Source organism: Trichocoleus sp. FACHB-262 (assembly GCF_014696035.1).
Classification (GTDB): domain Bacteria; phylum Cyanobacteriota; class Cyanobacteriia; order FACHB-46; family FACHB-46; genus Trichocoleus.
Genome location: NZ_JACJPK010000102.1, coordinates 1 through 57,671, shown reverse-complemented (window position 1 = coordinate 57,671; position 57,671 = coordinate 1). Strand labels below are relative to the sequence as shown.

The 57,671-nt window shown below is 48.8% G+C and carries 48 protein-coding genes, 1 tRNA gene, 1 pseudogene and 1 riboswitch (1 of these 51 running past the window's edge); of the genes and pseudogenes, 25 read left to right on the top strand and 25 right to left on the bottom strand.

The genetic code is table 11. The features are described 5' to 3' along the window. Positions 1 to 52: the 3' end of a hypothetical protein gene (locus H6F68_RS29170; protein WP_242065644.1), read on the top strand. It extends 380 nt beyond the left edge of the window; 52 of the gene's 432 nt are visible here — the last part of the coding sequence; its start codon lies beyond the left edge, outside the window; it ends in the stop codon at positions 50 to 52. A 28-nt stretch (positions 53 to 80) separates the two neighbouring features. Here the strand turns inward: H6F68_RS29170 and H6F68_RS24660 are convergent, their stop codons facing one another. Beyond that, a complete protein-coding gene (locus tag H6F68_RS24660; protein ID WP_190563126.1) occupies positions 81 to 1,052 on the bottom strand; it encodes an AEC family transporter in 972 nt (323 codons plus the stop codon). A gap of 113 nt (positions 1,053 to 1,165) precedes the next feature. Between H6F68_RS24660 and H6F68_RS24655 the strand changes: the two genes are divergently transcribed. The 8 genes from H6F68_RS24655 to H6F68_RS24620 all read left to right on the top strand — a co-directional run bounded on the left by H6F68_RS24655 (position 1,166) and on the right by H6F68_RS24620 (position 11,768). Continuing rightward, a complete protein-coding gene (locus H6F68_RS24655) occupies positions 1,166 to 1,978 on the top strand; it encodes a D-alanyl-D-alanine carboxypeptidase family protein (RefSeq protein ID WP_190563123.1) in 813 nt (270 codons plus the stop codon). A gap of 48 nt (positions 1,979 to 2,026) precedes the next feature. Next, a complete protein-coding gene (locus H6F68_RS24650) occupies positions 2,027 to 2,734 on the top strand; it encodes an ATP-dependent Zn protease (RefSeq protein WP_190563121.1) in 708 nt (235 codons plus the stop codon). 96 nt (positions 2,735 to 2,830) lie between these two features. Next, positions 2,831 to 4,285: an ATP-dependent DNA helicase RecQ gene (locus H6F68_RS24645; protein WP_190563119.1), complete on the top strand. Its 1,455-nt coding sequence runs from the start codon at positions 2,831 to 2,833 to the stop codon at positions 4,283 to 4,285. Positions 4,286 to 4,796: 511 nt separating this feature from the next. After that, positions 4,797 to 5,864 carry a class 1 fructose-bisphosphatase gene (gene fbp, locus H6F68_RS24640; protein WP_190563117.1) on the top strand — a complete coding sequence of 356 codons (1,068 nt, stop codon included), beginning with the start codon at positions 4,797 to 4,799 and terminating at the stop codon, positions 5,862 to 5,864. Between the two features lie 74 nt (positions 5,865 to 5,938). After that, positions 5,939 to 7,084: a transaldolase gene (gene tal, locus H6F68_RS24635; protein WP_190554888.1), complete on the top strand. Its 1,146-nt coding sequence runs from the start codon at positions 5,939 to 5,941 to the stop codon at positions 7,082 to 7,084. Between the two features lie 209 nt (positions 7,085 to 7,293). Further along, positions 7,294 to 8,823: a glucose-6-phosphate dehydrogenase gene (zwf, locus tag H6F68_RS24630; RefSeq protein ID WP_190563115.1), complete on the top strand. Its 1,530-nt coding sequence runs from the start codon at positions 7,294 to 7,296 to the stop codon at positions 8,821 to 8,823. Between the two features lie 90 nt (positions 8,824 to 8,913). Then, positions 8,914 to 10,296: a glucose-6-phosphate dehydrogenase assembly protein OpcA gene (opcA, locus tag H6F68_RS24625; RefSeq protein WP_190563113.1), complete on the top strand. Its 1,383-nt coding sequence runs from the start codon at positions 8,914 to 8,916 to the stop codon at positions 10,294 to 10,296. Positions 10,297 to 10,379: 83 nt separating this feature from the next. Beyond that, on the top strand, positions 10,380 to 11,768 hold the full coding sequence (locus tag H6F68_RS24620; RefSeq protein WP_190563111.1) for a cobyrinate a,c-diamide synthase: 1,389 nt from the start codon (positions 10,380 to 10,382) through the stop codon (positions 11,766 to 11,768). Here H6F68_RS24620 and H6F68_RS24615 read toward each other — a convergent pair. The 4 genes from H6F68_RS24615 to H6F68_RS24600 all read right to left on the bottom strand — a co-directional run bounded on the left by H6F68_RS24615 (position 11,765) and on the right by H6F68_RS24600 (position 17,415). Further along, positions 11,765 to 12,274: a Crp/Fnr family transcriptional regulator gene (locus H6F68_RS24615; RefSeq protein ID WP_190433465.1), complete on the bottom strand. Its 510-nt coding sequence runs from the start codon at positions 12,272 to 12,274 to the stop codon at positions 11,765 to 11,767. The genes H6F68_RS24620 and H6F68_RS24615 overlap by 4 nt on opposite strands. Before the next feature lie 120 nt (positions 12,275 to 12,394). Then, positions 12,395 to 15,442, bottom strand: a complete 3,048-nt coding sequence (locus tag H6F68_RS24610; protein ID WP_190563109.1) for a HEAT repeat domain-containing protein — start codon at positions 15,440 to 15,442, stop codon at positions 12,395 to 12,397. 592 nt (positions 15,443 to 16,034) lie between these two features. Further along, positions 16,035 to 16,583 carry a translation initiation factor IF-3 gene (gene infC, locus H6F68_RS24605; protein WP_190433461.1) on the bottom strand — a complete coding sequence of 183 codons (549 nt, stop codon included), beginning with the start codon at positions 16,581 to 16,583 and terminating at the stop codon, positions 16,035 to 16,037. A 205-nt stretch (positions 16,584 to 16,788) separates the two neighbouring features. After that, positions 16,789 to 17,415, bottom strand: a complete 627-nt coding sequence (locus H6F68_RS24600) for a hypothetical protein (protein ID WP_199300313.1) — start codon at positions 17,413 to 17,415, stop codon at positions 16,789 to 16,791. Positions 17,416 to 17,566: 151 nt separating this feature from the next. Here H6F68_RS24600 and H6F68_RS24595 point away from each other — a divergent pair, with 151 nt between their 5' ends. From H6F68_RS24595 to H6F68_RS24580, 4 genes are all read left to right on the top strand, one after another. After that, positions 17,567 to 17,833: a hypothetical protein gene (locus tag H6F68_RS24595; protein ID WP_242024631.1), complete on the top strand. Its 267-nt coding sequence runs from the start codon at positions 17,567 to 17,569 to the stop codon at positions 17,831 to 17,833. A 104-nt stretch (positions 17,834 to 17,937) separates the two neighbouring features. Continuing rightward, positions 17,938 to 19,452 (top strand): AAA family ATPase, encoded by a 1,515-nt coding sequence (locus H6F68_RS24590; protein WP_190563107.1) that lies wholly within the window; start codon positions 17,938 to 17,940, stop codon positions 19,450 to 19,452. Between the two features lie 145 nt (positions 19,453 to 19,597). Then, positions 19,598 to 19,951 carry a DUF1257 domain-containing protein gene (locus H6F68_RS24585; protein ID WP_190433455.1) on the top strand — a complete coding sequence of 118 codons (354 nt, stop codon included), beginning with the start codon at positions 19,598 to 19,600 and terminating at the stop codon, positions 19,949 to 19,951. Positions 19,952 to 20,082: 131 nt separating this feature from the next. Further along, positions 20,083 to 20,946: a 3'(2'),5'-bisphosphate nucleotidase CysQ gene (locus tag H6F68_RS24580; protein WP_190563105.1), complete on the top strand. Its 864-nt coding sequence runs from the start codon at positions 20,083 to 20,085 to the stop codon at positions 20,944 to 20,946. Between the two features lie 37 nt (positions 20,947 to 20,983). Here H6F68_RS24580 and H6F68_RS24575 read toward each other — a convergent pair whose 3' ends face one another. After that, entirely contained in the window at positions 20,984 to 21,247 is a 264-nt protein-coding gene (locus H6F68_RS24575; protein WP_190563104.1) for a hypothetical protein, read from the bottom strand. A gap of 164 nt (positions 21,248 to 21,411) precedes the next feature. On the opposite strand from H6F68_RS24575, the gene H6F68_RS24570 reads away from it, so the two are divergent. Further along, positions 21,412 to 22,083: a Fe2+-dependent dioxygenase gene (locus H6F68_RS24570; RefSeq protein ID WP_190563102.1), complete on the top strand. Its 672-nt coding sequence runs from the start codon at positions 21,412 to 21,414 to the stop codon at positions 22,081 to 22,083. Between the two features lie 87 nt (positions 22,084 to 22,170). Here the strand turns inward: H6F68_RS24570 and gshB are convergent, their stop codons facing one another. The 4 genes from gshB to H6F68_RS24550 all read right to left on the bottom strand — a co-directional run bounded on the left by gshB (position 22,171) and on the right by H6F68_RS24550 (position 25,922). Then, the gene (gene gshB, locus H6F68_RS24565) at positions 22,171 to 23,196 is read right to left on the bottom strand and encodes a glutathione synthase (protein WP_190563100.1); all 1,026 of its coding nucleotides are present in this window, start codon (positions 23,194 to 23,196) and stop codon (positions 22,171 to 22,173) included. Between the two features lie 107 nt (positions 23,197 to 23,303). Next, a complete protein-coding gene (gene grxC, locus H6F68_RS24560; RefSeq protein WP_190433449.1) occupies positions 23,304 to 23,570 on the bottom strand; it encodes a glutaredoxin 3 in 267 nt (88 codons plus the stop codon). A 39-nt stretch (positions 23,571 to 23,609) separates the two neighbouring features. Next, positions 23,610 to 25,238: a GTPase HflX gene (gene hflX, locus H6F68_RS24555; protein ID WP_399315117.1), complete on the bottom strand. Its 1,629-nt coding sequence runs from the start codon at positions 25,236 to 25,238 to the stop codon at positions 23,610 to 23,612. Between the two features lie 159 nt (positions 25,239 to 25,397). After that, entirely contained in the window at positions 25,398 to 25,922 is a 525-nt protein-coding gene (locus H6F68_RS24550) for a tetratricopeptide repeat protein (RefSeq protein WP_190563098.1), read from the bottom strand. A 403-nt stretch (positions 25,923 to 26,325) separates the two neighbouring features. Between H6F68_RS24550 and H6F68_RS24545 the strand changes: the two genes are divergently transcribed. Then, a complete protein-coding gene (locus H6F68_RS24545) occupies positions 26,326 to 27,129 on the top strand; it encodes a TPM domain-containing protein (protein ID WP_190554876.1) in 804 nt (267 codons plus the stop codon). Positions 27,130 to 27,306: 177 nt separating this feature from the next. After that, positions 27,307 to 27,936 carry a precorrin-8X methylmutase gene (locus tag H6F68_RS24540; RefSeq protein WP_190433444.1) on the top strand — a complete coding sequence of 210 codons (630 nt, stop codon included), beginning with the start codon at positions 27,307 to 27,309 and terminating at the stop codon, positions 27,934 to 27,936. 22 nt (positions 27,937 to 27,958) lie between these two features. On the opposite strand, the gene H6F68_RS24535 is transcribed toward H6F68_RS24540, so the two are convergent. Further along, positions 27,959 to 28,654 carry a phosphate ABC transporter permease gene (locus H6F68_RS24535; RefSeq protein WP_190554875.1) on the bottom strand — a complete coding sequence of 232 codons (696 nt, stop codon included), beginning with the start codon at positions 28,652 to 28,654 and terminating at the stop codon, positions 27,959 to 27,961. A 516-nt stretch (positions 28,655 to 29,170) separates the two neighbouring features. Then, positions 29,171 to 29,998 carry a 4-hydroxy-tetrahydrodipicolinate reductase gene (dapB, locus tag H6F68_RS24530; RefSeq protein WP_190563096.1) on the bottom strand — a complete coding sequence of 276 codons (828 nt, stop codon included), beginning with the start codon at positions 29,996 to 29,998 and terminating at the stop codon, positions 29,171 to 29,173. A gap of 147 nt (positions 29,999 to 30,145) precedes the next feature. Here dapB and H6F68_RS29165 point away from each other — a divergent pair, with 147 nt between their 5' ends. From H6F68_RS29165 to H6F68_RS24510, 4 genes are all read left to right on the top strand, one after another. Further along, positions 30,146 to 32,503 carry a CHASE2 domain-containing serine/threonine-protein kinase gene (locus H6F68_RS29165; RefSeq protein WP_313930234.1) on the top strand — a complete coding sequence of 786 codons (2,358 nt, stop codon included), beginning with the start codon at positions 30,146 to 30,148 and terminating at the stop codon, positions 32,501 to 32,503. Positions 32,504 to 32,589: 86 nt separating this feature from the next. Further along, positions 32,590 to 33,720: a magnesium chelatase ATPase subunit I gene (bchI, locus tag H6F68_RS24520; RefSeq protein WP_190563094.1), complete on the top strand. Its 1,131-nt coding sequence runs from the start codon at positions 32,590 to 32,592 to the stop codon at positions 33,718 to 33,720. A 22-nt stretch (positions 33,721 to 33,742) separates the two neighbouring features. Then, on the top strand, positions 33,743 to 34,222 hold the full coding sequence (gene ruvC, locus H6F68_RS24515) for a crossover junction endodeoxyribonuclease RuvC (RefSeq protein WP_190563092.1): 480 nt from the start codon (positions 33,743 to 33,745) through the stop codon (positions 34,220 to 34,222). Between the two features lie 144 nt (positions 34,223 to 34,366). Beyond that, positions 34,367 to 34,630 carry a hypothetical protein gene (locus H6F68_RS24510; RefSeq protein ID WP_190563090.1) on the top strand — a complete coding sequence of 88 codons (264 nt, stop codon included), beginning with the start codon at positions 34,367 to 34,369 and terminating at the stop codon, positions 34,628 to 34,630. A 92-nt stretch (positions 34,631 to 34,722) separates the two neighbouring features. Here H6F68_RS24510 and H6F68_RS24505 read toward each other — a convergent pair. From H6F68_RS24505 to H6F68_RS24485, 5 genes are all read right to left on the bottom strand, one after another. Further along, positions 34,723 to 34,795: transfer RNA gene (locus tag H6F68_RS24505), tRNA-Met, on the bottom strand. 187 nt (positions 34,796 to 34,982) lie between these two features. Then, positions 34,983 to 37,370: a peptidoglycan DD-metalloendopeptidase family protein gene (locus H6F68_RS29880; protein ID WP_190563088.1), complete on the bottom strand. Its 2,388-nt coding sequence runs from the start codon at positions 37,368 to 37,370 to the stop codon at positions 34,983 to 34,985. Between the two features lie 796 nt (positions 37,371 to 38,166). Then, a complete protein-coding gene (locus tag H6F68_RS24495; RefSeq protein WP_190563086.1) occupies positions 38,167 to 38,646 on the bottom strand; it encodes a tRNA (cytidine(34)-2'-O)-methyltransferase in 480 nt (159 codons plus the stop codon). A gap of 347 nt (positions 38,647 to 38,993) precedes the next feature. Continuing rightward, a complete protein-coding gene (gshA, locus tag H6F68_RS24490; protein ID WP_190563084.1) occupies positions 38,994 to 40,145 on the bottom strand; it encodes a glutamate--cysteine ligase in 1,152 nt (383 codons plus the stop codon). A gap of 135 nt (positions 40,146 to 40,280) precedes the next feature. Continuing rightward, positions 40,281 to 40,496, bottom strand: coding sequence for a hypothetical protein (locus tag H6F68_RS24485; RefSeq protein WP_190563082.1), 216 nt, complete (start codon positions 40,494 to 40,496; stop codon positions 40,281 to 40,283). 250 nt (positions 40,497 to 40,746) lie between these two features. Here H6F68_RS24485 and H6F68_RS24480 point away from each other — a divergent pair, with 250 nt between their 5' ends. Next, on the top strand, positions 40,747 to 42,072 hold the full coding sequence (locus H6F68_RS24480; protein ID WP_190433430.1) for an AAA family ATPase: 1,326 nt from the start codon (positions 40,747 to 40,749) through the stop codon (positions 42,070 to 42,072). Further along, a complete protein-coding gene (locus tag H6F68_RS24475) occupies positions 42,069 to 42,758 on the top strand; it encodes a retron system putative HNH endonuclease (RefSeq protein ID WP_190433429.1) in 690 nt (229 codons plus the stop codon). The genes H6F68_RS24480 and H6F68_RS24475 overlap by 4 nt, the downstream gene beginning before the upstream one ends. Here the strand turns inward: H6F68_RS24475 and bchH are convergent. Then, on the bottom strand, positions 42,755 to 46,483 hold the full coding sequence (gene bchH, locus H6F68_RS24470) for a magnesium chelatase subunit H (protein ID WP_190563080.1): 3,729 nt from the start codon (positions 46,481 to 46,483) through the stop codon (positions 42,755 to 42,757). The two genes, H6F68_RS24475 and bchH, sit on opposite strands and share 4 nt — an antisense overlap. Positions 46,484 to 46,688: 205 nt before the next feature. Here bchH and H6F68_RS24465 point away from each other — a divergent pair, with 205 nt between their 5' ends. From H6F68_RS24465 to H6F68_RS24455, 3 genes are all read left to right on the top strand, one after another. Continuing rightward, positions 46,689 to 47,765: a peptidoglycan-binding protein gene (locus H6F68_RS24465; protein WP_190563078.1), complete on the top strand. Its 1,077-nt coding sequence runs from the start codon at positions 46,689 to 46,691 to the stop codon at positions 47,763 to 47,765. Between the two features lie 327 nt (positions 47,766 to 48,092). Further along, the gene (locus H6F68_RS24460) at positions 48,093 to 49,289 is read left to right on the top strand and encodes a tetratricopeptide repeat protein (RefSeq protein WP_190563076.1); all 1,197 of its coding nucleotides are present in this window, start codon (positions 48,093 to 48,095) and stop codon (positions 49,287 to 49,289) included. A 177-nt stretch (positions 49,290 to 49,466) separates the two neighbouring features. Next, a riboswitch (Glutamine riboswitch) is annotated at positions 49,467 to 49,561 on the top strand. Positions 49,562 to 49,603: 42 nt separating this feature from the next. Beyond that, positions 49,604 to 50,011, top strand: coding sequence for a DUF4278 domain-containing protein (locus H6F68_RS24455; RefSeq protein ID WP_190563074.1), 408 nt, complete (start codon positions 49,604 to 49,606; stop codon positions 50,009 to 50,011). A 67-nt stretch (positions 50,012 to 50,078) separates the two neighbouring features. On the opposite strand, the gene H6F68_RS24450 is transcribed toward H6F68_RS24455, so the two are convergent. The 7 genes and pseudogenes from H6F68_RS24450 to H6F68_RS24420 all read right to left on the bottom strand — a co-directional run. Next, positions 50,079 to 50,801, bottom strand: a complete 723-nt coding sequence (locus H6F68_RS24450; protein WP_190554865.1) for a J domain-containing protein — start codon at positions 50,799 to 50,801, stop codon at positions 50,079 to 50,081. Positions 50,802 to 50,862: 61 nt separating this feature from the next. After that, complete coding sequence (gene cysK, locus H6F68_RS24445; RefSeq protein WP_190563072.1) at positions 50,863 to 51,825, bottom strand: cysteine synthase A; 963 nt, start codon at positions 51,823 to 51,825, stop codon at positions 50,863 to 50,865. A gap of 169 nt (positions 51,826 to 51,994) precedes the next feature. Continuing rightward, positions 51,995 to 52,432 (bottom strand): Rrf2 family transcriptional regulator, encoded by a 438-nt coding sequence (locus tag H6F68_RS24440; RefSeq protein ID WP_190433415.1) that lies wholly within the window; start codon positions 52,430 to 52,432, stop codon positions 51,995 to 51,997. 155 nt (positions 52,433 to 52,587) lie between these two features. Further along, positions 52,588 to 54,237: an iron uptake porin gene (locus H6F68_RS24435; RefSeq protein ID WP_190563070.1), complete on the bottom strand. Its 1,650-nt coding sequence runs from the start codon at positions 54,235 to 54,237 to the stop codon at positions 52,588 to 52,590. A 263-nt stretch (positions 54,238 to 54,500) separates the two neighbouring features. Next, positions 54,501 to 56,300 carry an iron uptake porin gene (locus H6F68_RS24430; protein ID WP_190563068.1) on the bottom strand — a complete coding sequence of 600 codons (1,800 nt, stop codon included), beginning with the start codon at positions 56,298 to 56,300 and terminating at the stop codon, positions 54,501 to 54,503. A gap of 326 nt (positions 56,301 to 56,626) precedes the next feature. Beyond that, positions 56,627 to 56,905 (bottom strand): 4a-hydroxytetrahydrobiopterin dehydratase, encoded by a 279-nt coding sequence (locus H6F68_RS24425; protein ID WP_190563066.1) that lies wholly within the window; start codon positions 56,903 to 56,905, stop codon positions 56,627 to 56,629. A 622-nt stretch (positions 56,906 to 57,527) separates the two neighbouring features. Further along, positions 57,528 to 57,671: pseudogene (locus H6F68_RS24420) on the bottom strand (photosystem II protein D2); the annotation flags it as partial.

The window sequence follows — 57,671 nt, the reverse complement described above, 5'->3', positions numbered from 1 at the left end:
ACCCTTACCAGCCGTCAACAGCAGTGGTGAAGACGTCAGTTGGGTGGGGTAAATGACCCATCCTGCTTAGCTAGCCAAGGCTACTGAAAGAGCCATAACCAAATGGGCAAAGTAAACAAGAGGCCCGTAGAACCCACTGCTAGAGCCGTGACGGCTAAGTCACGATCCAAATCATAGGCTTCAGCAATCACAAGGGTGGCGAAAGCAGGCGGCATGGCCATCTGCAACACAATAACTAACTGAGCAGGACCCTGAACCCCAACCAGCCATAGCCCCAATCCCAGGAGAAATGGCACTACTAACATTTTGATGCCAAGGCTAATAGAGGCAAGGCGTAGACTGCGCCAAGAAGACAATTGGCTGAGTCGCATCCCAATCAGAATCAAGGACAGAGCTACATTGCTCCAAGCTGCTATCTGTAAACTTTGCTCTAAAAGCGGAGGTAAAAGCACTGCTCGAAACGTTAACCCCAACCCCAAACTCCAAAGGGCGGGATTTTTGCCGAGAGCTTGGGCTAGCCACCCATAAGGCTGCACTCCCATTCCATAACGAGCCGCCATAACGACTCCTAGTCCGTAAGCTCCTATCGTGGTTCCTAAGAGATCGTAGAACAATGCCCAAGCAAAGTATTTGGACCCGACCAAAGTTAGGGTGACAGGATAGCCTAGATAACCTGTATTCCCGACCATAGCAGCGAGTATGAAGCTGCCTCGGGTGGGTTTACTCGGATGAGGCTCGTTTAGATCAGGTTTGCTGAGATCAGGTTTGCTCAGGGCCAAAGCCTGGGGTTGGTGTTGCAACCAAAGCCAAGCTAGACCTGCTCCCAAAAAAATTGCGGCCCAGGCAGTCACAGGAGCAATCCAAATCGGTCCACTCAAACTAGCGCGCCGCAAAAACGCCACAATGCTAATTGGCACCCCGATCCAGAAGAGAAACTTTCCTAGAATGCTCATAGTCGCTGGAGGCAGCCGCTGACCCAGAGCTAGCCCCAAAAACACCCATCCGATCAGGGGTAAATAAAGTTTTAGCAGGCTGATTCCGAGGCTAGGCATAGCGGGATCAAAGCAAAAAGACTGGACTGTCGATTGATCGGCTCCGGTCTACAATTTTTAATATTGCAATCGGTTTAGTTGTTATGCTGCGACCTCAAGGCAGGAGTTGAAATTTGAATAACCCCGATCTGCCTGGAAAACCACCGCAAGCTCCTGCGTCATTGGGCGATATCCCGGAAGCAGTGCGGGAAACCCCAGAGATTCAACCTCAGCCTAAGCTGCCTCGACAATGGCTCATGGGAGCGGCAGGCGGGTTAGGCGCGATCGCGCTCTTAAGTAGTGTTTGGCTCGTCTCTCAATTTCAAAAGCCAGCCCCTTCTAGTCCAGGTGCTAATGCTACAGCCCCCTCACCCCAAACAGAGCCAACTGTCGGTCCGAATGGAGAGACTTTGTTGGGGCATTTGCCTTATCCAGAAGCACCTGCCGCAGAGCTAGAACCTCTGACAATAGATGGCAATATCAAGTTAAGGAAAGCAGCAGCAGCAGCCTTTGAGTCGATGGTAGCAGCAGCTCAAGCAGACGGTGTGGCACTCGTACCGATTTCGGGGTTTCGCTCCCTAGCAGACCAACAGCATGTCTTTTTTGATATCAAGGCAGAACGCGGGCAGGATGCGACCAAGCGAGCGGAGGTGAGTGCGCCACCGGGCTACAGCGAGCACCATACAGGCTATGCGATTGATGTTGGTGATGCTAATGCTCCAGAGACTAACTTGAGTACGAGCTTTGAAGAAACTACAGCTTTTCAGTGGCTCAAAAACAATGCTGTCCGCTATAACTTTGAGATTTCTTTTACCAAAAATAATCCTCAGAACGTGAGTTATGAGCCTTGGCATTGGCGCTTTGTGGGCGATCGCGCCAGTTTAGAAACTTTTTATAAGGCGAAAAATCTGGCACCTGCTCCCAGTAATACCAATAGCCCTCAGTAATCTTGAGTAGTCTTGAGTCGTCCTTAACTTCATGGTTCCGTCAGCCGCATGAATCAAATCACGCTTAACTTGGTTGCTATTTCTGTGTTTACCGTGACGATGACCAGCCTCCTAGGACCGCTCGTCCATCTCTCGCCCCTAGTACCTGCGATCGCGGTAGTGGCGCTGATGAGCTTGGTCACGGTGGATCGCTTTGCTTGGCAAGGGACAGGTGGCACCTTGGTAGTGGATTGGTTTGCCAGGCGATCCCCGGCCCATCGCGATCGCGTGATTCATCACGAAGCAGGACATTTTCTAGTCGCTTATTTGCTCAATATTCCAATCACAGGCTATGCCTTAAGTGCTTGGGATGCTTTCAAACAAGGCCAAGCAGGTCAAGGCGGAGTCACCTTTGACTGTCAAGAACTAGATACAGAGTTACAACAAGGCACCCTTTCCGCCCAACTCCTAGAGCGCTACTGTACGGTTTGGATGGCGGGAGGTGTGGCAGAAACGCTGGTCTATGGCGATGCCGAGGGAGGCGCAGATGACCTGCGAAAGTTCCGTACTATTTGGGTCCAACTGCGCCGTCCACAGCGAGAAGGACAAGAAAAAGAACGATGGGCTGTTCTAAAAGCTCGAAATTTATTGCAACAGCATCAAGAAGCTTATACAGCTTTGGTAGAAGCGTTAAAACAACAATTGAATGTGGCAGAGTGCTACCACGTTTTGGAACAACATCGTCCGAACCTAGAAGCTACAGCAATCAATCCTTAGGTTCTTTGCTAGCTCGCAGCCTCAACTCTAGTTCTGGGCATGCTAAGCCAGGGTGCGTTCCTGTACAGGTACAGGTATTCGATCGCGAGCGGAGTCATGAATTTAGTCCAACCCAGTCTCTGGAACCAAGCTCAGCAAACGTTAGAAGAAGTTTGGGGTTACTCGGCATTTCGACCGTCACAAGCTGAAGTTGTGCAGAGCTTGTTAGCCCAACGAGACTCCCTGAGCATCATGCCGACCGGGGGTGGTAAGTCAATTTGTTTTCAATTGCCAGCCTTGCTGCAACCTGGGTTGACATTAGTGGTTTCTCCCTTAGTAGCGCTGATGGAGAACCAAGTACAAGAACTGCAACAACGTCGCCTGCCTGCGGCGCTGCTCCACAGCGAACTGCCGATTCGACAGCGCAAACAAACGCTGTGGGCGCTAGAACAACAAAAGCTGCGGTTGCTGTACCTCTCGCCAGAAACTTTGTTGAGTCCCGCTGTCTGGGAGAGAATATGCCAACCAAACTTGAAAATCAATAGTTTGGTACTCGATGAGGCTCATTGTCTAGCTCAGTGGGGAGACAGCTTTCGACCTGCTTACTACCGCCTCGGTGCCGTCCGTCCAGCGCTGCTCCGAACCAAGCCACCGGGCACTCGGATCGCGATCGCAACTTTTACCGCTACGGCTGATCCCCAAGCTCAAAAAACTATTCAACACATTCTGCAACTACGCCAACCACAGGTGTTTCGCTGCAATCCCTACCGAGATAATTTGCACTTGTTGGTCAAGACCGCTTGGACTCCACGAGGCCGCAAACAGCAGCTCTTGCAGTTTATTCAAGCGAGACCGCAGCAAGCAGGTTTAGTGTATGTCCGCACTCGGCGCGATAGTGAGAGCTTGGTCACTTGGCTACAGCAAGAAGGCTATGCCACTACTGCTTACCACGCCGGGTTAAGCCCAGAGGAGCGTCGCGCCATTGAGCAAGCTTGGTTGCACGGACACACCCAATTTGTGATTTGCACCTCTGCTTTTGGCCTAGGGATCAACAAGCCAGATTGTCGCTGGGTAATACATTTTCACGTTCCCTTCTTGCTCTCGGAATATGTGCAAGAGATTGGTCGAGCAGGACGAGACGGGGAACCTGCAATCGCCTTGACCTTGGTGAGCGAACCCACTGGGTGGTTAGATTCAGGAGATAAACAGCGGCGTCAATTTTTTGCCGATAAGCTGCGATCGCAACAGCAAATTGCTAGCCAATTAATCCACAAACTTCCTCGCCAAGGCACCGTAGAAGCCGTATCACGCCAGTTTCCCGATGGAGCGATCGCCCTCTCTTTGTTGCAAGCTGCTGGACAACTGCGTTGGCAAGATCCCTTTCATTACGCGATCGCCTCTACTAGTCAAAATTCCACCACTTTGAATCAGCTCCAGACTCAAGCGATCACTCAAATGACAGATTACCTGGGTACTCGGCAATGTCGCTGGCAGTTTTTGTTGAGCGCTTTTGGCTTCGCTGCAGAGGCAACTAATTTGCGGTGTGGGCACTGCGATCGCTGCCAAGGTTGACTTTCATTCCGCTTCAGGGATTAAGGTGTCTGCCAGTACAGGTTCAAGTTTTGCTTTGCAAAGCGTAAAACTTTGTATTTTGTAGCAGAAGTGACTGTTACACCTCCCACTGGCTGGCTTAGCATTTGACAACTTAGAGAAAACCTCTGGGCGGGTGCCGCTGACTGTGCGCAACACTAGTTAGACAATTCACTCTCTAGAATAGGAGTAAGAGACGTAAGTGATTGCTCACACCTAAGTTACACACAGGGTAGAAGCAGCAGGCTCTCCTTGGGCTGGCTGTTAATAATCACAAAAGCGAAAAAGCATGCTCGCAGTCGGCTGAAGTGGGACCCTCACAGCGGTCGCTACCTGAGTCGTGAAACTGTGAATACTTTTATCTCAGTTTCTGTAGTTTACCTAAAGTCAGATTTCAGTTTGGGAATCCCTCTCTAATATAGAAGGCAGAAATAGCCAGGTTTTGAACTCAGTGAGTTCTTTACTAACACTCACTAGATCAGGAGGAGAAGACGTGGTTGATGCTCAACAACCTTTGGTACAGGGAGAACGTAGCCTGGACCGCGATTGCACGACTTTATCCCGCCACGTATTACAGCAATTACATAGCTTTTCCGCCGATGCTCAAGACTTGAGCGCTATCATGGGTCGGATTGGCTTAGCGGCAAAGCTGATCGCTCGTCGTCTCAGTCGCGCTGGGTTGATGGAAAATGTCCTGGGGGTTACAGGAGACATCAATGTCCAGGGAGAAACGGTCAAGAAGATGGATGTCTATGCCAACGAGGTCTTCATCTCTGTGTTTAAGCAGAGCGGACTGGTTTGCCGCCTCGCATCTGAGGAGATGGAGCAGCCTTACTACATCCCAGAAAACTGTCCCATTGGGCGCTACACGCTCCTTTATGACCCAATTGATGGTTCTTCTAATGTAGATATCAATATCAATGTCGGCTCCATCTTTGCCATTCGCCAACAAGAAGGGGAAGATGATGGTACCGCTAGTGATCTACTCCAGAGCGGGCAGAAGCAGATTGCTGCGGGTTATGTGCTCTATGGCCCTAGCACGATGTTGGTCTATTCAATGGGAACCGGAGTACATGCGTTCACACTTGATCCCAGCTTAGGCGAGTTTATTTTATCGAACGAAAACATTCGCATTCCTGACCACGGCCCTGTTTACAGCGTCAACGAAGGTAACTTCTGGCAATGGGAAGAATCAATTCGGGACTATATCCGTTATGTGCATCGCCATGAGGGGTATACGGCTCGTTATAGCGGTGCCTTAGTCGGAGATATTCATCGCATTTTGTTCCAAGGCGGTGTTTTTCTCTATCCGGGCACAGTGAAGAAGCCAGAAGGTAAGTTACGCCTCCTGTATGAGACTGCTCCGCTCGCTTTTTTGATAGAGCAAGCAGGGGGAAGAGCTAGCGCTGGCACTCAAGACATTCTTGATGTAGTGCCTAACAAACTGCATGCTCGTAGCCCCCTAATTATTGGCAGTAAAGAAGATGTGACGCTAGTTGAATCTTTTATTCAGGAGCGCGATCGCGAACAAGACGAAAGGCTGATGGCAGCCAAACGATAACTGGCTACTCTGCAACAAAACTGAGTTGCGTTGTTGCTACCACAAGAAATTTAAGGAATTAAATAAGGACTGTTATGACCACAAACCATTTACTAGAAATCAAAGATCAAGGCCAAAGTATTTGGATGGATAACTTGGCCCGTGATTTGATTCAATCCGGTGAACTGAAGCGGTTGATTGAAGAGCAAGGGATTCGCGGACTCACTTCCAACCCAGCCATTTTTGAGAAAGCGATCATCGGCAATGCTATGTACGACGCTGATATTGAAGCGGGAGTGCGGGCTGGCAAACCGCTCCAAGAGATTTACGAATCTTTGATCTTTGATGACATTCGGAATGCTTGCGATATCTTTCGCGCCGTGTACGACGAGTCCGGTGGCCTAGATGGCTACGTCAGCATTGAAGTGCCTCCCACGATCGCTAACGATACGCAAAAAACCATCGAAGAAGCCCGTCGTTATTACCGTGAAATTGGTCGTGAGAACGTCATGATCAAGATCCCTGGAACCGCAGAAGGTCTACCCGCCGTTGAGCAGGTGATCAGCGAAGGGATCAACGTCAACGTGACGCTGCTGTTCTCAGTTGACAGCTACATCGAAACCGCTTGGGCTTACATTCGGGGTCTAGAAAAGCGAGTGGCTGACGGTGGTGACATTAGCAAACTAGCTTCAGTTGCCAGTTTCTTCCTCAGCCGCATTGACATCAAAGTGGACGAAGCGATTGATAACCAACTGAAGGCAGGGGTCGATCGCCTCGAAAAAGAAGCCAAGCTAAGAGCCGTGAAAGGTAAAGTAGCGATCGCTAATGCCAAGATTGCTTATCAAGAATACAAAAAGATCATCCAAACTGACCGTTGGAAAGCCCTGACAGAAAAGGGTGCGAATGTGCAACGTCTGTTGTGGGCGAGCACCGGGACCAAGAACCCCGACTATAGCGATGTCATGTATGTAGATGGTTTGGTGGGGCCAGATACCGTCAACACCCTACCCCCCAGCACCATTGATGCTTGTGTGGATCACTGTGATGTCGCCAGCCGCATCGAAACTGACGTGGATCATGCATATACCCTGATTGAGAATCTGAAAGATCCCGACATCAATATCGACCTTGATCAGGTCATGACCGAACTGTTACATGAGGGGCTTGATAAGTTTGTTCAACCCTTCCACTCGCTGATGCAGGCATTGGAAGAAAAAATCAATCTTCTCTCTCCTGTGTAGAAAGCGCTGGCGGTTGGCTTCTAGTAGTTTTTGATAATTGGCGGTTAGCTGTGGGCAATTACCTAGAGCGATCGCCTTCTGGCTCCCTTTAATTAGAACACTCCATCAGCCTCTCGGATTATTAGGAGTTTCTCAAGCTAACCGCTAAGCGCTAACAGCCAATCGCTAACCACTAACTCTTAACTCATTAATTAATCACAAATTCTAATATGGTGACTTTGCTCGAGAATCCTCTGCGCGTTGGTTTGCAGCAGGAACGAATTCCTGAACCCCTGATTATGGTTATTTTTGGCGCCTCAGGGGATTTGGCGCAGCGCAAGTTAGTGCCCGCTATCTACCAACTCAAGCGAGAACGGCGACTACCCGCTGAAATGACCATTGTGGGAGTGGCTCGTCGGCCTTGGAGTCACGACTACTTCCGCGAACAAATGCGCGAAGGAATCGATCAGTTCTCCGATGGGGTAGGCTCGGAAGATGCTTGGCAAGATTTTGCTCAAGGCTTGTTTTACTGCTCTGGTGACATTGATGATCCAGATAGTTATCTCAAGCTCAAAGAATTTTTAGGGGAGCTTGATGGCAAAAGAGGCACTAGAGGCAATCGCGTCTTCTACTTAGCGGTTTCTCCCAAATTCTTTGGAGAGGCAATTCGGCAGTTGGGCACAGCCAACATGTTGACCGATCCCCAGAAAAGCCGCTTGGTGATCGAAAAACCCTTTGGGCGGGACTTAGGCTCGGCCCAATCTCTCAACCAGGTAGTGCGCCAGGTTTGCAAGGAAGAGCAGGTCTACCGCATCGACCACTACTTGGGTAAAGAAACCGTTCAAAACCTCCTCGTGTTTCGCTTTGCCAACGCCATTTTCGAGCCATTGTGGAATCGTCAGTTTGTCGATCACGTACAGATCACAGTTGGCGAGACGGTAGGGGTTGAAGATCGGGCGGGCTACTACGAAAGCTCTGGGGCGCTGCGAGATATGGTGCAAAACCACCTGATGCAGCTGTTTTCACTCACGGCAATGGAAGCTCCCAACTCTCTTGATGCCGACAGTATCCGCACAGAAAAAGTCAAAGTGATTCAGGCGACGCACTTAGCCGACGAGCATAACCTAGAGTTTTCCGCAATTCGGGGGCAGTACACAGCCGGATGGATGAAGGGCAAGCAAGTGGCGGGTTATCGCGAAGAGCCAGGAGTTGATCCGAACTCAACCACGCCCACTTATGTCGCCATGAAGCTAGTGGTCGATAACTGGCGCTGGCAAGGAGTGCCCTTCTACTTACGAACTGGGAAGCGGTTGCCCAAGAAGGTGACAGAGATTGCCATCCAGTTTCGAGAAGTGCCATTTTTGATTTTCCAGTCGGCTACGCAGCAAGCAAACCCCAACGTGCTGGTGCTACGAATTCAACCGAACGAAGGGATTTCTCTGCGCTTTGATGCCAAAATGCCAGGGCCGAGCTTGCGAAGTCGCTCAGTGGATATGGATTTCCAATACGGCTCTACCTTCGGTGTTTCCAACGCTGATGCTTACAATCGCCTATTGCTGGATTGCATGATGGGGGATCAAACCCTGTTTACTCGCGCGGATGAAGTGGAAGCAGCTTGGCGAGTCGTGACTCCCGCGTTGACGGTTTGGGAATCTCCCACTGACCCCACCTCAATCCCTACTTACGAAGCGGGTACGTGGGAACCAGCCGAAGCCGAATTGTTGCTGAACCGCGATGGCCATCGTTGGCGGAGGCCGTAGTTTTTTGGTAGCCAGCGCATCGAGAGCACTGAACTACATCTCTAACCTCAGAACGCTGATTCCTGAACCCTAACTACCTCAATAAATCCTATGGCTAAACAGTCTTCTCCTGTTGTTTCTCTGCAAGCTCCCAAAGATGTTTCGCTGAGCGAAATTGACGGTGAACTTGGCAAGATTTGGCAAAGTTACAGTGCTACAGGTGATGATGGCTCCTTTCCTGTAGCAACGAGAGCCGCTACTTTTAGTTTGATCGTTTATGAACCGGAGGAAACTCAGCACTTACTTGCTGATCTCGGTTTTTATACGGGGCCGATTGATGGCATTACTGGCCCTCGCATGGAAGCAGCTCTGAGGACAGCTCAGGAAACCTATGGTTTACCTGTTACGGGCAAAGCCACTTCCGAAACATTGCAAAAGTTGCAGGAGGAACTTACCAAAAAGCGCACGAGTGCTGTCAGTAATGACTCTTCCTCAATCAGTCCTTCCTATGCCAGAGATGCTAGAGGGGCAGGAGTGGCAGATGCGATCGCCAGCCAAAATCCTTGCCGCATCATCGCTCTGTTCCCGGTTTCTGGGGAAGATGAAGGAGTGACAGCTCAGGTTTCTGCTTACTGCCCCGTGCAAAAGCAAAGCCGCAGTACTTTGATTTGTTGCGAGTACATAACTCTGCGAGGCACAGAGACAGCGCTAGACCGAGCTAGTAGTTTGGTTTCTTCTCTGTTGATTAGTGACCTGCCAAAGTTTTTGTGGTGGAAAGCAACGCCCGAGCCTAATCAAGACTTATTCAGGCAATTAGCAGGGTTTTCTACCTGTGTCATCGTAGACTCCAGCACTTTCTTGGAAGCAGAAACTGGCTTGCTCAAAGTCCAAAGCCTTCTGGAACAAGGAACTCATGTTGCTGACCTGAACTGGCGACGCCTGGCCCCGTGGCAGGAATTAACTGCGGAGGCTTTCGATCCCCCAGAGCGTCGGGCTGCCTTGACAGAAGTCGATCGCGTCACAATTGACTACGAGCAAGGAAATCCGACCCAAGCTTTAATGTTCCTAGGTTGGTTAGCAAGTCGGCTCCAATGGCACCCTGTCTCTTATGAGCATGAAGGAGGCGATTACGATTTGCGGCGCGTGCGGTTTGTTGCGGCTGATCAGCGCCCGATTGAAGCAGAATTAGCAGGAATGCCTACGGCTGATTATGGGGATGTGGGGGGAGACTTGATGGCGTTGCGTCTCACTTCGACGAATCCCAAGGCTGATTGTTGTACAGTGCTTTGCTCTGAAACCTCTGGTTGTATGCGGATGGAATCGGGGGGTGGTGCCCAATCCTGCCGAATTCAGCAGGTTTCATCTCTATTGGACCAGAAAGCAGAGAATCTGCTCAGTCAACAACTCCAAAGTTGGGGTCGGGATGCACTGTATGAAGAAAGCCTAGCTGTGTCAGCTCAAATTGCTAAACTGCGGGACCACTCAGCCGAGTAAATACCTGAGTTAGTTTATTAAGGTGTTAGCAAGATCATCATGAGGTGATTTCTAGCTAGCACCTTATTTTTTATGGTTCAGTTATGGCTTTGGCGATCGCGGGTGAGAGAAGTGGTGTGGGCAAGACGACAGTGACTTTGGCGCTGTTGGCAGCGATGCAGCGCCGAGGGTTGCAGGTGCAATCGTTTAAGGTCGGCCCAGATTACATCGACCCGATGTTTCACACGCAGGTAACGGGTCGAGCTTGCCGCAATCTTGATCCCGTCCTGACTTCAGAAGCCTATGTGCAAGAATGCTTTGCTCGCCATACCCCTGGGGTTGACTGTGCTTTAGTCGAAGGCGTGATGGGTTTATTCGACGGTGCCACGGGAGCAGAGGATTGGGCTAGTACCGCTCATATTGCCCGCCTGCTCAATATTCCAGTTTTGCTGGTGCTAGATTGCAGCCGTTTGTCACGCTCTGTGGCGGCGATCGCCCACGGATACCGTTTGTTCGATCCACGAATTCAATTAGCGGGTGTGGTCCTGAACCGAGTTGGCAGCGATCGCCATCTAGAACTCTTGCAGTCGGCTTTAGAGCCACTCAATTTGCCAATTTTGGGCGTGTTGCGTCGCCAAGTGGAGATCACGATTCCAGATCGCCACCTCGGTTTAGTCCCGACTGGAGAATTAGCTCAGTTCAACTTATTGATCGACCGACTCGCTGACTTAGGCGAAACCTGCTTCGACTGGCTGCAACTGTTGCCGTTGCTTGATGCGCCACCTCCTCAGCCTTCTGAGCCGTTGGCTGGTCAGGAGCAAAACTTGTTGCCGCAGTCTCCAGTGCGAATTGCTGTGGCTCGCGATCGCGCCTTTAACTTCTACTACGCCGACAACTTAGACTGCCTGGAACAATTAGGTGCAGAACTCATTTCTTGGAGTCCTCTCAGCGATCCCCATTTGCCAGTAGATGTACAAGGGCTTTATTTGGGCGGTGGTTTTCCTGAAGTCTTTGCCGAGCAGTTGGCAGACAACGCTTCTGGACGAGATGCGGTACGAGTGGCAATTCAAGCAGGGCTACCCACTTACGCTGAGTGTGGCGGGTTGATGTATTTATGCCAGCAGATTCAAGGGTTTGATCAGCAATCCTGGCCAATGGTTGGGATTTTGCCGACTACTGCTGTGATGGGGGCTCGTTTAACTCTGGGTTACCGACGGGCGATCGCGCAACAAACTAGTTCCTTAATAGCGGCGGGCACTACAGTTTGCGGTCACGAGTTTCACCGCTCGACTCTCACTGAAACTACGCCCCAACCCTTATTTCAAACTTGGCGCTATGACCCATCGTCGCAAGAAGCACCCAGTCTAGAAGGCTGGCGATCGCAGCAAGTGCATGCCTCCTATTTACATTTGCACTGGGGGAGCCGACCTGAACTAGCCGCTCGATTTGTGCGCTCCTGTGCTCAGTTTCAACAACCCATCGCGAAATTTTAGTAGGAAGATGGCAAGCGGCTGTCCTCCCTGCTATTCATGTGGCGGTTGTAGAACGACAATAGTTTTTGATTTTCTACGTCTTGGGCATTAATTCTCTGATTTAGTTCGCGAATCCGGCGAGACAGCAACCGGATGATATTGAGCGCAATACCAGGAGTCTCGTCAATGGCATCGTAAAGCTGCTGCTGCGTTAGGACCAGACACTCACAATTTTCTAGCGTGCTTACCGAAGCCGACCGTGGCTCAGCATCAAACAAAGACATTTCACCAAAGCAAGCGCCTTTCTCTAGCTGGGCTAGCTCTTGGTTGCTCAGGTGGACGCGGACTCGGCCAGACACCACAATATAAAGCGATCGCCCTTCCTGCCCTTCCTTAAAGATGGTGTGCTTCGCTGGAAAAGATAGCTCATCCATAATCGAAGCTAATCTCACGAGAAAATCATCCCGTAGCTCTTTAAAGATAGGCACTCCTCGAACAAAAAGTAGGCGATCGACGCTAGTTAGCATAGAGTTTAGGGTGCAAATAAGCTCATATCAGTCCAGTTTGAAGCAGAAACGCAGCGAGAGAACGAGGATTTAAAGAACGGGTCTAAAAGTTACCGTGGCTTAGAGCGCAACGCTGGAGCGTTAAATAGTTTCTAAGCCTGCGATATCAGAGAAATTAGCAGCGGGGCCCGGTGGTTTAGAGCCGTTTGGTTGAGGTCTGGAATGCTTTAAGCCCAATTCTGCCATCATCTGCTGTACTTGAGCGGCTACCAATCGGTCTGGGTCATTGGTGAGCTTGGGCAAAAGCTCCTTGAGTGCTCTCGGAGAGGCAACTTTCAAATAAGTCAGGACTGCCTCTCGCACATACCCTGTGGGGTAGCGCAGACAAGCTAAAATCTGCTCAGACGTCAGGCTCCAGCGAGCTTGGCGGGCTAAGTGAAAACAGCAAGCTAAAGGCCAGTCAGGTAGAAAGTAACGCAAATCTAATAAGTAGCGCAGGCGATCGCTGGCCTTCATCGGTTCATAGGTCACCATATCAGAGAGGCTTTGCAATTTATCTAAGTCTGGACGGCGATCGAGCACACTCAGTAGAGCCCGCTTGTTAGCGATATCTAAAGTATTGTCTAGAATTTCCAGACCCTGAGCCACGCTCGATGGTGAAGCAGATTGTAGATTAATCGAAGCTGCCTGAATCGCTTCTAAAGGATAAAGTACCTTCATAAGCAAAAATAAGCGCTCCACGGCATCCGTTTGCACATCCGCTAAGGCCCGGCGCAGTAAATCCGCTTCTGCCCCTAAAACTTGTTCCCAACTGAGATCGACTAAGGCAGCGTAAAGCTGACCAATAAACAGAATTTCTTGATCGATTAGGGTTTCAACCCCACTTCGTCCCAAGCGATCGGATATCGCATCAATTCCGAGTTCATGGGGCATTTTCAACAAGATTCGGAGAACATTGCGTCGGTTGGCTCCCCAAGCCGTCATCAAATGAGCCACAAGTACATCTAAGGCCTCTCGACTCGCAATCTGCCCAATGGCGCTCCAAGCTTGCATCCGGACTAGATCGGGTTTGTGAATATCTTCTGCCAGCTCTACTAACAGCGGAATCGCCTCATTGTCTAGCCTGACCAGTGCCCGCATAGCGGCTTCACGGGTGGATTTGTAATGCAAGCCCCGCAGCAGAGAAGGATAATATTCTTCTAAATGAGTGGCTGCGATCGCCTCCAGTAAAGCACAACGCACTCGCAAAGATTCATCTTGTAGCAAAGTCGGGATGTAAAGCCGCAGCGCTTGCAAATAAACAGCTTCTCCCAAAGCGCGACACCCCATCACCCGCTCCCGCTCTTGTTTATGGGTGAGCATTTGCCGCAAGGTGTTGGTAGCCTCCGCTTTCTGTCGAGGTGTGCCCCGGCGCAACATGAGAGACGCAGCCGTGCCTCGTACCACCGCATCAACCTCTGGGCGCAAGTAAGGCCGCAACTGGCGAATGTCAGGCTCTCGCTCTGTAAGCCAAATATAGCGCAACGCTACTGCCAACACTTCTGGAAACAGAGGTTGTTCAATTAAGGCTCTAACTGGGTTTACGTAAGATTCACTGGGATGCACCAACATCGCCTCTAAACTCTGTCGCTGCAAGGCTGGTGGCAAATTAGCTAACAATGGAGCTAGCGCTTCCCCTACATTTTGGAGATCGATCTGGCTGAGTAATTCAATGCAAGAACGCTTATCTGCTTCTGTACCTGGACGATTGAGTGTCTCAATTACAGCTCGCTTTAGCTCCCGCAAATCGACATCTGAAATACTCAGTTGTCCCCGTTCTGCACCTACCACCAGTAGCCCAACATAGCGGCTCCGTAGCAACCAAACTGTGCATAACCAAATCGTTGCCAGAAGGATAATTTGGGCCAAAAAGATCCAATCTTGTAGCTGTACGCCTATCTGGGTGTTCCGACAAAACCAAATAATCCCTAAAATGCTGAGTCCGGTTAAACCAGTGGCGATCGGTTCAGCCACACCTCGGACCAAAGATTGCAGCCCACTGCGGACGCTTTCCGGTAACGGTTGAAAAAGCACAGGGCCAGTGCTGGTAAATAAGGTGTAGTGCAGTAACTCATCTAAAAACTTAAGAATCACTAACCCAACAAAAAGCGGCACGAGACCTGTCATCGAAAAAGAGCCCAAAGCAATAATTGCTATTGGCAAAAACATCGCGGTCGTAAACACCCCAATGCGCTCAATAACTCGGCTAGAGGCAAACCACTGCGTTGCTAGCTCAAAAATGCCAAGGACACCATTAAAGAGGCCTAAAAAGCTAGCAATCCCACCGACCAATCCTTGCCCTTCTAATTGCTGGTTCTCCAATTGGCTCAGAAATTGAAAATCTACCAGCAAGAACAAGACCTGCGCCATCATGAAGAAGGCAAACAACAAGATGACATAACGGCGTAACGGCCCTTTGAGGCGACGGGCAATCAGGTGATCAGGATGCGCTTCTTCCAGACGTCTGCGTGGAGCCTCTGGAAAAAACTGGTTGTAACTTTGGCTGAGGTAGAACAAAACCCCTGCCCCCAAAGCCATGACGAGGCAGGAAATTAGAATGACATCAGAAAGCTTGATGAACGAGAGGAGAAATGGCAGCGAAAACCCGCTAATGACATCTGCCACTAACACGCCACTACTAATTAATGGAAAAGTTCGTTTAATTTCTCGGATGTTAAAAAGTTGATTGGCGGTAATGGAGGTATTGAGGTCGTTGAGCACGTAGATAGCTTCTAGCCACAGCCGCATCAACAAAACGGTCAAACTTAGAACCGTAAGGCTGCCAATTGTGGCCCCGCCTGCTGCATCAAGGCCAAAGCGAAACAAGAGCAAGGGAACTGCCATTAATAACGCAGTTAGAACAATCACTCGACGCAACGGTAGAATTCGCTGCATCCAAGAGTAGATAAACCCTAGACTTGACCCAATACCAGCGCTAGCAATATAAATCCAGGGCAGCTTATCGGCTCCGTATTCCTTCAAGAACAGGGCGACTGTACTTGCTTCTAACCACAGCAACCCTATAGAGGTTGTGGTGTAAAAAGCAAACATCAACATGGTACGTTCGCTTTCTTCCGGGCGGAGGTTGACCCATCGCAGTAGCTTTTGGCCAAGGCTATCTTTAGCAAGCCACCGATTTTTTAGCGTCATGTAGCGTTGATTTCCTCTATCGCAGCCTGGTTGAGTTGCTTCTCATCTAAACATGATTTCTCCCGCTCGTCGCACTCAGTCTATTAATGAGTTCGGCTTACCGCAGGTTTGCAAGTGGCGACTTGAGAGTAAAAATCTGCTTCGAGCTCACAAGACAGGAGCCAATGTCAATTGATGACACTTTCTGAACAGGATTCTGCACCAAATTAGCTTCCTGGGGCTACGCTGGGCTGGCTGTGTCTACTTAAACAGCAAAATTACTATAGGAGAACAGTGCTGAAGCAAATCTAAGCAGAACCTTGCTTTTTTAGCGTTCCCAACCTTGACTCTGTTTTAGTAAGTACAAGCAGCTTGAATCTTGGTAACGTTCTGGCGATAGAGTGATATAACGCAAAAGAACAAGGCTGCTTTATAGGCAACCTTGTTCTTGGAAATTTTTAATATTGTTTGAGACGTTACGAAGAGATATAGATGTGTTAATCCACGTCTAGGCTCTGCGATCGCCTCTGCCTCAGCCTTATGACTGAAACCGCAATAATCGCTAAGGAAGCTGTGAGGCTTGCTGGAGACTGACTATATGGATGCTGATGGCTTAGGCTTTTTTAGGCGCAAGCAACATCATCATATTGCGTCCCTCTTTTTTAGGAAATTGCTGAACTTCAGCCATTTCCTGCAAGTCCTTCGCCATCCGCATCAACAGAGTTTCAGCCAAGTCGCTATGTTGAATCTCACGGCCTCGAAACATAATTGTCGCTTTGACCTTGTCTCCTGCCTTGAGAAAACGCTCGGCCTGGTTAATGCGAACGTTGTAATCGTGTTCTTCGATTTTGTAGCGCATCTTTACTTCCTTCACGTCGGAAGTATGCTGCTTTTTCTTAGCTTCTCTAGCTTTTTTCTCTTGCTCAAATTTAAATTTGCCGTAATCCATAATCCGGCAAACCGGCGGATCGGCTTTATCACTAACCAGTACGAGATCTAGTTCTTTTTCCTCTGCAATTTGCAGCGCTTCACGAGGGGTAAGAATACCTAGTTGTGCACCATCAGTATCAATTACCCGAATCTTAGGAAATCGAATGCGCTCGTTGATTTGGGGTAAATCACGATTTTGTTTTTTCTCGATTAAAGGTGCTCTGGTTGACAACTCGGTTTTGACCTACTGCTAAAGGATAATGAGGTTGAAGAAGTGTAAATTACGGCTCAGCTTGGGTGCGCTCAATCCTCGCCCTGAGGGGATTTGGTTTAAATGCTGCACTTGATATTTGCTATTTTACTCAGTCTGTTTAAATTTCTAGCTACTTGTTAACTTAATTTCTGAAATGGCCCTTTCTAAGTTCACTTCTGCGGGTCTAAGGTTGCTGTGATGGAGGTGGCACTCGGTATTGCTGAGCAATGTAATAGAAGAAGCGGTAGTAGTCGTCGAACTGCTGACTGGGCGATCGCGCTTGCCAGTGGTAGCGAATGTCGCCTTGTTGTAGCGCCAGTGTCATCGAACTGATTTCGGGTCCAATGTTGACATTAAGCGCCCCAGATAAACCTTGAGCGGTAGTGAAGTTTGCCTTTGATGAGGGTACAGGAGCCGCTTGCTGCTTAGCTTGCTTAGTAGTAAAGGGCTTAACTTGATGTCCTGCCCACCCTCGAATTTCAGCTTGAGGATTTTTAGGGTCGCGAAAAGCCTGTCCATCCTGATTGTCGGGGGATGGCTCGGCAGTCCAACTGCTGGGATAGGGAAATTCAAAGTTATAGCGCGGGTTATGGTAGGTCTTCCATGTCCCTGCAAGTGGCATCTCAGAACTACGACAACTCGTTAGGAGAACCAAGCTAGCCAATAAACTAGCCAAGACAGACAACCTGGCTGATCTAGGGTTAGTTACAGAGCGATAAGGGTTCACTGTCTGATTCGTTCTCATTCGTTGAATGGCTAGCCCTGTTTTGTAAACAAAAGTAACAATAATGCTGTCATGACGTCTTGCCATCTTGACAGCAAGTATCAGACTCGATATTCTGACAGATACATACCCGGGTAGAACTGGAAGTTATATGCAAGAGAAGCAAAAGGTTACGTTGTATCTTTCACCGGAGCTGCATCGAAAGTTGAAAATTCGGGCAGCAGTCGATGCAGAGCCTATGTCAACAATTGTTGAACGAGCTGTTGTCTTCTACCTGGCTCACCCAGAGTTGGTAGATGAGGTGGAAGCATCCTACGGCCAATCTCATCAGGTCTACAACTGTCCAGAGTGCACTAGCTCGGTTGTGGTCCAGAACGGAGAAATGCTTGCTCTTAAGAATCAGCCAGGTGTGTTAGATGAAGCTGGGCAATCTTTGCCAGTTCAGCAAGCTCAAAAGGTTGGCTCTAATCCTAATCAGCCGGGCGAGGAACTCGTTCCTTGTTAAGGCTCTAACCTGTAGGTTAATGCTAGCAAGGGTGCCGCATTAATTTCAGGTCGGGTGAACTCGGATCTAGCAATGTCTGCACCGTCTCTAGTAGGTCGATGGTCATGCAAGAAGAGCTCAATATTTTAATTCAAGCTCAATACCCTCTTATCTATCTAGTTACCTCTGAAGAGGAACGGGCTGAGCAGGCAGTAGCTGCAATTGTTCAAGCTAGGTCACCCCAGCGTCCTCAGTTATTCATCTGGACAATGACTGAAGGAATGGTAGGGCACGAACAGTCCCGTAGTCCTGTGCAAAACAACACTGTTTCTCCAGAAGCAGCGATTGATTGGGCCATTCGGCAACCATCTGGTGTATTCCTGTTTAAGGATTTGCACCCCTTCAAAGATTCTCCAGCAGTTACACGACGTCTCCGAGATGCGATCGCCCGATTTAAGGGAACACAAAAAACTATTATTTTGATGTCTCCCGTGCAGCAAGTTCCGATCGAGTTAGAAAAGGAAGTTGTAGTCCTCGATTTCACTCTGCCCACAATGGCTGAGTTAAATCAAGTGCTATCTAACCAACTAGACCAACTACCTCGCAACCGTCGGATTACAACCGAAGCACGAGAAAAACTCCTCAAAGCGGCTCTGGGACTTACCCGAGATGAAGCCGAAAAAGTTTATCGTAAAGCCTTAGTTACAGCGGGTCGCCTGACCGAAGCAGAAGTAGACATTGTCTTATCTGAAAAGAAGCAACTTATTCGCCGTAACGGAATCTTAGAGTACATCGAAGAAGACGAGACGATTAATTCCGTTGGCGGTTTAGAAGAACTCAAGCATTGGCTCAAGCAGCGCTCTAACGCCTTTACAGAAAGAGCCAGAGAATATGGTTTGCCTCAACCAAAAGGCATGCTGATCTTAGGAGTTCCAGGTTGCGGAAAGTCGCTGATTGCTAAAACCACTTCTAGACTCTGGGGTTTGCCCCTGATTCGTCTAGACATGGGCCGAGTTTACGACGGCTCAATGGTAGGCCGCTCTGAAGCCAACTTGCGCAATGCCTTAAAAACTGCTGAATCAATCTCTCCCGCGATTTTGTTTATCGATGAGATTGATAAAGCATTTGCAGGTAGCACTGGCTCTGCGGATTCGGATGGCGGTACCTCTAGTCGGATTTTTGGTTCATTCTTGACCTGGATGCAAGAGAAGACTTCTCCGGTGTTTGTGATGGCGACTGCTAACCGGGTGGAGCGCTTACCAGGAGAGTTTCTTAGAAAAGGGCGCTTTGATGAAATCTTCTTTGTCGATCTGCCGACTAAAGAAGAACGCAAAGAGATTTTTAGTATTCACTTAAGCAAGCGGCGGCGTGAAATTGCTCGGTTTGATTTGGACCAGCTCGCGACTGTTTGTGATGGTTTTTCTGGGGCAGAAATTGAACAGGCGTTGATTGCAGCGATGTATGAGGCATTCGCCCAAGAACGGGAGTTTACTCAGCTCGACATTATCGCTGCGATCAAGTCAACATTGCCTCTGTCTAAGACAATGAACGAGCAGGTGACAGCCCTAAGAGACTGGGCAAGGCAGCGCGCGCGACCTGCTGCATCTTCCGTCGCAGAATATCAGCGACTGGAGTTCTAAAGGCTTTCACTCCTGCTCCCAACAGGAGGAAAGGCTAGCAAGTTGTTGCTAGCAGTTTGACAAAATACCGTGCCACCATCGCGGTAAACCTCTCATCACATCAAACGTTGTCGTTTCTCTCAATCTCTCCAGGAGGAAATCCGAAATGTCTCACTTCAGCACTCTGCGCACCAAGATCACTGATGCCGAAATCCTGAAGGCTTCCTTGCGTGATTTGGGTATCTCGGTCAAGACTGAAGCTGATGTCCGTGGCTACAACGGTCAAAGAGTTCGTTCTGATATCGTTGCTGTTCTCGAAGGTGAATACGACCTAGGCTGGTCTCGCAATAGTGATGGTTCTTTCGATCTCATTGCTGACCTTTGGGGCGTTGCTAAGAAGCACAACCAAACTGAACTCATCAACTCCATTAATCAAAAGTACGCAGTTAATAAGACTCTGGCAGAAGTTAAGCGGCCTGGTCTGCAAAATGCCAACGTTAAACTAGTTCTGCAAAAGTAATTTCTCTGCGCGTTCCCAAGCTTACGGGTTAACCACTAAAACGGGTTAGCCCGTTTTTTTATGCCAATCGTGTAGACTTACGGGAGTGACTTCCAAGATAGATAGTCCCAACCCTGTTGCGATCGCCTGCTATGCCCTTGCCTTCTACTGAACAAGATCAAAAAATTCGCCAAGTGATTCGTAGCTGCGGCTTGCAAGTAGAACGGTTGGCGAAAGAGCATTTCCAAGTTTCTCAAAAAGGTCCGGATGACTACGTAACGAATGTCGATCGCGCCTTAGATCAAGAATTGACGACAGCTTTCTCAAATTTATTTCCTCACGATGGTCTGATTACGGAGGAGAATACTCAATCAAGACAAGCCTTTGGAGATCACTACTCGCAGCTTTGGCTGATTGATCCGCTAGACGGCACTGAGGATTTTATCAAAGGCAAAGCAGAGTTCGCCATTATGGTCGGACTGTTGCAGGAATACCAACCGATCGCGGGTTGGGTCTATGCGCCAATGCTGAACCAAATGTATTATGGCGGCTGCGGTTGGGGACTATTTCAAGAAAAACCAGGACAGGATAGCGAGCGGTTAGAGCCTGTAGAGCCACCGCCACCTCAATCTGGGTTTTGCCCCATGATCATCGGCACAAAAGATCAAAACAACTTTGGGGAAGCGATCGCAAAGCTAATTCCAGATGTACAGTTCTACACGCTAGGCAGTTTTGGCCTTAAGGTCATGGAAGTAATTTGTGGCCGAGCAGGGCTTTATGTTTATTTCAATGGACGGGTGAAGCTGTGGGATACGACGGGTCCTTTAGCGATCGCTAAAGCCGCAGGGTTAGTTTGTTGCGACCTAGAAGGGCAACCAATCCGCTTTACTCCAGATGCCCTTGATCCAGATACGCTAGCCCACAAGCAACCCATTTTGATTGGCTGGCCTTCTTATATAGAGCCGCTACTTCCCAAACTGCAAAAAGCGATTGGGATGTTACGGCTCCAAAGATAGGGTGGCAGTGTTTAGTTAAAGGTCGAGAATTTCAACCTTAACCTTCGCCGCCTTCGCCACCTTCACCGCCAGGAGAGGGAGAAGGAGAAGTCGTGGTTCCTTCTTCGCCACCTTCACCGCCCTCGCCACCTTCACCAGCACTGCCTTGAGCATCTGGGGAAGGAGAAGTGGTGGTTCCTGCCTCACCACCTGCTCCACCAGTCTGTTCAACAGGGGGAGCAGTTTCGTTTTCTGTGCCACATCCTGCTACGGGAGCGATCAAACCTAGAAGTAGTAGCAGCCCAGCCGACTTTGCACGCATTGAGTATTTCTCCTCAGTTCTTTATGTACTTTATAAATAAGTCGCTCATTCTACAAGTTTTTAAGTCTATTGCAATCTAAAGCCGCCAGAACTGATTAAGCTAGAACTCGGCCAATTTATGGCTTGTCCCTTTTTGTGATTACCGCTGTTCGAGGTTGCTTGCAATGATGCTGACCATCCCTGATGTCCTATCATCGGAAGAACTCAATTCTGCCGTTTCTAGCCTCGACGCATCTGATTTTGTCGATGGCAAAACTACAGCAGGTTGGCACGCAAAGTTGGTGAAGCAAAACACCCAGCTTAAAAATGAAGCTAGCTACAGCCAAGATCTGAAAGAGACAATCAAAAATGCTTTGAGGCGCAGTCCCCTCTTTCAAATTGCTGTCCAGCCTCGACTGATTCACTCAATGTTGTTTAGTCGCTATGAATCAGGCATGTCCTACGGCAGCCATATTGATAACGCCCTGATGGGAGGTCAAGAGTTGTGGCGATCGGATGTTTCCTTAACACTATTTCTCAGTTCGCCTTCCAGCTACGGCGGCGGTGAACTGGTGATTGAGGGAGTTGAGGGAGAAACTACATTTAAGCTAGAAGCAGGCTCAGCCATTGTCTATCCTTCTTCTACGCTGCATCGGGTCAATCCTGTGACTGAAGGCGTGCGATTAGTCGCTGTAGCTTGGGTCCAAAGCTTAGTGCGTGACCCCCACAAACGCGAAATTTTGTTTGATCTAGATGTAGCTCGTCGAGCTTTGTTTGAAAAGCAGGGCAAGACCACAGAGTTCGACTTAATTTCTAAAAGCCATGCTAATTTGCTTCGTCAGTGGGCGGATGCCTAATGCCCAATCAAATACTCAATTTCAACCATGATGGGCGGATGTAGCTCGCCCATCACAGCTCCACAACTCTCACTTAGTGTTGAACGACTAGGCAGGGGAGGAGAAGCTGAGCTTGCTAGCTTGAGCCTTCTCTAGCCACTGCACCACTTGATAACCCACACGGGATTGGTTCAGGCGATCGATCTCCCGAATTCCTGTAGGGCTGGTGACATTAACTTCAGTAAGGTAGCCACCAATCACATCAATCCCCACAAAAATCAAGCCATCTCGCCGCAGCACTGGAGCGAGTTGAGCACAAATTTCTCGTTCTCTGGGGGTAATATCCACTGACTCAACCCTGCCGCCAACTGCCATGTTGCCCCGGAATTCATTGCCTGTGGGCACGCGGTTAACGGCTCCAATTGGCTCTCCGTCTAGCAAGATAATTCGCTTGTCACCTGCTTTTGCTTCCGGTAGGTAAGTCTGAATCATGATCGGCAGTTGGCCTTGGAAGGTGCTGATTTCGATCATCGAATTCAGGTTGCGATCGCCTGGTTGCAAGAACAAGATGCCTTCCCCCGCCTTACCACCTAGCGGCTTGAGCACCGCAGCTCCTTGCTGCTCTACAAACTGGCGAATCACTTGCTTATCTTGCGTCACGATCGTGGTGGGGATCGCCTCGGTAAACTGGAGGGCATACATTTTTTCGTTAGCCGCTCGCAAACCACTAGGCGAGTTAACGACTAAGGTTCTAGCGGGGTCGATGTAGTCCAGGATATAAGTAGCGTAGAGGTAAGCCGTAGTCACCGGCGGGTCGGTTCGCATAAATACTACGTCCATCTCCTCTAGCGGGCGTAGATTGCCGAAACTCTTAGCCTGGGTGGAATCTTGCAAGGAACTCCCTAGGGAATACCAAGATTCAGCAGCCACCCAGCGGCCATCTATTAACTGAATGGGCGTCAACTTGACCCGTTCTAAAATTGCCCAGGCTTTACCATTCACCACACTCAATAAATTCGCTTGAGTTACCCATACCTCATGACCCAGTTCTTGTGCTGCTTCCATGAGGGCAACACTCGTGTCATGACAAGGATCAAGTTTTTGAATGGGGTCAATAATAAATGCGAATTTCAATGAATTACCCTCTGCAACGGTGTGGCTACTTTTGCACTAACGAAACAACTGAGTGGAAATGCGATCGCTTTTGGCGTTACACGATGTACTAGCTAACTTATAAGTAATTAGCTAGCAGTCTGCAAAAGCTGATCAAGCTTGCCTTGAGCGTTTAAGGCATGAATGTCGTCACAACCACCAACATGCTGGTCGTTAATGAAAATTTGGGGCAGAGAACGTTTGCCATTAGCACGTTGGGACATTTCAGCGCGAGCTGCTTCATCACCATCGATACTGTATTCGGTGTATTCAACTCCTTTTTTGTCTAAGAGTGCTTTAGCCCGAATACAGAAAGGGCAGGTCCGCCAAGTGTAAATTTCAACTTTAGAAGCCATAGCAACCTCAATCGTTAAGCAATGTTTCTTGATCTTAGTTTAGCCCCAGGAAGAAACCGCATAGTCCACAAGTTGAGCTAGTCGCCGACGTAAGGTTTCTAGCCCTAGGCGATCGCTGGCGGAGAGAAATACAGCTTGAGGAAATTCTTCTTGAGCGAGGGCTAAGGTGTCTCCGTCCACCTGATCAATTTTGTTGAAAGCCACTAACGCGGGTCCCGGCGTGATGGGCATCTCGGACAAAATCTTCATGACTGAACGAATTTGGTTTTGCCAAGCTGGATGGGAGAGATCCACCAAATGCAACAAAGCATCTGCTTCTGTGACTTCCTCCAAAGTGGCTCGGAATGCATCCACTAACGACGGCGGTAGCTCATGGATAAAGCCAACCGTGTCAGTCAGCAAAATAGAGCGAGGTTCCTGAGTCACGGCGTCTTGGATGATCAGGCGTCGGGTGGTAGGGTCGAGCGTCGCGAAGAGTTGATCGGCGGTATACACTTCCGCGTTGGTCAATGTGTTTAATAACGTAGACTTACCAGCATTGGTATAACCCACGATCGCGATCGATGGAACTTCGCGATGCTGGCGTCGTTGCCGCAACCGAGAACGGTGAGCTTGTAATTGGTTGACTTCTTGCTGCAACCGAGAAATTCGCCGCTGGATGCCACGACGCTCGGTTTCTAGCTTGGTCTCACCAGGGCCTCTGGTGCCAATCCCACCGCCCAAGCGTGACATAGCTTGTCCCCGCCCGATCAGACGCGGCAGCATGTATTCCAACTGGGCCAACTCTACTTGCAGTTTCCCGGCTCTAGACTGAGCCCGTTGCGCAAAAATATCTAAAATTACTTCAGTGCGATCGACCACCCGAATGCCAATTTGAGTTTCCAAGTTACGTACTTGGGCTGGGTGTAAGTCGCGATCGAAAGCAATTAAGTTTGCACCCACTGTTTGAGCGGCAAGCGCAATTTCTTGAACTTTGCCTTCGCCAACCACGGTCTGTGGGTGGGGGCGAGAGCGCTTTTGAGTTAAGGTTTCTACCACAGTGCCGCCCGCAGTTTCCACTAGGCGAGTCAATTCGACTAAGCCATCTTGGAAACGCTGCGATTTTCGTTCATCGGTCATCAAGCCCACAATCAACACCTGATCGTGGTCGCGATCGACTTGTTGAGCGACGTATTCGCGCTCAAATTCTGCTTCTAAATTTTCTACTAAATCTAGAAAATCTTGAGCCGCTAAATCATCCAGGTCGGTTGGTGGTGAAACAGTCCAGTTCGCTTCTGGATGTGGGACCAGATGCGCTAAGTAAGCGTGCTTAACATAGCCTGTTGCTCCACCCCCACGCCGCTCAAATCCTGCACCTGACAAAGTAATCATCACCAAGCTATCGAGCCGCTGAATTGCCATAGCAGTCAAAGCAGCTTCGTTGGGTGGTTCAATTTTTAATTGGGTCGCCAAACAGCGAATGCCACTGAGACGTTCGGCCCCGTAACGCGGTAGTTCTAGAGGTGGAATCTGAGTTTGACGGGGCGTGCCCACTCCAACCCGGATAACCTGACCGCGCCGGTTGATGTAGACACAAACAGGCTGGTTGAGATCTGTACTAATGGCAGCTAGTCGTTGGGCGAATTCAGATGTGGTGAGGCGATCGCCCGGTAGCCGTTGATGGTACAAACGTTGCAGCTGCTTAAGCTGACTAGATTTTAGACCTTGAAGATTGCCGTAGATCGTTTCTATAGACTTGCTTAACCAGAGAACTGGCCCTCAAATTCACTAGCTTCTATTCTACTAACTCTATAAAAACGTCAGCGTTTGCAGTCAGCGTTTGTAGTGTTACTGCCGAAACCAACCAAAAATTCTGGAGATCAGGTTCAGCCAGTTAGCAGGTCTGCTAATTCCCAGGGCATGGTCGTAGCTAGCATAAGCTTCTCTGTAGCGGTTGAGATAACGTAGTGCTACCCCTCGGAATAACCAAGCTTCTGCATGGTGAGGCTGAATCGCTAAAGCTGTATTGCAACTAAGCAAGGCTTCTTCGTAACAATTTAAGTGAATGAAAGCCACAGCCCGAAACACTAGAGCGGCAGCATGATTAGGCTGGCTCCTTAGCGCTTGGTTAAAACTGGCGATCGCTTCATTGTAGGCTCCCAAGTTGGCTTGAGCCTGTCCCCGTTGGTACCAGGCGCTCACATCATCACCTTTTCGGGCGATCGCTTGATCACAACGGGCGATCGCCGCTTCATACTCCCTTCGTTGCCGAGGGTCAATATCAGCTTGGCGGCGAACTTGAGGTCGGCTCCGCACTGAATTGACTGGAGGAAAAAGTGGCTGAACCTGGGATGACTGAAATGACTGGGTCATAGACATAGTCAGACAGGGAACAAATAAAGTAGCGCAGATCCCTAGAGTGCCCTGAACCAAGAAAGGACTCGCGGCTATAGCGAGCAACATTAGGTTTTCTTAATCTGAGAGTACTCGCTGTTCTGACAGATGAGCTGCCAGCTTCATCAGTTTTTACAGAAATCGGCCATTAAGCTTCGTTAAAGTACACGTTTCGCCACAATTCAACGAATAATTTGACCCTAAAGACGAGTTACTAGCGAAAATCCACCAAATTTTGATCGAACCATGGCAATTGACGGCTCCCGCTCTCAGTCCGTAAGATTAAATTAAAGTAAACAAGTGTAAAGATAAATAGGTGAGCGCTGTCCATTTTTAGCGTCACTCATAGCATCCACTTATTAGATTTAATCTAGCGTTGCCAATGCCATACCTTTCTCCGCGACGGCTTCTTACTTTCCTTGCTGCCTTCTGCTTAGCGTTGTCAATGTGGGCGATCGCACCAGCAGCCCAAGCCTACGAAAACCCACAACTGCTGCCCAGTGAACCAACGACGGTCATTGATCTAGCAAAAAATCTTACGGGCATCCAAGAAGAATCCTTGGCCAAAGATTTAGAAACCTTTGAAGCAGAAACAGGCTGGAAACTTCGAGTTTTGACTCAATTTGATCAAACTCCAGGGCGAGCGGTGAAAGACTTTTGGGGCCTAGATGAAAAAAGCCTGCTGCTAGTCGCGGATGCGCGGGGCGGTAATATCCTCAACTTTAGTGTTGGGGATGCCTTTTATGAGCTGATGCCACGCACCTTCTGGATTGAACTGCAAACCCGCTATGGTAACCAATTCTTTGTGCGCGAAAATGGTGAAGACCAAGCCATCATTCAAGCCCTAGAGTCCGTCAAAGCCTGCTTACGTAAAGGTGGGTGCCAAGTGGTGCCCGGTTTGCCTCAAGAACAGTGGATTCTCACTCTAATTACTTCACTGGTCGGAGGCGTGATCTTCGGCTTTGCCGCTCATCCTCGTAAGGAAGGCCAAGTGTTTGCTTGGCAATGGGCTCTAATTTTCTCGCCTTTGTGGGGAATTTTATTTATTGCTTTTGGTGTTGGTCCGGTTGTGACACGCACCTCAGAATGGCTACCTCTGTTTCGAAACGTGGTGGGATTTATGCTAGGAGCTTTAGTGGCTTATCTTTCACCAATGTTTACTCAGTCTTCCGCCCCTGAAAGTTAACCAGTGGTAACTTGAATGCAGGCAAAATTTCCTCAAGACTGAATTTCAATCCGCTGAGGATAGAACCAACGCGATCGCCTAAAGTGCAAGCAGTCCTATAGCAATTACGCTGTATGACTGCTTAGGAGTGTATAACTATCTCAAACCCCAAGCACGCATTTGAGGGACAAGTTAGGCATGGAGTGGCATATTACGGACGCTCAGAGTTTAGGAATCATTGACCGAGAAATGGGTGAACACACGTTTTCCCCGGCTGAATATGAAATTGTGCGTCGAGTGATTTATGCCACTGCTGATTTTGAGTACAAATCCTTGATTCGCTTTTCTGAGCAGGCACTACAAGCGGGAGCCGCAGCTTTAGCAGCCCGCAGCACTATTGTGGTAGATGTGCCGATGGTACAAGTTGGTATTACTTCAAATATCCAAAACACCTTTGCCAATCCGGTATATTGCAGCATGGATGCTTTGACTCGGCCTCAAAGAGATAAAACTCGCGCTGCTTGGGGTATTGAAACCCTGGCACGTCGCTATCCAGAAGGCATTTTCGTGATTGGTCAAGCCCAAACTGCCTTATCGGTCATTGTGGACTTAATTGAAGCAGAGGAAATTCGCCCCGCCCTAGTGGTAGGTACCCCCTCTGGATTTGTCGATATCGAAGTTGCAAAACACCGCTTACAGGATTCATTGGTGCCCCATATTCGCATTGAGGGGCGTAAAGGGAGCGCTGTCGTCGCCGCTGCAATTATGAATGGCTTAGTAGATTTGGCTTGGAAAGCGTACGGTCAAGACAGCCCTGGTATGGGTTGAGTTTAGAGATAGGCTCAGCGACTTACATGTCCATTGCAGCACGGCGACGAGGGGATTTGCGAGGCTTAGGCTGAGAGCTTAGTCGTCGGCTAACTTCCAAGAAATTATCCCGCTGCACTTGTGGGTAGTCGCTCACCCAAATATTCTGGCTAGGAATGTAAATGTCAGAAATTTTGGCAATGCGACTCAGATCTGGCAAGTGCGACATCACTACCATATGAGCGACTTGATCCGGGCGAATGGCTTTATGCTCCCGACGCAGCGGCACTTGGACGGGAATTCTAAATCCGCTTTCGTCGCCTACTTCTAAGTTCAGCCGTCGTTCGCGGTTTTCTACGAGGACTAACTCTCCCCGCTTATTCACGGTTTCTTCTGTTCCGATCAGTTCTTCGCTGACGTAGGCATCTAAGACACGGCCTTGCCAAAAACCGCTATGGCGTGGTTTGCGAGCTTCTAGGTTTCGGAGGGTAGCCCAGAAGACAGGAGCCCAGAGCCAATAGAGACTGGTTGCAACTCCTAGGAAAAAGAGGATGAGTCCACCTGCGCTGCCTTCTCCAAGAACAGAGTAGGCGATGGTAACAACTACCCCTCCCACAACAGAGATGAGAAGTCGCTTTAAGAAGTCAGAGACTTTTCCCCAGTGATATTTGTACTGAGGAAAAGTGGCAACGAGGGGAACCAGTTGTTCGAATTTCTCGCGAGTCAATGGAACTAGCATTAGTACAAGTTTATATACTCTTGAGTTGGCAATAGTTTGTGGGCGATCGCTTTAATATTATGAGCCTAACATTGTGAAGTTTTTAAGGGAAGAAACTTTGGCGGTAACTCGAACTCACAACGCTTTATTTACTAGTGCTAGACTTGGCTGTAGATTATTGGCTATAGACTAGCAGTTGGCCCAAAGGTACTGCCCTAGTGGTTGTCAGGTTGCTTCATTTCTTTGTATTCCTCTGTTTATGAGTTTAACTTTAAATAAGAGGAGAGTAATTCTACGGATTTGAGCACAGAAAATTCAATCTTTACTGTCTAAAAGTTGCGTAGTTGCCTCGAAGTTTTTATAAGACAAAAGTAGCAGAATAAATTTAATTCTGAATAAGGCGTTCAGAAAGACTAAACAAGTAGGGGGCAACTAAATTTGTTTGGTTTTTCTGGTTAGGAAAGCGTCTTTACAGGTGAATTGCCTGACCCTGGGGGCTTGTAGGGTCAGGCAATTTTTTTGGTAATTTTGCTGGGTCTAAAGGATTTTTTCTAAGCCATAGACCAGCGACTTTAGCTGAATCACTTTGCGAATTGAAAGCAAAACTCCGGGCATGTAGCAAGCGCGATCGCTCGTGTCATGCCGCAGGGTATAAATTTGCCCGGCTGCGCCAAAGATGACTTCTTGATGAGCAATTAAACCGGGTAAACGCACACTATGAATACGAATTCCTTCATCGGCTAAAGCTCCTTTGGCTCCTGGTATTTTTTCAGTTTCCTCAACCGTCGATGGGTTAAAGCTTTTACCCAGCTCGGCTAGCATTTGCGCTGTTTGTAGCGCTGTTCCGCTTGGAGCATCTGCTTTTTGGTTGTGGTGTAGTTCGATGATTTCGACATGGTCGAAGTGCTGGGAAGCTTGGATTGCGGCCTGTTGCAGCAGCACCATACCAATGGAGAAATTAGGAATAATGAGACAACCTGTACTGGCTTTGTCAGCAAATTCGGCTAATTCTTGAATCTGCTGGGGGCTTAAGCCAGTCGTGCCCACAACGGGACGGACACCATAGGCGATTGCAGCTCTCACGTTGTCGTACACACCGTCTGGGTGAGTGAAATCGACCATCACTCCTAGCTGCTTCTCTTGCCCAGCCATCGCTAGGACTGGCTCAAAGTCGTTGAGGATTGGCACTTCTAAAGGGCCGCATCCAGCCACTTCCCCTACGTCTTCACCTATGTATTTGGGATTGCGATCGACAGCCCCAATCAGGGTCAGATCAGGTGTTTGGGCGATCGCCTTGACGACTTCGCGGCCCATTTTTCCCGCGGCCCCGTTAACAACAACCGGAATGGGAAGTTGACTTGTCATGATCTAAATCGTGTCTCTGGACGGAATAAGCGCATTTTAAACGAGTGGCAGTGATTCGATTGCTTAGCTAGGCTGGGTTAGTCATGTAGAGCTGTTAGAGTTTGGTAAAAGTCTGCTTGTTAATGCTCTAGCCAATGGCTGACCTCTGTGATCTCTAAACTGGCGTATCAAATCCGTTTTACACGGCCTAGCTTAGAACGCTGGCGCAAGCTGATACCGATGGTGACTCAACCCGCTCTGGTGACGAGCGTGATTGTCACAGGTTTGGTGCTGGGAGTGCGGCAAGTGGGGGGATGGCAACCGCTGGAGTTAGCGGCTTACGATCGCCTGGTGCAACTCCAACCTGATTTGGGACCAGATCCCCGATTACTTGTAGTTGCCATTACCGAATCAGATATTCAAGCTCAAAATAGGTGGCCAATCTCGGATCAGGCGATCGCGCAAGCCTTAGCTGAACTCCAGCGTTACCAGCCCGCTGCCATTGGTTTAGATATCCTGCGGGAAATTCCCCAGCCACCGGGGCGCACGTCCCTGCTGCAACAACTACAAGCACCAAATGTAGTCACAATCTCGACCTTGGGGGACACAGCCAACAACAAGACCAAGGCTCCGCCGGGTGTGCCAAGTGATCGAGTGGGATTTAACGATATTGTCTTCGACTCCGACAACGTGATTCGGCGCAATTTTCTCTTCGGAGAAACTGATAACGCTGAATTTGCTTCTTTGTCGTTGCGGTTGGCATCAAAGTATTTGGCCCCCCGAGGAATTACCCCGCAACAGCCCTGGAAAAGTTACCAGGCAGTTCGCTGGGGTGAGGCTGTGTTTACGCCGTTACAACCAAATTCCGGTGGTTACATCAACGGTGATGCTGGTGGGTACCAAGTCTTATTGAGCTATCACTCGAACCAGCGAGTGGCTCGTCAGGTGACATTGACGCAGGTATTGCAGCGTCAAGTGAATCCAGCCTGGATCAAAGACAAAATTATCTTGATCGGAACCACAGCCCCTAGTATCAAAGATTTGTTTCCGACTCCCTACAGCGCGATTGAGCAGGGCAACCCAGAAATGCCAGGAGTGCTGATTCATGCTCACATGGTTAGTCAATTTATCAGTGCGGCGTTGGGCCAGCGATCGCTAGTTTGGTTTTGGCCTGAGTGGGCTGAAGGATTGTGGATTTGGGGCTGGTCGGCGGTAGGGGCCTTGTTGGCTTGGCGAGTTCGGCATCCGGTCTACCTGGGCTTGATGGGAGTTGCTGCCGTTGGTGGTTTATATCTCGTTTGCTATGGCTGGTTTACCCAGTCTGCTTGGATTCCCTTTGTACCGCCTGCGATCGCCCTACTTACTACAGCGGGTAGCTTGGTTTCTTACTTTGCTTATCAGGCGTATCAAGAGCGTAAAACGATCGCTGAACAAGTTGAAGACCAAGAAAAGACGATTGCCCTGTTGCAAACCTTGTTGACTGGGACTCCAACCATTGCTTTAACTAGCGCTCCGACCAGTGCTGCGAATGGTGACACCACCTTAATCCCGACCCAGAGTACCAAGCGGAGTGTCAGCACCCAGGTGCCCACTAGTAGCACCAAGTCTAATGATGCAACTGAAGCCATTAATACCCGCACTTATTCAGATCAGCATGTTGCTAATGATGTTGAAGACCCAATCAGCGATCGCCCTCGTTTCTTGTTGAGTCGGCGCTACAAAATTGATCGTGTCCTGGCATCCGGTGGGTTTAGCTTGACCTATTTAGCCCAAGATACTCAGCGGCCTGGTAATCCGCTGTGCGTGGTGAAGCATTTAGTGCCAGCCCGGAGTGATGTGCGCTTTTTGCAAACTGCTAGACGTTTATTCAAAACTGAAGCTGAAATTTTGGAAAAGCTGGGGAAACACGATCAAATTCCGCAACTTTTGGCTTCATTTGAAGAAAATGCTGAGTTTTATTTAGTAGAGGAATTTATAGCGGGGCATCCTCTCAGCGAGGAGTTACCTTCCGGCAAGCGGTTGTCAGAAGCTCAAGTTGTAGGGTTACTTAGGCCCATCTTAGAAGTCTTAGCATTTCTGCACGAACGTCATGTGATTCATCGGGACCTCAAGCCCAGCAACATCATGCGTCGCCAACTCGATCAACAACTAGTGTTAATTGATTTTGGAGCTGTGAAACAAATGCAGCCCCAAGACTATAGTGCTTCCCGCCAGAGCGCCCAAGAAGAAGGATTTACTGTTGCGATCGGTACCCGTGGCTATGCTCCCCCAGAGCAGCTAGCTGGATACCCTGGTCTCAGTAGCGATGTTTATGCGCTGGGAATGATCGCCATTCAAGCCCTAACGGGGTTCTTTCCTTACCAACTGTCACCGAATCCTGAAACGGGCACTGTGATTTGGCGAGAGTTTACTGAGGTTAGCGATCAATTCGCGGCGGTTTTGGATCGCATGGTCTGCTACTACTTCAACGAGCGATACCAATCTGCTGGTGAGGTTTTGCGGGATCTTAAAGCGCTAGAAACTTGATACGAGTGCTGGGAGTGCATTTAGCTCTAGGCTGTATGGCAAAATGAGAGACAGTCATCAAATATTCTTAAGATCTAGGTAATCCTGTGAGTCTGACTGCCCAAGCTAGCCCAAATTCAAAATCAGCTACTCGCCGCCTGGTGTTTCCCTTCACAGCCATTGTGGGTCAGGAGGAAATGAAACTGGCCCTGTTGCTGAACGTAATTGACCCTAAGATTGGCGGTGTCATGATCATGGGCGATCGCGGCACAGGTAAATCCACCACCATCCGTGCCTTGGCTGACCTGCTACCCGAAATTGAAGTAGTAGCAGATGACCCCTTCAACAGCCACCCCACCGATCCAGAGCTGATGAGCGATGCCGTCAAACAACTGGTAGAGCAGCAGGGTGGTGTTAAAGTTGCCCAGAAAAAAGTCATCATGGTTGACTTGCCCCTTGGTGCGACCGAAGACCGAGTTTGTGGCACGATCGACATCGAAAAAGCATTATCAGAAGGGGTAAAAGCATTTGAACCTGGCCTGTTAGCCAAGGCAAACCGAGGCATCCTGTATGTGGATGAAGTTAACCTGCTGGATGACCACTTGGTAGACGTACTCCTCGACTCTGCCGCCTCTGGTTGGAATACAGTTGAGCGCGAAGGTATTTCGATTCGGCACCCGGCTCGTTTCGTCTTGGTTGGTTCCGGAAACCCAGAAGAAGGCGAACTCCGCCCCCAACTGCTCGATCGCTTCGGGATGCATGCTGAGATTCGCACCGTCAAGGAGCCATCTTTACGGGTGCAAATCGTCGAGCAACGCACTGAGTTTGACCAAAACCCTCAAGCTTTTCTAGAGCAATATCAGACGCAGCAAGATGAGCTACAAGAGCGCTTAGTGGGCGCGCAAGAACGCCTCAAGTCTGTCAGCATGGACTACGATCTGCGTGTGAACATCTCTCAGGTTTGTTCTGAGTTGGATGTAGATGGTCTCCGGGGCGATATCGTGACCAATCGGGCTGCCAAAGCGATCGCAGCTCTGGAAGGTCGCACCGAAGTCACTGTCGATGACATTCGCCGAGTTGTCACCCTTTGCCTGCGTCACCGCCTCCGCAAAGACCCTCTAGAATCCATTGATTCTGGCTACAAAGTGGAAAAAGTGTTTAATCGCGTATTCGGCTTAGAAGAGGCAGAAACTGAAGCGGTGGCTGCGACTAACGGCACTGGAGCCAGAGCTCGCTAAACTAGAGGCTTGCTAAACGACAATGGAAAAACGTGTCCTAGGCTTAGACCCCGGATTGGCGATCCTAGGCTTTGGCATTATTTTGGGTAGGGACGAGGGTAACCACGCTCCTACCCTGCTTGATTTTGGGGTGATCCAAACTCCAGCTCATACAGAAATGGGCGATCGCCTCTGCACCATTTATGACGACCTGCATACGCTGCTAGACGAATGGCAACCCGATCTAGTGGCGATCGAAAAGCTGTTTTTCTACCGCATGGGCAACACGATCGCCGTTGCTCAAGCCCGTGGCGTGTTGATGTTGGTCCTAGCGCAGCACAAAGTACCTTTTGTGGAATTTACTCCAGCTCAGATCAAGCAGGCTTTAACGGGCTACGGTGGAGCTGACAAGCAAGAGGTACAGCAAGCCGTGGCACGGGAACTTAACTTAGATGCCATCCCTAGACCCGATGATGCGGCAGACGGCCTAGCAGTGGCCTTAACGGCTTGGTTTCAGCGCTGATGACACGTCTTTGTAAATTCACAGTTGAGTGAGGCTCTGTGACCCTTCCAGAGGTAGATGTAAGCAGTTATAGAAGCGCCGTAAGGTTATGGGCGATAAAACAATGCAAATTCAAACTAATTTATTCCCTGTTGTTAAACGATCATGCAGGAAAAGCTTTTAATATCTCCTAAGCAAAAAGAAGAGTTATTCCATACCGAACTAGTCAAGCATGGAGTTCCTTTTTACAAAGCTGCAAAAGTAGCCAATATTTTAGTTTCTGCGCCCTCAGATGAGACTTTGACGGAGGAAGAGATACAGCTAGCCAAAGATGCTTGCAGAGAGTGGCTAAAGCAGCGTAAACGTCTTGATTTGGTGCTGCGGGCTGTAGAAACTGTTAACCTAAACAGGAATAAGCGCAGCAGCTGAACAGCATCAAGGTCTAAAGCGATTGCCAAGCCATTGCCAGAAGCGATCGCTGCATCACAAAAAAATTCACCTTAGTTTTGACTTATCTAGAATGGCTCAGGCGGGATTTGAACCTGCGACCTTGGGCTTATGAGTCCCCTGCTCTAACCACTGAGCTACTGAGCCGAGCTGCATCCACCAGTGCTGACTGATTTCGCTTTATTAAAATAGCATAAAAAAGTTAGCGATCGCTATCCTTATCTGAAAAAATCTAAAAAATTTAGGCTAGCTGTTACAGACATAAAAGCAATCGGGGAAGCCAAAGACCTCCCCGATGCTCGATTTCGATTAGATTAAGTCACGCTTGAGCTGATTAGCGGCTAGCGAGGTACTTCATTGGATTCACAGCACCTTGCCCAGCAGCATGGAGCTCAAAGTGGGAGTGAGGACCTGTGCTATAGCCAGTGCTACCCATTTCGGCAATTTGCTGACCTTGGTCAACTTGCTGGCCTGAACGCACCAAAATTCGGTTGTTGTGAGCGTAGAGAGTAACGCTACCGTCGGGATGCTGAATCTCGACTAAGTTGCCATACCCGCCCTCATTCCAACCAGCAGTGATCACAACACCAGAAGCTGCTGCCACAACAGGAGTTCCTACAGGAGCCGCAATGTCGATTCCTTTGTGCATCCGACCCCAGCGCCAGCCATAGCCTGAGCTTAGAACTCCCTTTGCAGGCCAAATATAACCCTTGAAGCTAGCTGCGTTTTCTGGCAGATAGCGATCGGCTGCCGCCAAAGGTGGCAAATCAGGAGACACCGTTTGTCCCACTAAAGGCTTCACTAGAGGATCATATGAGTCTGAACCTAGGGGAGCCGCCGCAACCAACTTTTGGCTAGCTTCTGGCTTGACCGTATTAGACGCTGTAGGAGCTGAAGATTGCCCAGACTGACGCTTTTGCTGGAGCGTCCGAATTTCGGCTTGTAGAGCTTCTGTGTAGCGGCTAGGGCTGAATTCTGGATTGACCTGCCGAGCTGTTACAGGGCTAGCATTAGGCTTCTGAGATGGAGCAGCGCTGATAGAAGGCACTGTCTTCAGCACATTAGCCTGAGTAGCGGTGGCTTTAGATGACCCAGTAGCTCGGTACTTCTCACGCAACTTGATAATCTCGGATTTCAAGTTGTTGATGTAAGGGCTGTTGCTTGCGTCTGGGTTAAACGAGGCTCCTGAGCTGCTTGGCTTCTCAGAGAAAGGTGCATTGCTCAGTGGAGCTGTTGCTACCTTGGTGCCCTCTTGGCCTTCAGCCGCCTTCTCCGTAGCGATCGCTTGCTTGGGTACGGCTGCGATCGTGCCTCGGAATTCAGCGGATTTAGCGCCAGCAGCAGAGGTGCTAGGTAGGCTAGCTCCCACAACTGGCATGGTGGGGACAGCAACACCGCTGGTCGAAGCGACTAAGGTTGGTGCCGTTCCGTTGGCGACATCAGCTGTAGTCGCAATTTGTAAAGTGCCCTCTTTGACTTGAGGAATTGTAAGCACCTGATTAACTCGGATGTAGTTCGGATCGCTGATTCGGTTGGCTTGAATCAGTTCTGCTCTAGAAATGCCATGATTCCGAGCGATCGCATCCAAGGTGTCCCCAGGGCCGACCCGATAAGCGCTTTGCTCAACCGCTGTTGGCACCTGAGGCTCACTCATGGCCTCCGGAATCACTACAGAGCTGGGAGCGGGAACTACCTGAGGCTCGATAATGACTTGAGTCTCAGCTTCTGGTTTCAAAGCTTTCGTGCCCTGAGCGGTCGCTACTACAGAGCTGGACTCATTGGTTTTGGACTCAATCACCTTAGGCTCCAGAGTCGGAGTAGGTACTTGAGCAAGTTCAGCGAGGGTGACCACTGGTTTTGCTTGTGGTACTTCGGTCGCTGCAACAACTTGAGGCTCTTGAGGTTGCGTTTTTTGAGCCACCTCTGCGGTTACCAATGGAGTTTCAGGAGATGCAGTGGCAGTTACTTGGCTTGCTGCACCATCGACATCAGACTCCTCAGCGAAAGCTGTAGCAACCTGATTGCTATTAACTAAACTTTGACCTTCCTCAGACCGTAACTCCGCCAGACTATTTTTCAGCTCATCTCGCTTTTGCTTTAAGCGATCGAGAGCAATGTCTTGCTGTTCCTTCAAAACCTCAGCTTGATCTACAGAAGCAATGCTGGGTTCGTTTACTTGTAGCTCAGCCGTGGGATCAAACGTGGGGCTTGGTTCCAACTGGGCTGAAGCAACCTCGTAAGAGGTGGAAGTAGAGGAGACAGAAGGAATCTGTAGAATCTGACCAACCTCTAGGGTGGTGCTAGGGGCGATACCATTAGCGGTAGCGATCGCGGTAGCATCAACTTGATAGAGTCGAGCAATTTGCCACAGGGTCTGGCCTGGTTGCACACTGTGCTTGATAGCAGAAGACTCTGGCACAGGCAGTGTAGCTGCTGCTGGCTCGATTTCTGGGGTAGCTGAGAGAGCTGCAACTTCGTAAGCCGGAACGGTTGCAACCGATGGTTCAACAGTCAACGGTTCTGCTGCCACAGCTCGATCGTTTTGCCGAGGCAGTAATAAACTGGACGCACCCATCGAGATTGCTAATCCAATCATGGCAGCAGAGGTGCAAGCCTTACGATTGACCTCGGTCGGCCCCTGCTTGCTTTGTTCATCAGCCACATCACTTCCTGGTGTGTGGGAAAGAACAGACTTGACCTTCTGCGGAAATGCTCGTTTCAAAGAACGACCTCCTAATGACCAGCGCTTAACTGTCCTCAATTCACTCGATCCGTCGTCAGTCAATGATGCAAATCACATTGAAAACAGACGAAGATCACTGACGGCAATTACACCTAGGCAAGATTACCCTGCTTTTTTGGTTTAGACAAGCTTACACTACTTAACAAAAAATTCAAGAGTCGATTTTTGAGTCCAGCTCAAGGGGTTTTGCTGTCTCAGAAATTGAGTTGCAGTTTCTCTTGAAGAGCTAATCAAACTGAAGTTTAACGCACTTCTCTCGTTTGCTAAATCAAGTGCAGATTTCAGATTACTCGCCCAAAAAATAGTGTCTGTCATTGCGTCAGTAACGGTTTTTTTCAGCCGTCTCAGAGCTGAGGTACAGGATTCAACTTAACTACAGACGTGACTCTACGTGAAGTTTTGGTGAACATCAACCGTGGAATCATGCACCCAGATTAAGGTAACTAAAAATTTGGGATTTAGGTTCCCAAGAGCAAACCCGTCTGTTTTGATCGCTACAGCAGTTTTCGGATGGAACAGGATAAGACCATGACAAAGTGATCAAAATTCACAGCGTAGATTGGGTGATCTCAGCGAATTCTTTATAGGAATTTCTTATTGCTTCCGGATAGATTTTGTATTTTGTGCGACGAAATAATTTTGTTCACCTGTAACTGTCCCCTATAGAACTACTTTCTGATTTTCCATTTCTAATAGAGAGTTAAGTCATTGAATAGAGATGACTACTCAATCGCAATATAAGAATTAAGCGATCGCCTACCTGAAAATGAACTTGTCAAGGCTGCTCAGGCTTAACGTTAAGATCACCCAATTGACGGCGGGCTTCAAATAAACCAACGGCTGCACTGACGGATAGGTTAAGGCTACGAACGTGAGGCTGCCCCATAGGAATGTAGAGCACTTGGTCACACATATCTAAAACTTCTGCGGGCAGACCTTGAGTTTCACTGCCAAACAGCAGCCAATCATCGGCTTGATACTGGCATTCAATATAACTACAGCTTCCTCTAGCGCTAAAACCTAGCCAGCGGCCTCCCTTAGATCGAGAGTAAGCCTGGAAAATCTCTACAGAGCCGTGATAATGCAGCTTAACGTAGGGCCAATAGTCCAGACCTGCCCGCTTCAGATAGCGATCGGTGATTTCAAAGCCTAGAGGAGCCACTAAATGCAATTCTGTACCCGTAGCAGCGCAAGTTCTGGCGATATTGCCCGTATTTTGGGGGATTTGGGGATGAACTAAGACAACTTGGGGCATAAAGAGTAATTCGTGCTGATACCACTCGCTGAAAACACAAAAAAGTCTACCTAAAGGTAGACGAACCTATATATTTTTTTAATAGTTCCAGAAAAAAAGCAAGATGATTAAAGATCCTGATCAATCAATTCACTCATGATTCGGATCTTCGATGGTTTAATACCCCTGTTTTGGCATTCAGGGCTACAAACAATTTCTTTTGGTCTTCAGCCAGGATTATTTTGTTAAAAGAAGAATCTCTAAAGCTTGCAGTCCTGGCCTTTAAGAGCTGAAACATTCCTTGATCAATAACTACAGTGGAAAACTAAAGGCACTAAGCTCAGAGCTGCAATGCCTCAGGTGAATAACTACGCGGCGATAGGCTGGCATAACTCAAGCTCTAAAGCTCGCTCCTGCTCTGCCATTGCTTGAATAGCTTGACCAATGACTGTGCGGCTATCTATACCTGATTCATGCAGTTTCAGCCATTGTTGCGCTTCATTACCTTCTCGTAAGATTTTTTTCAACGGCAGGAGAAAGCAGCTAAATCCCTGCTGTTTAGCGATCGCCCATACTTCTTGATAAAGCTGCTCAATCCAATCTCTAGCCAAAATTGTTCTGCCGTCTTGCCAATGCCTCAGTTCTGCATCTAGGCTGTTTCGGGATACCGCAGCTTCGTTGGCATTCGTCAGTTCAATCAAATCTTCAGCGCGAGTTGTAGCGGGTAAGGTGCTGGCTGTGAGCGGATCAAGATTGGGGTCAGCAATGAGTTGTTGCAGGCGAGCTTCTAAGAGCGCGGTAATGGCTAGCAGAGCGATCGGATCTGAAACTAAATCACAAATTCTCAGTTCCAGGCGATTGAGATTATAAGGACGGCGATCGCCATTCGGTCGAACAGAATCCCAAAGGTGCCGTACATTTTGCATCGTACCTGCTACGAGCTGCGCCTCCGTCCACTGAATGAAATGAGCATGACTCTCAAACAGAGGCACATGAGCGGGAGTTTTAGGAAAGAGTCCCCAACGAGTAGAGTGGTAGCCTGTCGCCTGACCATCTAAAAAAGGAGAGGACGCACTGAGGGCCAGGTATAGAGGAGCTTCTAATCGAATCAATCGGCAAGCTCGCATCAACAGCTCTGGCTCAGCAATGCCGACGTTGATATGGATACTGGCTGTGACGACCTTAGTGCCATAGGTGCGCTCAATATAGCCGTGGTAGGGATTGCCAGGATCGGAGCGGCAGAAGCGATCGCTCCCCCCCAAAGACAAAGTGCTACCTGGTAGCAGGGTATAGTCGCCCAACTGCTTGAGATAGCGTCGTAGTGCCACGCGAGGACGCACTAAGTCACAGAGTAAGCGCTCATAGCGGCACAAGGGAGCAGTAGTGTACTCAACATTGCGGCTATCAGGCTCTCGCACAAACCCATCTAAGGTTGCCACAATCTTGTCGGACAATCCCACGATGTCGCCCTGGGGGGTTCCTGTGTACAGCTCTACTTCAAAACCTTTTGATAGCAGCACGGCTTTTCCTCAATGGAGCTAGGCAGTCTTCTTTATCTAGTATCAAGGAAAGCGGAGAAATGCAGCGATACCTAGCTAAAAACAGCAATTTGTACGGTAGAGCTGCTGACTATTCCGCTCTACCGCAAATTACGATTATTTTGCATCCTCGGAAGGGCTAGGACCACGCTCAAGAGCCGCAGGGTTGGTCTCTTCTTCTCCCTGGCCTTGGGCATCAAAAGGATAACCTTCTGGTTGGTCAAGGATTGCCTGAGGGTCTACTCCTGGATTACTCGCATCATCCAAGACACCGTTAGCATTTGTATTCGGTTTGATCGAAGCACCTTTGTGGCTAGCATGACCGCCGGGCATATATGTTTCCTCAACTAAAACAATTTTGGTATGCCCCAGCTTAGACCTGGTCAGCGCGAGGAATCCCTATCCCAGGGCTTAAATGTAGCTAGGAAAACAAGCTAGCTGGACAAGGAATAGCGGTTCAGGAGCGATCGCCCTTTGGACAGAAGGACTACTACTTGAACTGAGGCTCGCTCACTTATGTGTGTAGGCTCAAACTGGAAAACGTAGTATTGAAGCATAGAAGCTGGTAGGTCAGATTCCGAAGATGAGAGTCAAACGCCTAAGAATGGAATCGTTCCGTGGCATTGATGAAATGACATTGGAATTTAGTGATAGTGAACCAATAGTTTTGATTGGGGTTAATGGAGTAGGAAAGTCAAGTATCCTCGACTGTCTCTCAATTCTTCTCTCCTGGCTTACAACAAGAATTGAGTATGATCCAGACGGTAGAGGGTCATTCGCTAGGAAGCAAGATGGACATCTTGTTATTGCAAGACAGTCAGAGCTGGCCGAAGGTCACAACTTTGATGAGTTCGATGTAAAGAATGGAGAGAGGGTGAGCAGAGGTGAGGTTACACTCTCTTTTGGAATTCAAAAAGTTACTTGGGCACTTACTAAAACTCTTGTTGGACGTAGTACAGCAAATACACATGTTAGCCTTTCTGATTTAGACCGATTCACTGGTGAAAAACGTCGTCAGTGTGAAGAAGATCTAGAGGCTAGCGTACCTTTAGCTATCTACTACTCAGTTAACCGGGCAGTTCTAGAGGTTTCTCTTGAGGTGCTACAAACCAACTGGTTTGACCAAACCTCTGCATATGAAAATGCTCTTACAGGTGCACATTCTAGCTTTGGTAGTTTTTTTCAATGGTTCAGATTTATGGAGGATCTGGAAAATGAAACTCGGCGAGACGACGCGAATTATCAAAAAGATGAGTTAAAAGCAGTTAGACAAGCTATCTACTCGATACTCGGTGAGGGCTTCTCAGATCTTCGAATTCGTCGATCTCCTCTTCATATGACTGTGAAAAAGTATGGACAGGATTTGAGCATCAACCAGCTCTCTGATGGCGAAAAGTGTTTATTAGCGATGGTGGGGGATTTGGCGCGACGGTTAGCGATCGCTAATCCAGGTTTGGCAGATCCACTTCAAGGAGAAGGTGTTGTTTTAATAGACGAAATTGAGCTACACCTACATCCCGCTTGGCAACGCGAAGTGATTCCCGCTTTAACCCGAACATTTCCAAATTGCCAATTTATTGTGACCACGCATTCGCCGCAAGTTGTGAGTCAAGTTAAGCCTGAAGGGATTTACCTGCTCGAACGAACTCCTCAAGGTGTAATAGCTCGGCATCCTGAAAGCTCTTACGGAAGAGACAGCAATCGGATTCTGGAAGATGTGATGGGTGTTCCGGAGCGACCTCAAACCATTAAAGATAGTTTGCGCCGATTATTCCGGCTGATCGAAGAGGGCAACTTAGATAGCGCTCGACAATTGCAACACCAGCTTGAGCAGCAAATTGGTGACGATGAACCAGAATTTGCAAGAGCAGATGTTTTAATTCGCCGTAAAGAAATTCTTGGTCGATGAAGTATATCGAGAAAGGCGAGGAGCCAGAGAGCTTTACTGCCTGGAAAGCCCTTGAAAATGAAAACTGGAAACCTCATTGGGATGACTTTCGATCTCCTCAAAAGCCTAAAGTCCATGAGGCACTAATTCGAGACCAAGGCTATCTCTGCTGCTACTGCGGATTGCGGATTGATAAGAACAATAGCCATATTGAACATCTAAAACCTCGCGCACATTATCCACCATTGGCGCTGGACTATTCCAATCTTCTTGCTTCCTGCCCAGGAGAAGGCGATGACCAAAATCGAGACCAGTCTCAGGAACTGCGGGCACAGGCAGAACACTGTGGACCCTGGAAAAAAGATTGGTATCAGCCAGACTTGATGGTTTCACCGCTGATGGAAAACTGCGCTGATTATTTTGTCTACACAGGTTTTGGTGAAATTCTGCCAACTGATTCCCCTGCCATGAAGACTGCTGCTAGTCAGACAATTAAGCGACTGGGGTTGAATAACGCCAAACTTGAAGCATCCAGACGCAGCGCACTTCAGGCAATTTTGCCAGTTTTAGAGGGGCTGTCAACTGATGAGATCCAGAAGCTAGCACAAGCCTATAGCCAAAAAGATGCTGACGGAAAGTATGTGCGCTTCTGTGCCGCGATTATTTCTTTTTTAGAACGCTACTCCACTCCTGAAGCTTCTGCTTAGCTAACTGTTATTCCTTCCAGCTCCTCGTCAGTGAGTTCGTAGAGTTGACGGAGTTGGGCGAGTTTTTCGGGGTCTGGGTTCCAAAAACCGCGACCGTTGGCTTCTAGCATCCGGGCGACAATGTTACGGAACGCTTCAGGGTTGGCTTGGCGGAGTTTTTCGGCCATCTCAGCGTCAAGAGCGTAGGTATCGGCGGCCTGGTCGTAGACCCAGGATTCTTGGAAGTCGGCGGTGCCAGCCCACCCAATCAGAGCGGTCATGCGTTGGGAGATTTCAAACGCACCACCAGAACCTTGCGCTGCCATTGCTTCTGCCCACTTAGGGTTGAGGAGTTTGGTGCGGTATTCTAGCCGCAACAGATCCTCTAAACTTCGAAGGGTACTATCTTTCGAGAAACTTTCCACAAAGCTTGTGGTCACTTTCTTGCCCCGTTTTTGTTCGGCAGCTCGTTTCAAGCCGCCTGTGTTGGCGTAGTACTCCTGAATATCGGTGAGGCCGTATTCTAAAGAGTCAATTTCTTGAACCACACGCTCGGTTGTTTTGAGTAGCGTGTCAAGAATTTCGGGGCGAGCTTGGCCTTTGTCGTGGCGACCATAACTAAATGTGTTGCGATCGCGCCAGGTATCCCCAAGTTCATCCCCCGATTCCCAGTTGCCATCTACTACGCGATCGTTGACTAAGGAACCAAAGTCTCCGGCTGGATTGGAGAACAAACGGGCGGAGGTATTTTCGACACCTTGGCCTTGCAGGGCGATCGCGTGTTTGCGAATAAAATTTTGGTCTTCGGGTTCGGCGGCTTCGGCGGCGCGGCGGAACAGGTCATCGAGCAGTTCAATGATGTTGACGAAGCTATCGCGGAAGATGCCAGAAAGGTTGGCGAGCACGTCAATGCGAGGATGACCCATTTCGGCTACAGGCTTGAGTTCGTAACGGACAATTCGCCCCGTGCCTTCTTTGATAGGTTCCGCGCCGACGAGTTCTAGCAAAATACCTAAAGACTCGCCTTTGGTTTTGATGGCATCTAAGCCCCAGAGCATCACGGCCACAGTTTCGGGGTAGGCGTGGTGTTCTTGGAGGTGTTGGGCAATGATTTGTTGGGCGATCGCTCGGCCTCGTTCATAGGCAGCAGGTGAAGGCATCCGGTAGGGGTCAAGAGCGTGGATGTTGCGGCCTGTGGGCAAGACACCAGGGCCATCCCGCAGTAAGTCACCACCAGGAGCGGGGGGAATGTATTCGCCGTTTAAGCCTCGCAGTAAATTGGTTAACTCATCGGAAGTTTGGGCGAGTAAGTCTCGAACTTGCACCGCTGCTTCGAGTTTAGGAGTTTTGCCGTTGAGGTCAAATTGTTGGGTCAGCGATTTGAGGTCAGCACCAGCAGAAACTTGAGCGATCGCCTGTTTTGGCAATTCTTCGCCTAAATAAGCGTTCAAGTAGTCTTCTACGATTTCGGCATTAGGCACTTCTCCTAACGTATGCAGCCCCGTGGAGAAGAGGCGGTTTTCTAAAACCTGCAGATACTCGTACAACTTTAGCAGGTAGCGATTGAACACCTCAGCGCTGAAGAGTTTGGCGTTTTCGGGAGTGAGGGAGATACCCAGCTTCCTCGCTGCGTCACAAGGACAGTCGGCATCTAAGCCAGTGTCACCAATCTTCTTCAGGATCGCTTCCTTGAGCACGTAGTTTTTGGTGGGGTCTTCGCGATATTCGGCGATTAAGTCCCGTAGCGTCACCAATTCTTTGTAGAGTCCGGCGCGACCATACGGTGGCACATTATGAGAAATCAGTACGCCGTAGCCCCGCCGCTTTGCCAAAATCGACTCAGACGGATTGTTCGCTGCATATATATATAGATTGGGCAGGTTGCCCAGCAAAATATCTGACCAAGAATAGCCTGTATTGCCCAGGGGCGAACCTGGCAGCCACTCCACGGTGCCATGCATCCCGAAGTGGACGATCGCGTTAGCTTGAAAGTCGTGTTGTAACCACTGGTAGAAAGCGGCGTACTGCGGGTGGGGTGTGAGGTCGCGCTCAAACATCAGACGCATGGGGTCGCCTTGGATGCCGAGTGGGGGCTGTACCCCAATCCAAATATTGCCGAGTTGAATGCCACCTAAGCAGAACTGATTGCCACAGGTTTTAATGCCGCTATCCGTCAGCGACTTCCACTGTTTCTCAATGCGGCTAGTTTTTAGGAAGCCCAGCCATTTCTCTAGTTGGCGATCGCTCACCAAAGTAATTGGAGTATCCTCCTGATCAGTAAAGACTTCATCGGCGGCTTTGACCTGACGAATTAGTTCCTCGCCATCTTCCGGCAAGTCCCCGACCGTATAACCTTGGTCTTTCAAAGCTTGCAGGAATTTCAGCAGCGATCGCGGCACATTCAATAAAGCAGCCGTGCCTACAGCACCATATCCGGGTGGAAAGCCATAGAGAATGATGGCTAGCTTGCGCTCGCTAGGCGGAGTGCGTCTCAGTTCGATCCAGCGCTTCAATCGTCCGGTCAGGCGTTGGACTCGTTCGGGAATTAGATAAATGTCTTCACCTACCAAACCACCCAATGGCACCGGATCGATCGCACCATCAAGCTCTGGCAAGGAATACAGCACTACACTTTGCAGGCCACCAATTCCCTGCCGCGTCCAAGAGTGAATATCTTGAATCAGCAAGGGAGCCGCGACGATATAAGGGACATTTTTGGCACTGAGGATTCGCTTCGCCACTTCTACCTGCCGCCCCGCTTCCATCGAGCCAGCAGGACCACCCACTAACGGGAAGCCAATTGTAGAAACGATCGCATCGACCGCTACAGCCTCTTTGGAGAGGGAGAGCGTCTCAGTATTGCCTTGCGATCGCTGCTCTTGCTCGTAAGCAGTCGTCATCCAATCGCGCACCGCTACATGCCCTTCCACACCATTAATAAAGATTGGCACCGGAATTAAACCTGCCTGCTCAAAGTGGCGAATCAATTGCGGGATGTAGGGTTGTTTGGTGACAACGTGTTTGCGGTAGAGGAGTATGCCGACAACGGGGCGGTTGGCAATTGGCGATTGGCGATCGCGATACCAATCTAGATATTGTTTGGGAGACTCGAAATAACCTGCATAGTCAGGATGCAACAGCCCCATATTTGGAGTTTCGATCGGGGCAGGAATTTCACCGATCGCCAAGCCGAGATATTTTTCGGCGATCGTCCAGAACATCGACGCTACGTTCTCTGGGCCGCCTGCGTTCCAGTAGCCGTAAATAATCAGCCAATTGCGGAGGTCTTGGACTTTTTGGATCGGGACGAATTTGAGGAGTTTTGGCCCCACTTTCAAAAAGCTGAGGTAGCCTGCGAGTTTGTCTTCTTCTTTACCGCTGCCAAATTTGTCGAGAATGAACTTGACAGGTTTGGGCATGCCTTTGGGTTTGTCACCAATGGCGAAGTCACCCAACTTGGTCAGGCTCATCAATTCCAGCGCTGACTCAAACACCAAGCGAATCGGAATTTGCTGCACGCGATCGCGCAACCACAACACTTGGTCATAGTCGAACAGCAAGCTGCCAAAGAAGACATCTGCCCCTGCTAGTGCTGCTGCGATCGCTTCTGATTGGGTGGTGAGGTCGCGATCGCTAAACACGCAGATCTCTAACTCTGGACAACGAGCTTGCGCCAGTTGAGCAGCTTTGCGGTATAGGTCCGCATTAAAAGACTCAAACCCAGCCATCAATACAATGCGTTGCATGCCCAAAGTTAACCAGTGAACTCCTCTCCTTGATCATAAAAGCCCTATTCAGTTTGAGGTTGATTAAGTAGAGCCGTTCTAGGGGAATTCGCGATCGCTTGTGATCAATTTTTAATCGTCTGGGGTTTTATCAAAGGAGTGCAGTAGAGTTGAACGCATATTTATAGATGACAACCTTTGGATTGCCTAGCGTCCGGTGAAATTTATGACATTTAATATTGCTGCTTTAGGATTACCTGTACTCCAGAGCGGGTCTGAAGGGCCAGCAGTGGGGGCTTGGCAAAGCTTTCTCAAAGGAGCCCAGTTTGCGCTCGGAGCAGTAGATGAAGACTTTGGCGGGCTAACCGATACGGCAACTCGCAACTATCAACAAAAAAATAATCTGCCTGTCACAGGAGTCGTGGACAAGGCTACTTATGCTCTAGCACTCCAGCAAGGCCTGTTATTTAAAGTGCCGAATTTTTCTGCTTCTCTGCTGCTGGATTACCTCAACTTTGGCATAGCTGAGGTCAAGGATTTGCAAAAGAGCCTCAACGCGATCGCCCAACTCAATCCTCCCCTCACCGTGGATGGCGATTTTGGAGCCCTGAGCAGTAAAGGCTTAGCCCAAGTCTATAAACAAAGGGATGTCCGGTTTCGCGATGACTTGCAACAGCGGTTAGCAGCCACGACCCAGCAAAAACTGGGGACAGATCTCAATGCGGCGATCGCCTTGATTGATGACTATGCCAAAAAGTTGCGCTTTCGCTTAAGTGGTCCCCACTGGGTAAAGTTTTTCCTGGCAACTAATTCTATTGAAGATTTAGCTTCCCCGTTTCGACAGCGGGTTCAGGCCTTTGAGAAAGCCTTGCGAGCAGCAGGGGCAAAAATGGAGGTTACTAATACACTGCGTCCTCCAGAGCGAGCTTACCTAATGCATTTTGCTGCCAAAATTAGCCGCTCTCAAATTCGGCCTCAAGATGTGACCGCTATGTTAGGGGTAGATATTGACTGGGTGCATTACACCAATGCTGGCTCTGTGCAAGCGGCTCAGCAAATGATTGATGCTTACGGCATTGGTACTAACCCTGTAGCTTTGCGATCGCTGCATACGCAAGGCTTGGCGATCGATTGGTTCATTAGTTGGGAAGGGACACTGCAAATCAGAGACAGCAGCGGTCAACTAGTGAGTATTGCTGCTCCTCGCGATGGTGGGAATCCCGCTTTGATGAAAGTCGGAGCTTCTTATGGAGTGTATAAGCTGCTAGGCGACCCGCCGCATTGGTCGGTCAACGGCGGCTAGACCGCAGAGATGAATTAAGTCAGAAATAAATCAGCTGTTAATCCGAAACCGAAATAACCATTAAAACTTTAGTCAATCTAGCTAAAGTATGTTTCGTATGCGGATGCTTTAAATTGCTCCTATACCCTAAGATAGATGACACTGGTTTCACCAAACTGAAAGGGCACTTCAAAGGCTGCATTAAGTATGTAAAATTACGGGAATGGGTCACTCACTATAAAGTGCCCTCAATCTCAGCCATACTATTGCATCGCTCCTCTACATCCCTGACAGGCAAAGCTGAAGGCAGTAATGTCAGCTCACCTAATCTCCCCTGGAAGCGCATTAATGGAGAAGTCTTCAAGTCCTGTACAGGCATGGGAACAGCACCGCAACCAAGCGATCGCTTGCTACGGTAAAAATCAATTTCGAGAATACCTAACCCTCTCTGAGCAAAACCTGGAATTAGCTAGAACTTTGGGTGACACGCCCAAGGAAGCGATCGCTCTGAATCAAGTCGGGTTAGCGCATATTCGGTTGTGGCAACCGCAGCAAGCTTTGCAATTTCTTCAACAAGCTTTAGTGCTGCAACGCGCCTTAGGCCAACCCCAGTTGGAAGTCCAAGGAGAGTGTTTTCCGCAAACCGTGGTTTTACCTTTGTTTGGCCAAGCGACCACGCTCAACAATATTGGTTCTGTTTATAGCCAGCTAGGAGAACCCCAACGAGCTTTAGAGTTTTTCAACCAAGCTCTCGCGATCTTTCGAGAATTAGGCGATCGCCGAGTTGAGGCAGTTACCTTAAACAGCATTGCCTTGGCTTACATTCGCTTGGGTCAGCCGAAGCAAGCTTTACTTTTATGCAACCAAATCCTACCGATCCGGCGTGAGTTGGGCGATCGCGCTGGAGAAGCAGCAACGCTGAATAATGTCGGCTTGATTTACAGTGACTTAGGTCAGCCCCGCAAAGCATTGCAATATTTCAAGCAAGCACTCCTAATTCAAAAGGAATTAGGTGACCGCACTGGAGAAGCGACAGCCCTCAACAACATTGGCTCTGTCTATAGCGATTTGGGTGAGCCTCAGCGAGCTTTGCTGATTCACAATCAAATTTTGCTGATTCGACAAGACTTGGGCGATCGCTTTGGCGAGGCTACCACACTTAATAACATTGGCTTTGCCTATCGCGATGCAGGTCAGTTACACCAAGCTTTAGATCTCTATCACCAAGCCCTGGCGATTCGGGAAACCCTAGGCGATCGCCCAGGACAAGCCACCACCCTCAACAATATTGGCTTTGCCTACCGAGACTTGAAACAACCTCAGCGATCTTTGGATTTTTACAATCGAGCCTTGATCCTCTACCGAGAATTAAAGGATCGCCCAGGTGAGATTACAACTTTGGCGAATATTGGGGCAATTTGGGCAGAATTGGAGCAGTCAGACTGGGCCAAAGACTTCTATCAAGAAGCCCAGACACTGGCAGAAAAAATTGGCAATCTTTTCTTACTCGATTGGATTCAGGTGCTCAGAGCAGCCAATCCCTAACCGGACTCAGCAGAGGCATGGTGACACATGCCTCTATAGCTACCACCGCCATTGTCTCTAGTTATACCAACTTGCTCTATGCCTAAGGCTAGTGGCAGGTCAACACTTGTAATTAATAAAATTTACTAAAGAATCACATTTGGTGCCTAGTCTGTAAATTAAGATACAGAATATAGTTACGTTCATCTCTCTTGGTGTCTCATTTATTGCTGAGTTGGCTATTTCGCCATCGAGAGGGACGGAAGTAGGGAGCCATCCCGAAGGAACGCGCCTCATCCTAACCCCATTAAGCAACGAAGTTAGAGGCGAAAAGCATGAGACTGTCATACCGTGGTGCTCAATACGAGTCTGAGCTACCTACCTTTCAAATGTTGGAAGGAGATGTTGTAGGAAAATATCGTGGACAAAACCTGCGGCTGCAATATCCTTATCCGAAGCACATTCCCGTGCCTCAAACTCCTTTGGACCTAAAGTATCGAGGCGTTGCCTACTCCACTCATCGCCCAATGCAAGTGGAAGATTTGATTGCATCCCAGTCCGCAACGGCTGCTAGCCAAGTAAACCCTGTGCAAAATGTACGACAGCGGGTACTGAAGGAAGTTGAAGAGACACATCGGACAAATATTTACCGTAGCCTAGAACGACGCTTGCAAGTTGCTAAAAATCTAGGAGATCAAAGGTTGATCGGTATGTTAGAGTCTGAACTCCAACAAATCGTTTAACCAATTTTGATCCGAATCAATCAGAGCCTGGAGTGTGCAGCTTCAGGCTTTTTTAGTGGGTCCTCCATCAAGCCAGGTTCTTGATCGCAGCCTGAGCTTCTCGGCGTAACCCTGTAGCAATCCTGAATAACTCCTGCCCCGTGTGCAAGTAGTGGTCGTCGTAATTGAATGTAAACCGCTCTAGCTCCTCTAAACCGTCACTCACCTGGTTTAAGCAGTGATAGAGATGAGCCGCTACACCCGCTACGTTAGGAGGATTGGGCATGGAGCGAAAAGTTCTCTGAGCTTGGCTCAAATCAGTATGGGAATCTTCCAAATACTCTTGGAATCCTTCCATCAATTCATCATCAAAAGGATCAGCTGATAGCTCATCTATTTCTTCAGCTAAAGCTCTGAGAATTCGAGATAGCAGTCGATTTACAGGTGCATAAACCTGATTTAGCCATAGCTGTAGGTGTTCATCCGCTGCTTGACCAGTGGGGTACTGCTCTCGATAACGCTTCTGTACTTCGGCAGCTCGTCTTTGGCGATCGCCAGGAGACATTCCCTCCGTGTCAAATCTAGTGCCGTATAACCGATGAGCCAGCTCTTGGTCATAAGACTGACGACGCTGCGGATCGCTAAGAACTTCATAAGCGGCGTTGATCCGACTAATCTGCTCGTGGTCAGTGACAGCCCGATTACTATCTGGATGAAATTGCTTCGCTAGGCGGCGATAGGCTTGCTTAATTTCTACCTGAGTCGCCGCCTGAGGAATATCCAGCGTGTCGTAGTGATTGGAATTTCCCATAGGGCTATTTTAGCTTGTAGCCCTACATTGCTTGGGATGTAACTGGAGCCAAAAAAACAGCTCAAGTGGCTGCTGTCGAGAGACTGGGTTCCAAGTCTTGAAATAGGGGTGTGCTCAAGTAGCGCTCTCCAAAGCTCGGTTGCACCATGACGATTAAGCGTCCTGCATTTTCCGGTCGCTTGCCAATCTGAATTGCTGCGTAGAGAGCCGCTCCACTCGAAATTCCTGACAACAAACCTTCTTCGCGAGCTAAACGGCGACCATAAGCGATCGCATCCTCATCAGCAACGGCAATCACTTCATCGATCAAGTCAACTTTGAGGACTTGCGGTACAAAGCCAGCCCCAATACCCTGAATTTTGTGTGGACCTGGTTTGCCTCCAGACAAAATAGCACTATTAACAGGTTCAACCGCGATCGCCTTAAAACTGGATTTGCGCTGTTTAATCACTTCCGCAACACCAGTCAAAGTACCCCCCGTACCGATCCCAGACACTAAGAAATCTATTTCGCCGTCCGTGTCCTGCCAAATTTCTTCTGCGGTAGTTTCCCGATGAATTTGAGGATTCGCAGGATTGCGGAACTGCTGCAACATATAGGCATTGGGCGTAGAGTCAACAATCTGTTGCGCTCGGCGAATGCAACCACCCATCCCTTCAATACCAGGTGTCAGCTCTAATTCCGCTCCATAGGCTCGCAGCATGGCTCGTCGCTCCGAGCTCATGGTTTCTGGCATGGTCAAAACTAATCGATACCCTTTAGCGGCAGCTACCATCGCCAAAGCAATACCCGTATTTCCCGAAGTTGGCTCAACTAAAATAGTTTTGCCCGGTGTAATTAATCCTTCCCGTTCTGCTGCGTTGATCATATTGACGCCAATCCGATCCTTCACAGACGACGCCGGGTTCATGCCCTCCATTTTGACCACAATGCGAGCTAGGCATCCCTCGGCTTGAGGAACACGGTTGAGTTGCACTAGAGGAGTGTGACCAACCAATTCTGTAACATCATGAGCGATACGCATGGCTTGACTCTGGGGTTGACGTAGGAGTGGACTGAAGGACTGAAGTAGAAAGAGCAAATATTAGCAGTGCTAACCTGGATAACTCAGCAAAGCAATATTCTTGACTAAAGCTTGAATTAAGCTTTTGGCCTTATTGCCTGAAGTAAGCAATAAGAGCTTCTGTAGAGTTTTAGATGTAATACATAATGTCCAATTGCTGCCGCGAATCTCGCCGTTCCGCTAGGTCTTGAAGTGTATATCCGTGGAGCACAGCGTCAGCAGCCTGCCGCGATTCTTGCCAAATGTCCCAGATGACTGAACTTTCCACGGTTTTGGTTGTAGAACCATTCTCCATTGGTTGAGTGTCCAGCCCTTCAATGCAGTTTAAGGCTTCTAAAAGTGTAATCTTCCAAGGTTCACGAGCCAGTAAGTAACCTCCCTTGGCTCCTCTTTGACTGCGAACTAGGCCACAACGTCTAAGGGTTGCTAACAATTGTTCCAGGTAGCGATCGGGAATGTTTTGCTGAGCTGCAATCTGCCGAATCTGTAAAGGCTCACTACTACCGTAATGAGCTGCTAGTTCCAATAAAGCTAGCAAGGCATATTCACTTTTACACGAGAGTTCCACAAGCAAAGTAGGAATAGAGAGCGACTAACAAGGCTTAATATTCTTAGATTATACCCCGGTTCTCCACTGGGGTTTAGAGGTTTAAGTAATTGCAATAAAAAGGCCCCGCATATCAGCGAGGCCACTCAAAACAATTTAAGCTTACCTAGGAATTACTAGAACTTAAAGGTAGTCCGAAGCGTACCAACGTAGATGGTATCGTTGTTGTCGTTATGCTCAGGATTAAAGATCACAAGCAAACCAGGGGTAACGTCAATATTGTCGTTGATAGGATAACGATACAGCGCCTCTAAATGGAGAGAAGTATCGTTATCGTCTTCGCGACCACCATCAACGTCGGTTAGCTTAGGTGGCATACCAACAATGACACCAAGGAGTGATCCTTCTTTACCTAAGTCACTGAAGCCTACGTTGGCTGCCCAGTTCCAAATTTCTGCATCGCTACCCTCAAGAGCACCAGATTGGGCATGAGCTTCGGTATAGCCAACCCAACCGCCTAGAGAAATTTTGGAGCCAAGCCGGAAGTTGGCTTCAACGCCAAAGTTGTCAGTTGCAGTTGCGATACCGTCGCCAAAAGGTCTTCTCGCACGGCGGCTACCTGTTGAAGAGGTGACGTTGACTAGAGGTTCAAACACACCATTTTCATCGGCTTCAAGTCCGAATCCTGGGTCATAAGCTCGAGCATAGGTAAAACCTAGACTCAGAGCATCAAAGGGACGGAAGGCAACTTGAGCCAGAGCTGCATTAGGACCGTCAAATAATCCAGCTTTTTCACGAGGATCTTGAGCATTGTCTGCTAAATAGCCTAATGATACAGACACTGCTTTACCAAAACCAGTGTTTACAGTAACGCCAGCCCCACCTGTTCCTTGACGGTAAATTGGGTTGAAGCGCCCAAACCGAGAAATCGAACCACTACCACTGCTAGCGAACAGAGGATTGATAACGTCGATGTTTTCGTAAAACTCAGCCCCTGTAGCATCAAGAACGACGTTGGTGTTATCGCCCAAGGGGAATCGATAGAACAATTTTGTTAGTTGAACGTCGTTTTCTTCTTCACCGTCAAATCCCAGGCGGGTCATGTTGGTGCCTGTTCTGTCGGTGCCATATTGCGGGACGTTGCTTGCCTGCAACCGAGTTCTTAGGCGATCCTTACCAGTAAAGCTGGTATCTAAGTTGAGACGAACGCGATCGCTCAGAGCAGTTTCGTCATCTAGCTCAGCACCACCTGGCCCTTGATCACCAAAAGCATTAGTGACAGCGAAAATAGCTTCTCCAGTGAGCTTGGTAGTGGTGGAGAATTGGTTGGCTTCTAGTTCAGCCGTGCGAGCTTCCAATGCATCTACCCGACCACGCAACGTAGCGAGTTCAGCAGAGAACTCCTCTTGCAACCGTTGTAGAGTGGCTAAATCTTCTTTGCTAACCAGGTCAGCGGTACCTGCCGCAATCAATTCATTGATCCGGTCTAAGCAAGAATTAACACCAGCTGCAAACTCATAACGAGTCAGGGCGCGATTACCACGATAGGTGCCATCAGGATAGCCAGCGATACAGCCATACCGCTCAACCAAGGATTGCAATGCTTGGAAAGCCCAATCAGTAGGTTGGACGTCAGAGAGCTGAGATACTGAAGTAACCTGAGCCAGTCCGTTATCGCTGGTTTCTACAGCGATGGGTTGATCCAGAGATGCCACAGAGGTAGGCGCAGTTGGTGCTTCAGAAGCGATCGCAGAAAGAGAAGCGACCAAGGTAGCACCCAAAACTGCTGGAGCAATCAATAAAGAATTCCAGAAAATTTTAGACATCAACTTCCACGTCCTCACACCAAATTAGAACGGTCTCAGTAGACCAAGCAGAACTCTAAGAGCAAAATTAGCACTCTTAGATTGATTTTTATGTTCTTTAAAGCACATCCACACTTAGAGACCACTTAATCTAAGTAGCCTATCTAAGTACTCTACCACTAAAGGTAGATTAGTAAAGTTTGGAAGAAGACATAAAAAAGCCCCACTAGCAGTGGGGCCGAATCATTAGCTGATTAAGAGAATGAAAACTTCTCTTCTTCGGCTTAGAACTTGAAAGTGGTTCTTACAGTACCGATGAGGATGTCATCGTTAGCTTCGTTTTGACCAGGAGCCGTAATCCAGATTACACCTGGGGTAACGGAGATGTTGTCATTCAACTGGTACTTGTAGAAACCTTCTAGGTGCAGGGAGGTGTCATCTTCGACATCATTGTTCTTGCTACCCAAGTAAGGTTCAACACCAGCAACTAGGCCGAGGAGGTTGCCCTTCTTACCAAAGTCAGGCAGAGCCAAACCTAGACCGTAGTACCAGACATCACGGCTATTTTCCTGTAGGTTGATCACATTGGTGTAACCGAAGAAGCCGTTGATAGCCAAGGCATTACTAACCTTAAACGACGCTTGTGCACCGTAGGAGTTGGTGACTCTAGGGCCACCATCAGATCCACCACCATTCGCTAGGGCGTTACCTGTAATGGTTTGGGTAGCACTACCCAAGTTGAAAATAGGTGTTCCGGTATTGTGATAACCATGAACATAGGTTAAGCCCAACTCCAGATTGTCGCCAGGAGAGAAGGTTAACTGTCCTAATGCAGCGTAGTTACCATCAAACAGGCCATTCTTCTCAGAGGGGTTAGCAGCATCAGGACCACCTAGGTAGCCAAGGCTAAGAGCGATAGCGTCACCAAATTTGGTGTTGATACCGACACCTGCTCCTCCACCAATCCGGTAGATGGGGCTTTCTTGACCAAAGGCAGAGAGCGCCCCATTACCGCCGTCATAGTCTTCCAGGTAAGGATTGGTAGTGCTGTAAACATAGTCACTATGAATTCCACCCGTGCCTGCTAGATAGACGTTGATATTGTCTCCTAGAGGGAAGTAGTAAGAAAGCCAGTCTAGGACAACGTCATTATTAACTAGGGGACTACTAGTGTTGCCAATGTTAAACTGCTGTGTTCCCTCAGCTGTAACGGCATCAGGAACGCCATCGTTGTTGAAGTCTGTTGAGAAACCAGTTGCATTACCAGCAGCGAGACGGGTGTGGAGGACATCTCTACCTGTGAAGCTGCTTTGCAAATCCAGACGAACCCGATTTTGCAGAACAGGGTTGTTGGAAAGATTTTGGTTGAACTCATCGGTGACTGCAAAAATTGCTTCACCAACTAGCTTGGTAGTGGTGGAGAACTGATTAGCCTCCAATTCAGCTGTGCGAGCTTCTAGAGCATCTACACGGCCCCGGAGTGTAGCTAGTTCAGCAGAGAACTCTTCTTGCAGGCGTTGTAGGGTAGCTAGGTCTTCCTTGGTAACTAGGTCGGCAGTACCAGCCGCAATGAGTTCGTTAACGCGGTCCATGCAGGAATTCAGACCAGCTGCAAACTCATAACGAGTCATTGCCCGGTTGCCACGGTAGGTACCATCGGGATAACCAGCAATACAGCCATACCGCTCAACCAAGGATTGCAGTGCTTGGAAAGCCCAATCGGTAGGTTGGACGTCAGATAGCTGAGAAACAGAGGTAACCTGAGCAACAGAATTCTGTTTGCCCTCGTTGGTGTACTTGTTAACTTGATCGAGGGAAGAAGTGTTGGCTGGAACTTGCGCAATCTGAGTAGGCGCTTGCGCTTGGCTAGGAACAGTCGCAAAAACGGGGCTTACTTCTGCTTCTGGAGCTGCTGGCTGAGCAGAAACAGCTACGGGAGCCAAATCTTGAGCTGCTGTAACTTGGGGTTGAGCTGCTTCAGCAACTACTCCAGCTTCTGCGGCGATCGCACCTGAAGAAACTGCTAAAACGGTACCCAAGAGAGCAGGGCTAACCAATAATGATTTCCACAGAATCTTTGACATTCTTTTTGTTCTCCTCACACCTGCTGTAGGACGACTAAGCTAAGCCATCTATCTACTAGTCTACGATAGAGACTCACGACGTTTCGTAATTGTTCCCAAGTATTTTGAAATTAGATCTACCAGATCTCTCAAGATGGTTGAACAAGGACCACGATCGTGTGTCTTAGCTTACAGTTTTAGCAAAAACCAGCGGATTCTTCAATTCAACGTTAACTTTATCAGCCGGAAATTGTCGAGAACTTTTGAAGATTTCCTAACTTGATATGGGAAGACGCCTAGGCTGCTGTGAATTACTACTAAAAAATATAAGCAGTTAAGACGGTAGATTAAATGTGAGAAATCTGTTGAGCTAGATCGAAATCCTTTTGAGTCAGCCCACCTGAGTCATGAGTTGTTAAGGTGATTGTGACTTTGTTATAAGAGATTTCTAGATCCGGATGATGGTCGGCTGTTTCAGCAGGCTCAACCAATTTGTTAACGAAAGCGATCGCCTCAACGAAATTTTTGAACTTACGAACAGACTGAAGAGTTCTTCCCTCAACGGCCCAACCAGAAAGTAGATGAGCCTGTGCTTGAATCTCTGCTTGACTTAGTAGTGGAGCCATACCTAACTCCTCGTGATGAGAAATCTGATAGTTTTCAGTAAAACCGCTCTAAGATTTTAGACAAGTTAGACAAAAGATTTACTTCAGCGAAGTCGGGTTATGTATCGCTGCGGTTCCGAACTTTGCAATACTAAGCTGCGATCGCAAAAACTTAGATCTAAGAAATTAAATGACCCTTTAAAAAACTATCCGCTCTCACTAGGTAGGTGCTTTGAGAAACTCATTGCAGCCGTGGAGTGAGAGCGGTGTAGCGGGTCTTCAGATTGAAACCAGACTGCCGGGAGGGACTCCCTGTCAGCCTAGTAACTAAAGTTACTCAGTTTTTCTAGAGACTAGATCAACTGTGGCTAACTGTTAGAGAACAGCCCCGGCACGCAGCCGGCTAACTTCAACCTGACGACCCAGGCATTTACTACTATCTTGCATGGGCATCACCTCCTTTGGTCCCTAAGCGGATTAATTCTTAGAAGGCAGAGCTTAGAGCTCCGGGTGCATTCACCTTTAGCTAAGATAACACACGAATTCAGAGATGTGTGTCTACAAAAAAGCCCTTGTCTAATTAAAGATAAGGGCGTCGGTTTAGCCAAACCCAAAACGGCTCAGCTAGCATTCAGAAACACAATTACAGAGCATTACCACGAGGTAGTACTTCTTCAGGGAAGACAAAGTTTTCGTGTGGCTGATCTTGAGGTGCCATCCAAGCGCGGATGCCCTCGTTCAGCAAGATGTTCTTCGTGTAGAACGTCTCAAATTCAGGGTCCTCCGC

What these genes read in the sequence shown, in the direction of transcription:
- H6F68_RS24660 (WP_190563126.1), bottom strand. Translation starts at nt 1,052, where the DNA reads ATGCCTAGCCTCGGAATCAGCCTGCTAAAACTTTATTTACCCCTGATC.
- H6F68_RS24650 (WP_190563121.1), top strand. Translation starts at nt 2,027, where the DNA reads ATGAATCAAATCACGCTTAACTTGGTTGCTATTTCTGTGTTTACCGTG.
- H6F68_RS24645 (WP_190563119.1), top strand. Translation starts at nt 2,831, where the DNA reads ATGAATTTAGTCCAACCCAGTCTCTGGAACCAAGCTCAGCAAACGTTA.
- tal (WP_190554888.1), top strand. Translation starts at nt 5,939, where the DNA reads ATGACCACAAACCATTTACTAGAAATCAAAGATCAAGGCCAAAGTATT.
- zwf (WP_190563115.1), top strand. Translation starts at nt 7,294, where the DNA reads ATGGTGACTTTGCTCGAGAATCCTCTGCGCGTTGGTTTGCAGCAGGAA.
- opcA (WP_190563113.1), top strand. Translation starts at nt 8,914, where the DNA reads ATGGCTAAACAGTCTTCTCCTGTTGTTTCTCTGCAAGCTCCCAAAGAT.
- H6F68_RS24620 (WP_190563111.1), top strand. Translation starts at nt 10,380, where the DNA reads ATGGCTTTGGCGATCGCGGGTGAGAGAAGTGGTGTGGGCAAGACGACA.
- H6F68_RS24615 (WP_190433465.1), bottom strand. Translation starts at nt 12,274, where the DNA reads ATGCTAACTAGCGTCGATCGCCTACTTTTTGTTCGAGGAGTGCCTATC.
- H6F68_RS24610 (WP_190563109.1), bottom strand. Translation starts at nt 15,442, where the DNA reads ATGACGCTAAAAAATCGGTGGCTTGCTAAAGATAGCCTTGGCCAAAAG.
- H6F68_RS24600 (WP_199300313.1), bottom strand. Translation starts at nt 17,415, where the DNA reads ATGGCAAGACGTCATGACAGCATTATTGTTACTTTTGTTTACAAAACA.
- H6F68_RS24595 (WP_242024631.1), top strand. Translation starts at nt 17,567, where the DNA reads ATGTCAACAATTGTTGAACGAGCTGTTGTCTTCTACCTGGCTCACCCA.
- H6F68_RS24590 (WP_190563107.1), top strand. Translation starts at nt 17,938, where the DNA reads ATGCAAGAAGAGCTCAATATTTTAATTCAAGCTCAATACCCTCTTATC.
- H6F68_RS24585 (WP_190433455.1), top strand. Translation starts at nt 19,598, where the DNA reads ATGTCTCACTTCAGCACTCTGCGCACCAAGATCACTGATGCCGAAATC.
- H6F68_RS24580 (WP_190563105.1), top strand. Translation starts at nt 20,083, where the DNA reads ATGCCCTTGCCTTCTACTGAACAAGATCAAAAAATTCGCCAAGTGATT.
- H6F68_RS24575 (WP_190563104.1), bottom strand. Translation starts at nt 21,247, where the DNA reads ATGCGTGCAAAGTCGGCTGGGCTGCTACTACTTCTAGGTTTGATCGCT.
- H6F68_RS24570 (WP_190563102.1), top strand. Translation starts at nt 21,412, where the DNA reads ATGATGCTGACCATCCCTGATGTCCTATCATCGGAAGAACTCAATTCT.
- grxC (WP_190433449.1), bottom strand. Translation starts at nt 23,570, where the DNA reads ATGGCTTCTAAAGTTGAAATTTACACTTGGCGGACCTGCCCTTTCTGT.
- H6F68_RS24550 (WP_190563098.1), bottom strand. Translation starts at nt 25,922, where the DNA reads ATGACCCAGTCATTTCAGTCATCCCAGGTTCAGCCACTTTTTCCTCCA.
- H6F68_RS24545 (WP_190554876.1), top strand. Translation starts at nt 26,326, where the DNA reads ATGCCATACCTTTCTCCGCGACGGCTTCTTACTTTCCTTGCTGCCTTC.
- H6F68_RS24540 (WP_190433444.1), top strand. Translation starts at nt 27,307, where the DNA reads ATGGAGTGGCATATTACGGACGCTCAGAGTTTAGGAATCATTGACCGA.
- H6F68_RS24535 (WP_190554875.1), bottom strand. Translation starts at nt 28,654, where the DNA reads ATGCTAGTTCCATTGACTCGCGAGAAATTCGAACAACTGGTTCCCCTC.
- dapB (WP_190563096.1), bottom strand. Translation starts at nt 29,998, where the DNA reads ATGACAAGTCAACTTCCCATTCCGGTTGTTGTTAACGGGGCCGCGGGA.
- ruvC (WP_190563092.1), top strand. Translation starts at nt 33,743, where the DNA reads ATGGAAAAACGTGTCCTAGGCTTAGACCCCGGATTGGCGATCCTAGGC.
- H6F68_RS24510 (WP_190563090.1), top strand. Translation starts at nt 34,367, where the DNA reads ATGCAGGAAAAGCTTTTAATATCTCCTAAGCAAAAAGAAGAGTTATTC.
- H6F68_RS24495 (WP_190563086.1), bottom strand. Translation starts at nt 38,646, where the DNA reads ATGCCCCAAGTTGTCTTAGTTCATCCCCAAATCCCCCAAAATACGGGC.
- H6F68_RS24485 (WP_190563082.1), bottom strand. Translation starts at nt 40,496, where the DNA reads ATGCCCGGCGGTCATGCTAGCCACAAAGGTGCTTCGATCAAACCGAAT.
- H6F68_RS24480 (WP_190433430.1), top strand. Translation starts at nt 40,747, where the DNA reads ATGAGAGTCAAACGCCTAAGAATGGAATCGTTCCGTGGCATTGATGAA.
- H6F68_RS24475 (WP_190433429.1), top strand. Translation starts at nt 42,069, where the DNA reads ATGAAGTATATCGAGAAAGGCGAGGAGCCAGAGAGCTTTACTGCCTGG.
- bchH (WP_190563080.1), bottom strand. Translation starts at nt 46,483, where the DNA reads ATGCAACGCATTGTATTGATGGCTGGGTTTGAGTCTTTTAATGCGGAC.
- H6F68_RS24465 (WP_190563078.1), top strand. Translation starts at nt 46,689, where the DNA reads ATGACATTTAATATTGCTGCTTTAGGATTACCTGTACTCCAGAGCGGG.
- H6F68_RS24460 (WP_190563076.1), top strand. Translation starts at nt 48,093, where the DNA reads ATGGAGAAGTCTTCAAGTCCTGTACAGGCATGGGAACAGCACCGCAAC.
- H6F68_RS24455 (WP_190563074.1), top strand. Translation starts at nt 49,604, where the DNA reads ATGAGACTGTCATACCGTGGTGCTCAATACGAGTCTGAGCTACCTACC.
- H6F68_RS24450 (WP_190554865.1), bottom strand. Translation starts at nt 50,801, where the DNA reads ATGGGAAATTCCAATCACTACGACACGCTGGATATTCCTCAGGCGGCG.
- cysK (WP_190563072.1), bottom strand. Translation starts at nt 51,825, where the DNA reads ATGCGTATCGCTCATGATGTTACAGAATTGGTTGGTCACACTCCTCTA.
- H6F68_RS24435 (WP_190563070.1), bottom strand. Translation starts at nt 54,237, where the DNA reads ATGTCTAAAATTTTCTGGAATTCTTTATTGATTGCTCCAGCAGTTTTG.
- H6F68_RS24430 (WP_190563068.1), bottom strand. Translation starts at nt 56,300, where the DNA reads ATGTCAAAGATTCTGTGGAAATCATTATTGGTTAGCCCTGCTCTCTTG.
- H6F68_RS24425 (WP_190563066.1), bottom strand. Translation starts at nt 56,905, where the DNA reads ATGGCTCCACTACTAAGTCAAGCAGAGATTCAAGCACAGGCTCATCTA.